At 52.9% G+C, this 57671-nt stretch carries 47 protein-coding genes, 3 tRNA genes and 1 pseudogene (2 of these 51 running past the window's edge); 15 read left to right on the top strand and 36 right to left on the bottom strand.

The window, feature by feature from the left end:
* Positions 1-417: the 5' end (the start) of a murein transglycosylase A gene (mltA, locus tag QEN32_RS04395; RefSeq protein ID WP_265321964.1), read on the bottom strand. The gene continues 681 nt to the left of window position 1, outside the view; only the first 417 of its 1098 coding nucleotides appear in the window; the start codon lies at positions 415-417; the stop codon falls past the left edge of the window.
* 207 nt (positions 418-624) lie between these two features.
* Here mltA and QEN32_RS04390 point away from each other — a divergent pair.
* Together QEN32_RS04390 and QEN32_RS04385 are read left to right on the top strand one after the other, a co-directional pair.
* Positions 625-701, top strand: a tRNA-Met gene (locus QEN32_RS04390).
* A gap of 29 nt (positions 702-730) precedes the next feature.
* A tRNA-Met gene (locus tag QEN32_RS04385) sits at positions 731-807 on the top strand.
* Positions 808-916: 109 nt separating this feature from the next.
* On the opposite strand, the gene amiC is transcribed toward QEN32_RS04385, so the two are convergent.
* On the bottom strand, positions 917-2170 hold the full coding sequence (gene amiC / locus QEN32_RS04380) for an N-acetylmuramoyl-L-alanine amidase AmiC (protein ID WP_000011919.1): 1254 nt from the start codon (positions 2168-2170) through the stop codon (positions 917-919).
* A gap of 232 nt (positions 2171-2402) precedes the next feature.
* On the opposite strand from amiC, the gene argA reads away from it, so the two are divergent.
* Complete coding sequence (gene argA, locus QEN32_RS04375) at positions 2403-3734, top strand: amino-acid N-acetyltransferase (protein WP_000588964.1); 1332 nt, start codon at positions 2403-2405, stop codon at positions 3732-3734.
* Between the two features lie 102 nt (positions 3735-3836).
* Here argA and recD read toward each other — a convergent pair whose 3' ends face one another.
* The 12 genes from recD to rppH form a co-directional block, all read right to left on the bottom strand.
* Complete coding sequence (recD, locus tag QEN32_RS04370; protein WP_265321963.1) at positions 3837-5672, bottom strand: exodeoxyribonuclease V subunit alpha; 1836 nt, start codon at positions 5670-5672, stop codon at positions 3837-3839.
* On the bottom strand, positions 5669-9214 hold the full coding sequence (recB, locus tag QEN32_RS04365) for an exodeoxyribonuclease V subunit beta (protein WP_265321962.1): 3546 nt from the start codon (positions 9212-9214) through the stop codon (positions 5669-5671). Before recB ends, recD begins: the two co-directional genes overlap by 4 nt.
* Positions 9207-12095 (bottom strand): pitrilysin, encoded by a 2889-nt coding sequence (gene ptrA, locus QEN32_RS04360; protein ID WP_265321961.1) that lies wholly within the window; start codon positions 12093-12095, stop codon positions 9207-9209. The genes recB and ptrA overlap by 8 nt, the downstream gene beginning before the upstream one ends.
* Before the next feature lie 177 nt (positions 12096-12272).
* Positions 12273-15644 (bottom strand): exodeoxyribonuclease V subunit gamma, encoded by a 3372-nt coding sequence (gene recC, locus QEN32_RS04355; protein ID WP_265321960.1) that lies wholly within the window; start codon positions 15642-15644, stop codon positions 12273-12275.
* A 15-nt stretch (positions 15645-15659) separates the two neighbouring features.
* The gene (locus QEN32_RS04350) at positions 15660-15980 is read right to left on the bottom strand and encodes a prepilin-type N-terminal cleavage/methylation domain-containing protein (protein WP_000019294.1); all 321 of its coding nucleotides are present in this window, start codon (positions 15978-15980) and stop codon (positions 15660-15662) included.
* Positions 15965-16372 (bottom strand): DUF2509 family protein, encoded by a 408-nt coding sequence (locus QEN32_RS04345; protein ID WP_001078535.1) that lies wholly within the window; start codon positions 16370-16372, stop codon positions 15965-15967. The genes QEN32_RS04350 and QEN32_RS04345 overlap by 16 nt, the downstream gene beginning before the upstream one ends.
* Entirely contained in the window at positions 16369-16932 is a 564-nt protein-coding gene (locus QEN32_RS04340) for a prepilin peptidase-dependent protein (protein ID WP_000029150.1), read from the bottom strand. The genes QEN32_RS04345 and QEN32_RS04340 overlap by 4 nt, the downstream gene beginning before the upstream one ends.
* Positions 16923-17393 (bottom strand): prepilin peptidase-dependent protein, encoded by a 471-nt coding sequence (locus QEN32_RS04335; RefSeq protein ID WP_000744668.1) that lies wholly within the window; start codon positions 17391-17393, stop codon positions 16923-16925. The genes QEN32_RS04340 and QEN32_RS04335 overlap by 10 nt, the downstream gene beginning before the upstream one ends.
* Before the next feature lie 184 nt (positions 17394-17577).
* On the bottom strand, positions 17578-18372 hold the full coding sequence (thyA, locus tag QEN32_RS04330) for a thymidylate synthase (RefSeq protein ID WP_000816247.1): 795 nt from the start codon (positions 18370-18372) through the stop codon (positions 17578-17580).
* Positions 18373-18378: 6 nt separating this feature from the next.
* Positions 18379-19254 (bottom strand): prolipoprotein diacylglyceryl transferase, encoded by an 876-nt coding sequence (gene lgt, locus QEN32_RS04325; RefSeq protein ID WP_000204645.1) that lies wholly within the window; start codon positions 19252-19254, stop codon positions 18379-18381.
* Positions 19255-19469: 215 nt separating this feature from the next.
* Positions 19470-21716, bottom strand: a complete 2247-nt coding sequence (gene ptsP, locus QEN32_RS04320; RefSeq protein ID WP_000957888.1) for a phosphoenolpyruvate--protein phosphotransferase — start codon at positions 21714-21716, stop codon at positions 19470-19472.
* A gap of 12 nt (positions 21717-21728) precedes the next feature.
* On the bottom strand, positions 21729-22259 hold the full coding sequence (gene rppH / locus QEN32_RS04315; RefSeq protein ID WP_000564481.1) for an RNA pyrophosphohydrolase: 531 nt from the start codon (positions 22257-22259) through the stop codon (positions 21729-21731).
* A gap of 682 nt (positions 22260-22941) precedes the next feature.
* Between rppH and mutH the strand changes: the two genes are divergently transcribed.
* The 4 genes from mutH to QEN32_RS04295 all read left to right on the top strand — a co-directional run bounded on the left by mutH (position 22942) and on the right by QEN32_RS04295 (position 26152).
* Entirely contained in the window at positions 22942-23637 is a 696-nt protein-coding gene (mutH, locus tag QEN32_RS04310) for a DNA mismatch repair endonuclease MutH (RefSeq protein ID WP_001274930.1), read from the top strand.
* A 181-nt stretch (positions 23638-23818) separates the two neighbouring features.
* Positions 23819-24532, top strand: a complete 714-nt coding sequence (locus QEN32_RS04305; RefSeq protein WP_000895635.1) for a TerC family protein — start codon at positions 23819-23821, stop codon at positions 24530-24532.
* A 170-nt stretch (positions 24533-24702) separates the two neighbouring features.
* Positions 24703-24921 carry a YgdI/YgdR family lipoprotein gene (locus tag QEN32_RS04300; RefSeq protein WP_000758662.1) on the top strand — a complete coding sequence of 73 codons (219 nt, stop codon included), beginning with the start codon at positions 24703-24705 and terminating at the stop codon, positions 24919-24921.
* 190 nt (positions 24922-25111) lie between these two features.
* Positions 25112-26152: an NADP(H)-dependent aldo-keto reductase gene (locus QEN32_RS04295; protein ID WP_000558960.1), complete on the top strand. Its 1041-nt coding sequence runs from the start codon at positions 25112-25114 to the stop codon at positions 26150-26152.
* An 86-nt stretch (positions 26153-26238) separates the two neighbouring features.
* On the opposite strand, the gene lplT is transcribed toward QEN32_RS04295, so the two are convergent.
* Together lplT and aas are read right to left on the bottom strand one after the other, a co-directional pair.
* Complete coding sequence (lplT, locus tag QEN32_RS04290) at positions 26239-27441, bottom strand: lysophospholipid transporter LplT (RefSeq protein WP_000004686.1); 1203 nt, start codon at positions 27439-27441, stop codon at positions 26239-26241.
* Entirely contained in the window at positions 27434-29593 is a 2160-nt protein-coding gene (aas, locus tag QEN32_RS04285; RefSeq protein ID WP_265321959.1) for a bifunctional acyl-ACP--phospholipid O-acyltransferase/long-chain-fatty-acid--ACP ligase, read from the bottom strand. The genes lplT and aas overlap by 8 nt, the downstream gene beginning before the upstream one ends.
* Positions 29594-30185: 592 nt before the next feature.
* Between aas and galR the strand changes: the two genes are divergently transcribed.
* A complete protein-coding gene (gene galR / locus QEN32_RS04280; protein WP_000201030.1) occupies positions 30186-31214 on the top strand; it encodes an HTH-type transcriptional regulator GalR in 1029 nt (342 codons plus the stop codon).
* Positions 31215-31224: 10 nt separating this feature from the next.
* The gene (locus QEN32_RS04275) at positions 31225-32247 is read left to right on the top strand and encodes a LacI family DNA-binding transcriptional regulator (RefSeq protein ID WP_072161599.1); all 1023 of its coding nucleotides are present in this window, start codon (positions 31225-31227) and stop codon (positions 32245-32247) included.
* Between the two features lie 9 nt (positions 32248-32256).
* Here the strand turns inward: QEN32_RS04275 and lysA are convergent, their stop codons facing one another.
* Complete coding sequence (lysA, locus tag QEN32_RS04270) at positions 32257-33519, bottom strand: diaminopimelate decarboxylase (protein WP_000056580.1); 1263 nt, start codon at positions 33517-33519, stop codon at positions 32257-32259.
* Positions 33520-33636: 117 nt separating this feature from the next.
* On the opposite strand from lysA, the gene QEN32_RS04265 reads away from it, so the two are divergent.
* Positions 33637-34572, top strand: coding sequence for a LysR family transcriptional regulator (locus QEN32_RS04265; RefSeq protein WP_000741798.1), 936 nt, complete (start codon positions 33637-33639; stop codon positions 34570-34572).
* On the opposite strand, the gene QEN32_RS04260 is transcribed toward QEN32_RS04265, so the two are convergent.
* From QEN32_RS04260 to QEN32_RS04235, 6 genes are all read right to left on the bottom strand, one after another.
* On the bottom strand, positions 34544-35251 hold the full coding sequence (locus QEN32_RS04260) for an aspartate/glutamate racemase (protein ID WP_000848629.1): 708 nt from the start codon (positions 35249-35251) through the stop codon (positions 34544-34546). The two genes, QEN32_RS04265 and QEN32_RS04260, sit on opposite strands and share 29 nt — an antisense overlap.
* A gap of 112 nt (positions 35252-35363) precedes the next feature.
* Complete coding sequence (gene araE / locus QEN32_RS04255; RefSeq protein WP_000253650.1) at positions 35364-36782, bottom strand: arabinose-proton symporter AraE; 1419 nt, start codon at positions 36780-36782, stop codon at positions 35364-35366.
* Between the two features lie 353 nt (positions 36783-37135).
* Positions 37136-37897, bottom strand: a complete 762-nt coding sequence (kduD, locus tag QEN32_RS04250) for a 2-dehydro-3-deoxy-D-gluconate 5-dehydrogenase KduD (RefSeq protein ID WP_001650599.1) — start codon at positions 37895-37897, stop codon at positions 37136-37138.
* Positions 37898-37953: 56 nt separating this feature from the next.
* Positions 37954-38790: a 5-dehydro-4-deoxy-D-glucuronate isomerase gene (kduI, locus tag QEN32_RS04245; protein ID WP_000383274.1), complete on the bottom strand. Its 837-nt coding sequence runs from the start codon at positions 38788-38790 to the stop codon at positions 37954-37956.
* Positions 38791-39219: 429 nt separating this feature from the next.
* The gene (locus QEN32_RS04240; RefSeq protein WP_053444909.1) at positions 39220-40398 is read right to left on the bottom strand and encodes an acetyl-CoA C-acetyltransferase; all 1179 of its coding nucleotides are present in this window, start codon (positions 40396-40398) and stop codon (positions 39220-39222) included.
* A gap of 122 nt (positions 40399-40520) precedes the next feature.
* Positions 40521-41384, bottom strand: a complete 864-nt coding sequence (locus QEN32_RS04235; protein ID WP_001270769.1) for a LysR family transcriptional regulator — start codon at positions 41382-41384, stop codon at positions 40521-40523.
* 103 nt (positions 41385-41487) lie between these two features.
* Between QEN32_RS04235 and QEN32_RS04230 the strand changes: the two genes are divergently transcribed.
* Together QEN32_RS04230 and QEN32_RS04225 are read left to right on the top strand one after the other, a co-directional pair.
* The gene (locus tag QEN32_RS04230) at positions 41488-41943 is read left to right on the top strand and encodes a multidrug/biocide efflux PACE transporter (protein WP_001519547.1); all 456 of its coding nucleotides are present in this window, start codon (positions 41488-41490) and stop codon (positions 41941-41943) included.
* A gap of 141 nt (positions 41944-42084) precedes the next feature.
* On the top strand, positions 42085-43314 hold the full coding sequence (locus QEN32_RS04225; protein WP_000036836.1) for an amino acid permease: 1230 nt from the start codon (positions 42085-42087) through the stop codon (positions 43312-43314).
* A gap of 30 nt (positions 43315-43344) precedes the next feature.
* On the opposite strand, the gene rcnR is transcribed toward QEN32_RS04225, so the two are convergent.
* Positions 43345-43617, bottom strand: coding sequence for a Ni(II)/Co(II)-binding transcriptional repressor RcnR (gene rcnR, locus QEN32_RS04220; RefSeq protein WP_000019953.1), 273 nt, complete (start codon positions 43615-43617; stop codon positions 43345-43347).
* A 121-nt stretch (positions 43618-43738) separates the two neighbouring features.
* Here rcnR and QEN32_RS04215 point away from each other — a divergent pair, with 121 nt between their 5' ends.
* The gene (locus tag QEN32_RS04215; protein ID WP_000503687.1) at positions 43739-44587 is read left to right on the top strand and encodes a nickel/cobalt efflux protein RcnA; all 849 of its coding nucleotides are present in this window, start codon (positions 43739-43741) and stop codon (positions 44585-44587) included.
* A gap of 209 nt (positions 44588-44796) precedes the next feature.
* Here the strand turns inward: QEN32_RS04215 and QEN32_RS04210 are convergent, their stop codons facing one another.
* The 9 genes and pseudogenes from QEN32_RS04210 to vapC all read right to left on the bottom strand — a co-directional run.
* A complete protein-coding gene (locus QEN32_RS04210) occupies positions 44797-45555 on the bottom strand; it encodes a transcriptional regulator (RefSeq protein WP_000134789.1) in 759 nt (252 codons plus the stop codon).
* Positions 45542-46054, bottom strand: a complete 513-nt coding sequence (locus QEN32_RS04205; RefSeq protein ID WP_000336255.1) for a CaiF/GrlA family transcriptional regulator — start codon at positions 46052-46054, stop codon at positions 45542-45544. The genes QEN32_RS04210 and QEN32_RS04205 overlap by 14 nt, the downstream gene beginning before the upstream one ends.
* Positions 46055-46198: 144 nt before the next feature.
* Positions 46199-47266, bottom strand: coding sequence for a hypothetical protein (locus QEN32_RS04200; protein ID WP_000141336.1), 1068 nt, complete (start codon positions 47264-47266; stop codon positions 46199-46201).
* Entirely contained in the window at positions 47263-48006 is a 744-nt protein-coding gene (gene stdC, locus QEN32_RS04195) for a fimbrial biogenesis chaperone StdC (RefSeq protein ID WP_000798496.1), read from the bottom strand. The genes QEN32_RS04200 and stdC overlap by 4 nt, the downstream gene beginning before the upstream one ends.
* A gap of 40 nt (positions 48007-48046) precedes the next feature.
* Positions 48047-50536, bottom strand: a complete 2490-nt coding sequence (gene stdB / locus QEN32_RS04190) for a fimbrial outer membrane usher protein StdB (RefSeq protein ID WP_000705496.1) — start codon at positions 50534-50536, stop codon at positions 48047-48049.
* A gap of 119 nt (positions 50537-50655) precedes the next feature.
* Positions 50656-51237 carry a fimbrial protein gene (locus tag QEN32_RS04185; protein ID WP_001244649.1) on the bottom strand — a complete coding sequence of 194 codons (582 nt, stop codon included), beginning with the start codon at positions 51235-51237 and terminating at the stop codon, positions 50656-50658.
* Between the two features lie 718 nt (positions 51238-51955).
* On the bottom strand, positions 51956-52588 hold the full coding sequence (locus QEN32_RS04180) for a YfdX family protein (protein ID WP_000835270.1): 633 nt from the start codon (positions 52586-52588) through the stop codon (positions 51956-51958).
* A gap of 46 nt (positions 52589-52634) precedes the next feature.
* A complete protein-coding gene (locus QEN32_RS04175; RefSeq protein ID WP_001038499.1) occupies positions 52635-53171 on the bottom strand; it encodes an STM3031 family outer membrane protein in 537 nt (178 codons plus the stop codon).
* Positions 53172-53974: 803 nt separating this feature from the next.
* Positions 53975-54145, bottom strand: a pseudogene (gene vapC / locus QEN32_RS04170) (tRNA(fMet)-specific endonuclease VapC); the annotation flags it as partial.
* 190 nt (positions 54146-54335) lie between these two features.
* Between vapC and QEN32_RS04165 the strand changes: the two are divergent.
* Positions 54336-55142, top strand: coding sequence for a DUF1460 domain-containing protein (locus QEN32_RS04165; RefSeq protein WP_001635492.1), 807 nt, complete (start codon positions 54336-54338; stop codon positions 55140-55142).
* 123 nt (positions 55143-55265) lie between these two features.
* Here the strand turns inward: QEN32_RS04165 and QEN32_RS04160 are convergent.
* Together QEN32_RS04160 and actS are read right to left on the bottom strand one after the other, a co-directional pair.
* Positions 55266-55339: transfer RNA gene (locus QEN32_RS04160), tRNA-Gly, on the bottom strand.
* Positions 55340-55418: 79 nt separating this feature from the next.
* On the bottom strand, positions 55419-56177 hold the full coding sequence (actS, locus tag QEN32_RS04155; protein ID WP_000244325.1) for an amidase activator ActS: 759 nt from the start codon (positions 56175-56177) through the stop codon (positions 55419-55421).
* Between the two features lie 264 nt (positions 56178-56441).
* Here actS and idi point away from each other — a divergent pair, with 264 nt between their 5' ends.
* On the top strand, positions 56442-56987 hold the full coding sequence (idi, locus tag QEN32_RS04150; RefSeq protein WP_000133996.1) for an isopentenyl-diphosphate Delta-isomerase: 546 nt from the start codon (positions 56442-56444) through the stop codon (positions 56985-56987).
* A 75-nt stretch (positions 56988-57062) separates the two neighbouring features.
* Here the strand turns inward: idi and lysS are convergent, their stop codons facing one another.
* Positions 57063-57671, bottom strand: the final stretch of a protein-coding gene (gene lysS, locus QEN32_RS04145) for a lysine--tRNA ligase (RefSeq protein ID WP_000003339.1). 909 nt of this gene lie beyond the right edge of the window; the window shows 609 of its 1518 coding nt (coding positions 910-1518); its start codon lies beyond the right edge, outside the window; its stop codon occupies positions 57063-57065.

Raw genomic sequence — 57671 nt, 5'->3', positions numbered from 1 at the left:
AGGGTACTGGAACGCGCCCTGGCGCGTATGGCGAGCCTGAACGACGGGCGTATAGTAGCCCGTGAACTGGACGTTACCGTAGTTGTCGGTGCCTTCCATCTGCCAGGCATCGATACCAAACTGGCGCATAGTGCGCGTATCGCCTCCGGAACGTAACCAGTTCTGGACAGCGTTATAGACGTTGCTTTGATTGGTGTATAAACGCGGCGACGCGGAACGGATCTGGTCGACCTGCTCGGCAAAGTCACCAGCATTAATCGGCGCGCCCACCGCGTCCGGCTGGTTTACCAGGGAGAAGGGCTGGGTAAATTTCCCGTCCTTATATTGCTGACCGCGATCGGTCGGTTTTGATGAACAGGCAGCCAGCATTGCCAGCATTACGCCTGTCGCCACATATTTTGCCCAACGTCCTTTCATGGTGTCTCGTCTTCTGCGTAATCGAAAGTGCCCGGTGAAGATAACAAACCGTCCGGAGTAATGAAATGCGATCGCGATCTCATTATGTAAATTCGTTTAAAAATCGCGCTATCTGCGGTGTATTTGCGCAATTCATGAGAAATTAGCGATTTATATGAAAAAAGGGTTGCAACAAAAGCTCAGCGGAGTATAGTGCGCATCCACGGACGCGGGGTGGAGCAGCCTGGTAGCTCGTCGGGCTCATAACCCGAAGGTCGTCGGTTCAAATCCGGCCCCCGCAACCAATTACAATGAGAATGCAAGTTTAGACGGACGCGGGGTGGAGCAGCTTGGTAGCTCGTCGGGCTCATAACCCGAAGGTCGTCGGTTCAAATCCGGCCCCCGCAACCAACTTAATGAACACCCTTACGGGTGTTTTTTTGTATCTGTCGTCTGGTCCGCAACGACAGTGCGGGCAGCATCCTACTTACCCGCGCAATAAACTCGCCGTCATCTCAGGTTAACTTCTTCTCGCCAGCGTCGCCCCATCGGCAAAATACGCTTTAATGCCCGCCAGAATCGACTCTGCGACCTGTTGCTGGAACGTCGCAGTCTTGAGCTTGCGTTCTTCTTCAATGTTACTGATAAACGCCGTCTCGACCAGAATAGACGGAATATCGGGCGCCTTTAACACCGCAAACCCCGCCTGCTCGACCTTGTTTTTATGCAGGTCATTAATTTTACCAAGCTGCTTCAACACCGCTTTACCGAATTTCAAACTATCGGCAATGGTCAGCGATTGCACCATATCGAACATCGTATGGTCGACATAACGGTCACCGCTTTTGCTCACGCCGCCAATTAAGTCCGAGGCGTTCTGCGTTTGCGCCAGATATTTCGCCGCGGTACTGGTGGCGCCTTTGGTCGATAGTGCGAATACGGATGAACCGCTAGGCTGCCGGCTGGTGAAGGCATCCGCATGAATAGAGACAAACAGGTCGGCGCGCTGTTTCTGCGCTTTCGCCACCCGGACTTTTAACGGAATGAAGATGTCTTCATTGCGCGTCATATAGACCTTCATGTTGCCTTCTTTTTCGATCAACGCGCGCAGGCGGCGGGCTATCTGGAGCACCACGTCTTTTTCACGCGTTTTGTATTTGCCTATCGCGCCGGGGTCTTCGCCGCCGTGTCCCGGATCAAGCATAATAACAATGGGGCGGTCGCGCCCCGCTTTACCGGGCTGCGGCCCGCTTTGCGAAGGCGGCACCTGTTTATCCAAATCGCCTTTATTGTAGTCTTCCAGCAGCGCCAGCAGCGGATCCTGCATATCCTGCGCATTGGCAGGATAAAGATCCATCACCAGACGTTCTTTAAAGCCTGCCACAGGCGCCAGCGCAAATAGCTGCGGCTTCACGTTTTGTTTTAGCTCAAAGACCATACGCACAGTCTTAGGATCAAACTGCCCTACCCTTGCGGATTTGATATACGGATCGTCGCTGCGAATCTGCGCGCCAATGCCTTTAAGCACCGAGTTCAGATTCACATCCTCAATATCTACTACCACGCGGTCCGGGTTACTTAAGGCAAATTGTTTATATTTCAGCAGACGATTCGACTCTACCGTGACGCGGGTATAGCTGGACGCAGGCCAGATACGCACCGCAACGACCTGGCTTACGGCAGCCAGCCCGACCTGGCTCACGCTTAATAGCCACATGGCGCCCGCGCCTTGTAGTAAACGGCGACGGCTGATTGCTGAATTGGCTCCCGACATGCTTCTCCCGAGCAAAAACTAAATAGAGATCATACAAAGTTCATCCAAATTGACCGGAAACTTTAGCGAATGACGCATAATCTGTCATCTATAAAAGGGTAAACATTCTTTTTATATTCACGGCATTACTAAGAAAAGCGATCGGACCGCATAAAATTTACGCTTGCACAGAGGGCAAAAACAGAATAAAAATACACTAATTTCGAATAATAATTCACTAGTGGGGCGCGCAATGATAAAGGAACGTAAAACCGAACTGGTAGAAGGGTTTCGCCATTCAGTTCCCTATATCAACACCCATCGCGGAAAAACCTTTGTCATTATGCTCGGCGGCGAAGCCATTGAGCATGACAATTTTTCCAGCATCGTTAGCGATATCGGGCTACTGCATAGCCTCGGTATTCGCCTTGTCGTGGTGTATGGCGCGCGACCGCAAATCGACGCCAATCTGGCCGCGCATCATCATGAACCGATTTACCACAAAAACACGCGGGTGACGGACGCCAAAGCACTGGAGCTGGTGAAACAGGCCGCCGGTTTACTCCAGCTTGATATTACCGCCCGTCTGTCGATGAGTCTGAACAATACGCCGTTGCAGGGCGCGCACATTAATGTCGTCAGTGGCAATTTCACCATTGCGCAGCCGCTGGGCGTTGATGATGGCGTGGACTACTGTCATAGCGGCCGTATCCGGCGCATTGATGAAGATGCGATCAACCGCCAGTTGGATAACGGCGCGATCGTTCTGATGGGGCCGGTCGCCGTCTCAGTGACCGGCGAAAGTTTTAATCTGACCTCAGAAGAGATTGCCACTCAACTCGCCGTTAAACTGAAAGCGGAAAAAATGATCGGTTTCTGTTCTTCTCAGGGCGTTACCAATAGCGAGGGCGGCATCATTTCTGAACTCTTCCCGAATGAAGCACAGGCGCGGGTGGAAGAGTTGGAAGCGCAGGGCGACTACAACTCCGGAACCGTACGTTTTTTGCGCGGCGCGGTAAAAGCCTGTCGTAGCGGCGTTCGTCGTTGCCATCTGATCAGCTATCAGGAAGATGGCTCGCTATTACAGGAACTGTTCTCGCGTGACGGTATCGGTACGCAGATCGTCATGGAGAGCGCCGAGCAGATCCGCCGCGCCACCATCAACGATATTGGCGGTATTCTGGAGCTTATCCGCCCACTGGAACAGCAGGGCATTCTGGTACGCCGTTCCCGTGAACAACTGGAGATGGAGATCGATAAATTTACCATTATTCAGCGCGATAATATGACTATCGCCTGCGCGGCGCTGTATCCTTTTGTGGAAGAGAAAATAGGCGAAATGGCCTGCGTAGCGGTACATCCGGATTACCGCAGCTCATCGCGTGGAGAAGTGCTTCTGGAGCGGGTTGCCGCCCAGGCGCGGCAAATGGGGCTGCGTAAATTGTTTGTGCTGACGACGCGCAGTATTCACTGGTTCCAGGAGCGCGGTTTCACGCCTGTCGATATTGAGTTACTGCCTGAGAGCAAGAAAAAAATGTATAACTATCAGCGACGTTCAAAGGTGCTGATGGCGGATTTAGGATAACAAGGTGGGCCTGATGGCGCTGCGCTTATCAGGCCTACGCTCGAAAGCATCATTTGGAGGCCGGATAAGACGCTACGCGTCGCCATCCGGCGAGAACTCGTCTTATCCGGTACGACTGACTTCATCAAATAAGGTGGCTAACCCGCTGCGCCGTTCCGTACGCGTCACAATCGCGCCTGCCAGGATCCGTTCATCGGCATACAGCGATAACCGCCGCCGCGCCCGCGTAACAGCGGTATACACCAGCTCCCGCGTCACGACCGGCGAACGCTGGCTGGGTAAAATCAGCGCGGCGTGATCAAATTCAGACCCCTGTGATTTATGTACCGTCATCGCCCAGGTTGTATCATGTTCCGGCAGACGGCTGGGCTGAACGGACTTGATCGTGCCGTCCGGCATCACAAACCAGACGCGTAACCCCTGCCCGCGATCGAGCGCAATACCAATATCGCCGTTAAATAGCCCCAACGCGCTATCGTTGCGCGCAATCATTACCGGACGCCCTTCATACCAGCGAGAGTGCGGGTGCCGCTGAATTTTTCGTTGCTGCACCATCGCCTGCTCAATGCGGTCATTCAGTCCCCTCACGCCAAATGGGCCTTCACGCAGCGCGCAAAGCAGTTGATACTCATTGAAAGCCTGAAGGATTGCCTCCGGCGACGCTTTCTCATGCAGCAACCGCAGGTAGCGCCCATAGCCCGCCAGCGCTTCATCCAGCATCCCGGCATAATCGTCGCTACTTTGCAATGTACGCTTCTCTATATCGCTAAACCCCTGCTGAAAAACAGCCTGGATTGCCGACCTGTCGCCGCAGTTAATCGCCGCCGCCAGCTTGCCGATGCCAGAATCGCTGCCGAAACGGTAGCTCTTTTGCAACAAACAGAGGCTATCGCGTAAAGATGCGGCTTGCGTTCCGGCCCCCGCCGGAATGGCGCTCCCTGTTAGTCGACTTAGCTGTCGGGCGCGTTCCGCCGTAAACCCTGCGTTGACATAGGCGCAAATATCGCCCAACACAGCGCCCGCCTCAACGGATGCCAACTGATCGCGATCGCCAAGAAAAATGACCCGCCCGTGCGGCGGCAGAGCGTCAATCAAACGTGACATCATCGGCAAATCAATCATTGATGCTTCATCGACCACCAGCACGTCCAGATGCAGCGGGTTGCCCGCATGATGGCGTAATCGCTGGCTGCCGGGCTGTGCGCCTAGCAGTCGGTGCAGCGTACTGGCGTCCTCCGGTATACGCTTTTTCTGCGCATCGGTAAGAGGAAGCTGACGCAACGCCGCGCCGAGCGACTCCGTCAGGCGTGCGGCCGCTTTCCCGGTCGGCGCCGCCAGCCGGATACGGCAACGTTCGCCATCCGCCATTTGAATTAATGCCGCCAGCAGCTTCGCGACGGTGGTGGTTTTACCGGTGCCGGGACCGCCTGAAATCACGGAGATACGGCGAGTTAGCGCTACGGCGGCGGCCACCTTTTGCCAGTTCACCTCGTCTGTCGGAGGGAATAGCGCGTCCAGAATACGGGATAACTGATCTTCATCTACGGCGATGGCCTGGTTAACCTCGTTAAAAAAGCGCGCAACCGTACGCTCGTTGCACCACATGCGATTCAGGTAGAGGCGATCGCCGCACAGAATTAACGGCGCGGGGCTATCGCCGCAGCTAACCGCCGCAGACGCCAGTAACCGCTTTTTCCAGTCAATTGGCGTAGCCGTTTCGCTTATCCAGGCGACCAGTAAGGGATGCGCCTCCTCCGTTAACGTTAAACGCGACAACGGCAGACACACGTGACCTTCACCTGCGTCATGACTAAGCAGCGCTGCCGCCAGCGTCACGGCGGGATCGTCGTTACCGGCGACGGTTAAAGCAAACTGGGCATCAATGGGCCGTAAGAGTTTTTGTTCAACGGCCTCCAGCAACCGCTCCTGGATTGTCATTGCGCCTCCTCACTCATTTCACCTGCAAACATATCATCCAGTTGGTTAATTAACGCCGCCGCAGGACGAGTGGTAAAAATACCCTGCTGCGGACGTTCGCTATCCACCCCGCGTAAAAAGAGATAGATGACGCCGCCGAAATGGCGTTCATAGTCGTAATTCGCCATTCGATGACGAAGGTAACGGTGCAATGCCAGCGTATAAAGCTGGTACTGCAAATCATAGCGATGCGCCTGCATCGCCGCAGCCATCGCCGTCTGGGTATAAGCGGCGCTATCCTCGCCCAGCCAGTTAGATTTATAGTCGAGCAAGTAATAGCGCCCCTCATAACGGAACACCAGGTCGATAAAGCCCTTTAACATGCCGCGAACCTGCATGAAATCCAGCGCAGGGCAACCTGCTGAAAGCGGGTCGTATCGACGAATCAACGCATCCAGCTCTCCGGCGGTAAGCGGCTGGGCAATCGGCAGATAAAACTCCATTTCGACCTGTTTTTCACGCCCGGTCAGCACGCTCAGACTAACGCCCGTCTCGTTAAGGGGAACATGCAACACGGTGTCCAGCCAGCGGGTAAGTACGGGCTCCCATCGCGTTTCAAAACCACTCAGCTCCAGTTTTTCCTGTACCCATTGGGGGTTTATCGGTTGAGTAAAATCAAGCTCTTCAAACAGGCTGTGCAAAAATGTTCCCGGCGATGCCCCGCGAGGAAAGTGATGCGGCGTCATTGCCGGCGCTTCCGCCGCTTCGCCAACGCCTGCGGCGTCAATGTCGAGACGAGGAATAAGATCTTGCGCCACGCTATGTCCCCGCTGCTGCAAACCGGAATAACTGGTGACGCGCCAGCTATCATAAAGCAGGCGTTGCAGCGTTCTGGCGCTGAGTTCCGCGTGCGATGCAGCGGCAATTTGCCAGCGGTCGTTATCCGTGTTGCCTGGCGTTCGACACACGATATCCTCGTCGCATAGCGCCTCAATACAGGCGCGAAGACCTGCGGCATCCATCGGTTCGCCTTTTTGCAGGAGTCGCCCAAGCGCGCTTTGGTGCACATCCGTCTCGCCTTTCTTATCACTGCGACGCCGAACCAGCGGCGCGACGCCGAGGCTGCAATGCCACACTGCACGGGTCAGCGCGACATAAAGTAGGCGCAGGTCTTCCGCCAGGCGTTCGGCTTCCGCCAGTGCTATGCTCTCTTCGGCGTGACTAAGGTCCAGCACCGCCTCGTAGGAGTGCCTGTCGTGATAAAAAGCCTGGTCCTGCACGCGGAAATGGGTGATAAAAGGTAACCAGACCAGCGGGTATTCCAGACCTTTCGATTTATGAATGGTGACGATTTGCACCAGATGCTTATCGCTTTCCAGACGTAGTTGCTGGCTGGAAGCATTGCTATCGGGTTCAAGGATATGTTGCGCCAGCCAACGCACCAGCGCATGTTCGCTTTCCAGCTGCGAACCGGCTTCCTGTAACAGTTCGCTAATATGCAGAATATCCGTCAGCCGACGTTCACCTCCCGCCGTCGCCAGCAGGTTTTCAGCAATATTGCGCGCCGACATTAGCGCGCGCAGCATAGGCATCACGCCGCGTTTATGCCAAATCTGTCGGTAGCCATCAAACTCTTCAACAACCGCATCCCACGCATTTTCATCATTGTTAAGCGTTTCGATATCCAGCGCGGTAAGGCCCATCATTGATGTCGCCAGAGCGCTACGCAGCGTATTCTCACGTTCGGGCGCCATCACCGCCTGCAACACCCACAGCATCTCCTGCGCTTCGAGCGTTTCGAATACGCTGTCGCGGTTAGAAAGATAGACGGAGGGGATCGCCAGTAAGGTCAGCGCATCCCGTATCAGCGCGGCTTCCCGCCTGCTGCGCACCAGCACGCTAATATCCGAGGCGCGAACGGGCCGCGACGAATCGCCGTTCGTCAGCAGCGCGTCGCCCGTTTGCCCGGCACGCAGCCAGTCGCGAATTTGCGTGGCGCACACCTGCGCCATATAACTTTGATAATCGCCCGAACCGCAGCTTTCTCCCTCCATTAGCCACAGGGTCATCGCCGGTTGAGGCGCGTCATTCACTTTAAATTGCAGCGACTGGTTTCTGGGCGCAAACTTTACCGGACTGAAGGGAATATCGCGGAACATAAAGGCGTCATTCATCTGACTGAACAGCTTGTTAACGCTATTCACCATCCCCGGCGCGGAGCGCCAGTTAGTGTCAAGCGTATAGTGCGCGCTCACTTCGCTGCGAGCCTTCATGTAGGTAAAGATATCCGCGCCACGAAACGCATAAATCGCCTGTTTAGGATCGCCAATCAGCAATAGCGCCGTATCGGGTTGATGTCGCCAGATACGGCGAAAAATACGGTACTGTTGTGGGTCGGTATCCTGAAATTCATCGATCATCGCCACCGGAAAACGGGTACGAATCGCCGCAGCCAGCGCCTCGCCGCTTTCACTACGCAGCGCGGTATCTAAACGGCTGAGCATATCGTCAAACCCCAGCTCGCCGCGCCGGCGTTTTTCCTGAGCCACCGTTTCACGGATCTCTGAGAGCGCTCGGGTAAGAACCAGATCTTTAATCGATAACGGTTCGCCCAACAGGTTATCAATGGCGACAAACAATGGGTGCTGGGGCGTCACGCCGCCAGCTTTGGTGCGCTCAGCTAAAAAACACTGTGAAAATTTTCCCAACGCCTCGGGTAATTGATAGTTTTTCGTCTCTTCTTGCGCCCACGCGGTGATCTTTTCGATCCATTTCGCCTGATTGCCGCGGTTGAACTTTCTGCGATCGATGCCGGATGATTCGATCAGCGCGTCCAGCTCGCTAACCACCTCACACCACTGCTGCTTCACCTGGTTGATGCGCGCCAGGATCTGTTCATGACGCGATGCCAGCGTCTCCTCCTGCGATGGCGGCGCTTTAATGACCGGCGCTTCGCCCTGCAGATAACGATCGATATCCTTTAAGAGCGCCTTCGGTCCCTTCCACACGTCAAACACCACCTGCGCGATGTCGCGCGGCAGCGGATAGCAATGACGCCGCCAGAAATCGGCGCAGGCCTGATAACGCAACAAAGATTCGTCTTCAATAAGCTGTTGCTCAAACAACATACCGGATTCGAAAGCGTTCAGGCTGAGCATACGCTGGCAAAAACCGTGGATGGTAAAGACCGCGGCCTCGTCCATTTGTCGTTCCGCCAGTAATAACCACTGCGCGGCCTGCTTTTTGTCGCTAATTTCTTCCAGCAAGCGGGCATACAGCGGATTATCCGTGCTTTCCCGCAGACAGGCGATGCGCAACTCATGGATATTACTGCGGATTCGCCCACGCAGCTCTTCAGTGGCGGCCTCCGTAAAGGTTACCACCAGCAGTTCTTCAACGGTCAACGGACGGGGAAATGCGGCACTGCCGCCCAAGCCGAGCAATAACCGCAGATACAGCGCCGCGATAGTAAACGTTTTGCCTGTGCCCGCTGATGCTTCAATCAGACGCTCGCCTGTCAGGGGCAAGCGCAGAGGATCAAGAGTCTCGGCGACATCATTCATTCTTTTCGCTCATTAGAGGTAACGTTTGCTGCAATGCGCTGACGTTATCCCACACTTTCCAGCCTGTCGGATGCACGTATTCTGCTTTTCCATTCTGGCTACCAGCAATCTGTGACAATATTGCCATACCTTGTGGTTCCACCACCGCCTGGTGGAAGAAGTCGGCAAGCTTTTGTGGCGTCAGCAATTTTATCTGAGCGATGATTTTATCACGCGAGTCAAAGCGCATATTACCCCGATCGAAATCCTTGCTTAAACGGGATGCTTCTTCGCCCAACGTTTGCGGCGCCTGGCGCATTTGCGTAATGATCGCCTGCTGAATTTGGGCGAACTCTTCTGGCTTCATCGCCCTCAGCTTCGCCTCGGCGTCAGGGAAAAATGCCTGATAGCGTTGCCACAGGTAAGAGGGCTGTTTATCGTTGCTCTGTAGCAGGAATCCCATTCCCCACTGACGGCCAACGCTCATCGGAAAGGCGAAAACGGCGTATCCCAGTTGCTCTTCGGTTCGTAGCTGATTGTAAAACCACGGTTGAACAATCTGACCTAACATCGCGCTGTAGGCAGCGCTGACGTACTCGTCGTAGCCGACCGGAACAAAGACCGCTGCTAACGCGGAGTCGGTGCTACTGCCCGCTTTTTCAAATATTACGGACTGCTTTTTCTCAACCACCACGTCTTTGTTACGACACCACGCCGATCCGTTCGCCGCGAGCTGTTTTTGAACATCTTGCGCCAGAGAGGTCGCCTGGGCTTCGCTCATATTCCCTATAACCAGAAATTCCGGACGAGCGCCCGTTTTTAACGCATTACGATAGGCCATCACCTCTTTCAACGTAATGGACGGCAGCAAAGCGCGACGTTCATCACGGGAAAAATAAGGCACCTGCGAAATCATCTGCACTGGCATAATCGCCTGTTCGTAGGCTTTTCCCTTCTCCGCAGAATCCATCATCTGCGTATACCAGGATTTCGCCTGCGCCAGCTGTTCCTCCGTGGCGTCGTAGCTAAAATATCCTTCCAGCAACGCCAGGAAAAGCTGCGGCAAACGCTGGGTATAACCGTTCGCAGTGACCATCAGACCATTGTTGGCGTTAGTAGAAAAGCTAATGCCGCCCACTGCCGCCTGGTTGCTGAGCTGATCGAGCGCCATTCCCGCCAGATAATCATTAAGGGCGAACAGTACCTGATTGCGGGCGCTGTCCATCGCCTGCGGGTTACGCAATACCACGCTCACGTCAGCTTTTGGCTCGCTGGCGAAATAACGACTCGGCGCATAAACCACGCGCAAATCCGCTTTATCGACAATCAGTTCTGGCCGCACGTAGTTTTTGTCATTCTTAACAAGCGTGAAATCATCAGGAATATAGGGGTTTAACTCCGGCAGCGACAACCCAATGCCCTGTGCTTTTTGCTGCCAGTTTTTAAACGTCTGTTCGCTAATCTTATCGACCTGATAAGGCGCATCCACAAAATACGCAATCTTATTATGGGGTTCCTGGGGACTGATGTACCAGATGCGCGCATTCTGCGGCGTCATCATCTCCAGGCGATTTTTGATAGCGTCAGGATCGTAACGATCGGCGATATTCGCCGCATCCAGCGTATGCGCTACCGGGACGCGGATCATAGTGTCCGCCAGCCATTCGACATAGTCCATATCGCGGGTAATCGACGGATAGCGGAAGTCGAGATCCAGCACATGCGCCAGCTCGTCAAAGTAACGTTTATCTATCCCTTTTTCACGTAACGTATTGAGATAGCTAAAGATAGCTGCGACGACTTCATCACGATTGGCCAAACCTTTATCAGTCAGCGTTGCCGAAATGGCAAATACGCCGCTGTTACCATTAACAATCGGATCGGAATCCGCGCTAATACCTTCGACCAGTCCTTGTTTTTGCAGCCAGTCAGAGAGCGTCCCCGGGCTACGATTGCCAATCAGATAAGAGACCAGTTCATCGGTCTTGCTACGGAACTGCGCACTATTGTTATCAATACGAAACTCCACGCGCAGCACTTTACGCGGTAGCGCCGGCACGTAATGAATAATGATGCCCTTCTGCGCCTCGGTGATGACAGGTACGGTAATTTCCGGTTTTTTAATCTGTTTATTCGGCACGCGACCATAGGTTGCGGCGGCAATACTCGCCAGTTCCGGCAAGGGTTTATTACTGTAAATCACCGCCTTCATCAGATTAGATGAATAGTATTTTTCATGAAAAGCGATCAACGCCTGTTGCACCGGATTTCCCGGCTTATCGCTTAACGTTTCCAGATTGCCGCCAGAAAAGTGCGAGCCTGGATGCGCCGGGTTAATGGTTTCGGCGCTTACCTGCGCCATACGCATACCGTCGCGGGTGCGCGCCATCGTCAGCTCGGCATTCACCGCGTTTCGTTCGCGTTCGGCATACTTTTTATCGAGCAATGGCGCGGCAATGGCGTCGGCCAGGCGATCTACGGCGCCTGGTAGCGCGTCGTTTTCAACCTCCAGGTAGAAGGCTGTTCGATAAGGCGCGGTGCTGGCGTTGTGGCTACCGCCATGTCTTTTAAGGTATTCGGCAAGGCTATCCGCCTGCGGATATTTTTTTGACCCCATCAGGCACATATGCTCAAGATAATGAGCAAGCCCCTGATGAGCCTCAGGATCTTCAAGCGATCCAACGGGCACCACTAACGCTGAAAGAGACTTTACAGCCTGCGGATCGGATACCAGCAACACCACCATGTCATTATCAAGACGTATCGCCTGATACTGCCGGGTATCTTTATCGCTTTTACGGATAGTTTCTTGCAGCGGTTGCCAACCGATATCCGCCTGAACTGCAGGCCCCCAGAAGGCGACCAATAACAATAACGCTTTGAACCAGGTGCTGCGGGGCATTCACGGACCTCATCATTAACTTTCATTCCCACTCATCTGTATGGTCACATAAACCATCGACCTGAGCAGAACGGGATATTATTGTGCTGAACCAGGCAGCATCTTTTTATCAGTAATCAGTCCGTGACGAAGAGCGCATCATAGTCGAAGCCTTTTAATTGTGCGATTTTCATACAATCAACGAGACTGATTAAAACGAAACAGCGGTAACAGGTAATGCCGGGACTGCGCAATGATAGCCTGCAACGTTTCCGATTCCAGCTGACGCCAAAGACGTTGATACCAGATATCTTCGCCTTCGCCGCTCACCATCATGTTGCCTTCATAAGCCTGTAAAAACTTTGTCCTGGCCTTCTGTAAGGTATCATTGTCGTCTAACATGACATCATTTTCAGCGTCATAACAGGCTTTTATCCATGCGCCGCCGCTTTCCGGCAGTACCAATAGCGGAGAAGACATGCCTTCCCGGTAGCCTTCAATCAGTTGCGCCAGGTAAGCCATTGCCTGCGCTTTATCAAGTGGCGGAAATCGCCACTCTCCCTCTTTGCGCAAAAACAGGCGACTTTCGCCACTCCCGCCGCTGGCACAATAGACAAGGTGTTCCAGCCAAAGTTGCACACCTTGCGCAACGCTGATTAAAGCGGGACGCCAGCGCAATAATCCATCCTCCTGTACCTGCGGTAGCCAGCCGGTTAGCTGAACGCCATTGCAAAGCAGATCCACTTCCAGGCTTTGGCTCGGCTTACGACAGGCGATGACCCGGCTTGCCAGTTGCTGCATCTCCTGACATTGCGCATCCCAGAATATTTCGCCAAACGCGCCGTAAGGCAACTCTCCCGCAGCCCGGAAACGGCGGAACAAGCGTTCGGCGTCGTCCTCTTCAACCAGCGTATTGAGCAACTGTTGGTTAAGTTGATATCGCGTCAATCCCTCTAATTCAAACGGTTCCGCATCAGGAATCTCACTCTCCTCCGAGCGGAAATTAACCTGAAGCCGCATCTGAAAAAATGCGCGTACCGGATGGGCCCAAAAACGCTGCAGACTTTCCAGAGTCAATGTTTCCGGCATCGTAAAAGGAAGCGGCTGCACAAAGTCAGAATGCGCTTTTCCCGACTGACTCGCCGCAGGCAACCACTCTCTGGCATAACTTTGCTGTTCGCCGGGTTGGTAATTTTGCGCATCAAAAGGCATACGGGTATGCAGACGCGTAATATGCGCTTTGACTCGTGCTTCGCTCTCATCACAGGTCAGCGTTTCGTCGCCCGGCAAATAGTGGCTTTGCCCGATGTAATCCACCAATTCTTGCACCAGTACAGAGGGAAAGCGTTCGCTATTATCCTGGATGGAGCGACCGATGTAGCTGATATACAGCGTCTGCTGCGCCGAGATTAACGCTTCCAGAAACAGGTAGCGGTCATCGTCGCGACGGCTACGATCCCCGCGCATGGGTTTTTGGCTCATCAGGTCAAAGCCCAACGGCGCAAGCTGGCGCGGGTATACGCCGTCGTTCATTCCCAGCAGGCAAACGACTCTGAACGGAATGGAACGCATCGGCATCAGCGTACAAATATTGATGGGGCCCGCCAGGAAGCGCTGGCTAATACGTTCCTGATCCAGACGCTGCGCCAGTTCATCCCGCAGTAGCGAAATCGGTACCGCGTCGCCATATTCCGCCGCGACGCCTTCGGCGATAATGGCCTGCCACTGCTGTTCAATCAATGTCATTGCCGCTTCCGTGTCCGCATCGGGCAGGAAGAAATCATTGAGCATATCGCGACAAACGGGCAACCACTCTTCCAGCGGTCGCTCCTGCGCCAGACCGCGCCGCCAGATATTAAGCTGCATCAGCAGCGAAGCCAGATGCCCGACCAGCTCAGCAATCAGACCGCTGGATTCGTCATAAGGCAGAACCGACTGCCACTCGCCCTGGGCGCTTTCCATCGCATACCCCAGCAGCATACGCGTCAGGCCAAATTGCCACGTATGCTGCCCCGTGGCAGGAAGTTCCAGCTCGCGTACGTTGTCATCGTCAATTCCCCAGCGAATGCCTGACTCATTGACCCACAAGCGCAAATAACGCAACCCTTCTTCGTTGATCGTAAAGCGGGCAGCCAATACCGGTACGTCTAACAACGCCAGAACATCCTCGGAGACAAAGCGGCTGTCCGGTAACGAAAGTAGGCTGATAAATGCCTGTAACACCGGATGTGACTGACGCGCCCGCCGATCGGAAATGGCATAAGGCAGATAGCGCTCCGTTGGCGCGCTACCAAATACCGCCTGGATAAACGGGCTATAGCTGTCAATATCAGCCACCATAACGATAATGTCGCGCGGCGTTAGCGTCGGATCGGCTTCCAGCATCGCCAGCAGGCGATCGTGCAGTATTTCCACCTCGCGCTGCGGGCTGTGACAAACGTGAAAAGAGAGGCTGTTATCCTCGGGATCGAGCAGACGCTTATTGTCGCTGCGCGAATACTCCTCAAGATTTACGCCCGCCACCGCATGGCTTTCCAGTTCAAGGATATCCGCCTGAATCCGATGCAAAAGATTATCTGGCGTAATATCAACAAACGCATCCAGCTCCTGGCTGTTTTCCAGTTCAGATAGCAGGTAGATATAATCCCGCCCCAGTTTTCCCCATGAGGCCAGTAGCGGATTACCGATATCCTGTTCACCGTCGCTGTTAAATAAGGCTTCCGGCTTCTGATTTTCACGGAACAGCGGTAAATGACGGTCTTCAAAAGTGTGACGACGCTGGCGAGCCATGAGTTTTGCCAGCCAGGCTGGGTCTTTAATATCCCCCCAGTAATACCGACACGGATTAGTAAAAAGGAGATGGATTTCAATATGTTTACCCAGCGCCTGCAATGCGCTGAGATACACCGGCGGTAACGCGGAAATGCCGCAAATAAAAACGCGGGACGGCAACCCTGGCGGGCAGGCGGTCGCGCTTTCCAGCGTTTGAATAAAGCGTTGGTAGAGATTGGCGCGATGCCAGCGCGGCTGCCCCAGCGCGGCGGTATATTCCACCAATGCTTTCCACAGCGGCGCCTGCCAGTTTTGCGCCTCCCCCAGACCTTCCACGGTTTTTCCCGCTTCCCACTGCGTAAGCCAGTCAGGCCGATAAACCAGATACTGATCGAACAGGTCGGCGGCGCGCGCGGAAAGCTGAAAGAGTTTGCGTTTATCGGTGTCGTCGGTCAGATAATGGCGCAGCAGTACAAACTCATCCTTATCCAGCAACTGCGGCAGCAAGGTCATCAGTTTCCAGCTCATGCTTTGTTTGCTGAAAGCGCTTTCTTTGGGGATATCCGGCAACACGCGGACAAACATCTCCCAGATAAAACTCGCCGGTAACGGAAAAGCGATATTCGCCGCAATACTAAACTTTTGTGAAAGGGTCATCTGCAGCCACTGCGCCATACCCGTGCTTTGTACCAGAATCATTTCTGGTTCAAAGGGATCATCCAGCCGCTCGCGTTCGACGATGAATTCCATCAACGCTTCCAGCACATCCAGACGATTGGAGTGGTAGACCCTTAACATAATTACTCCTGACGATTAACGATTTGGACAATGCAAGCGCGTCATCTGCCCCTGCCTGCCAGAGGGTGAAACCATCGTGACGCTGATGCTGACACATCCCGATTGCGTTGTCTGCATCCGGTTGGCCTTCCAGCCTTCAGCAGGCGAAAATGGATACAGCGCCGTTTGCTGCCACGCCTGCCGCCAGATCTGAAGATACTGGTGTCGTAATGCAAAACTGTGCATTAATACCCGCTGATAGCCTGACAGCGCGGTGACGATCATTACCATTAGAACCATCGCCACTAAAACTTCCGGGAGGCTAAACCCGCGTTGTAAATTCAGGGGATGCGACATAACGCCACCTCTTTTAATGGACAAAAATCGCTCCAGCCGTGGGGAGAAAAGACAATGCTTCCCTGAATGACGTTGCCCAAACGCCATAACGTCATGCCGTCATCTTGCGCCGCCATCACCACCTCATCCCCCGATAATCTCCGCAAACAGACCCTCGCTCCTGAAGGGGAATAGCGCCGACATTCCATTTCGGTTACGCCTGACCATAGCTGCCCCCGCCCCCATTCCAGCGCCGACTGTACGAGCGCCTGGCGTTGTATCGCCATGCTCTGCGTCGTCACGCGGGCGGCATAGCTGGCCTGCTGCTGATTTACGCCTTGCAGTAGCAGACTACCCAGAATCAGTATTAAAAGCGCCAGTATTAGCGAAGAAGCGCCACGTTCCCGATTCACAGATTAAATCCCGTTACGCTGTATTGCGCGTCAATAACCGTCTGAGGCTCGGCTTTGCTGGCGCCACGCAGATGCAGCATGAGCACTGGCGAGAATCCCGTTATATCCCGGCGCTCAACGGTAAACGCCGTGATGAGTACCGTATTGGGATCGGTCATTTTTTCCCATCCCTTACCCTGGCAAGATGTTGCTCCGCGTAATGTCTCCAGAACGTTATCCTTCATACGGAACCCGGTCTGGTCGGCCTCTTTCGCCGGTATGGTATCCCAGACCCCGTTATTATTCCCGTCCCACTGAACGATGACGCATTGCCCCTGTTCGGCAAGATGTAGCCCTTCGCCGATACAGTGGCCATGACAATAACCCGCACGTTGAAGATGCTTCGCTACGGTATAGGTTCGCTGCCAGATTTCATCTTCCAACGATAACTGTCGCGTGTTGTGCCAGATCTCACGCTGTAGCGCCGGTAAAAATCGTGCGGACCCAAGCAGTAAAATGGAACCGATCGCCATCGCCAGCACAACTTCCAGTAGCGAGAACCCCCGCGTGGTTATTGACACGTGGCGGCCTCGTTACGCTCGCATAGCCTGATTCGCCCCCAGGAGGAGACGACCAGACGCCACTCTCCGGCAGCGTTTTTCAGTACGATGTGCCCTGCCCATGCCGTATTGCGCAGGCCAAAGAAGGCTAACGACGGCGTGATATCGGCAAGGACGACATCACGCCAGTCGGGCGTAAACACAAAGGGGGAAGATGGCGTACACGATGTTTGCGTAGCAACAGAGCTGACAAAGCACCATGAACCGCCTTCGCTGACCACGCGAAGAATGTGATCGCGGTTATGCCAGTGAGCATCCTCACGAAGTTGCAGCAGGTAATCCCGCACCTGACATGCGGTTTGCCACAGGCGCTGTTGCTGCTGCCAGCGTTGCCAGCCATAAAGTCCTGTGGCGCTGAGAATGATAATGAGCGACATCGCGACCACCGTTTCAATGAGCGTATAGCCCTGTTGTTTTTTCATGTCGGCAGTATGGCGGGCGGGGAAAAAATAACGAGCGCCAAATACAGATTGTTCGGCGCGTTACGAGAAAAAGTTCATGTCTTGCAGCGCGTTGCAAAATTTCAGGAATCCGCGCCGAAGATTGAGATGAAGGGTAAAAAAAACCGACGCGCGATGACGTCGGTTATGGCAGGATCGTCAGCGCTTAGATAGCGACCGGCGCTTTAATACCGGGGTGCGGATCATAGCCTTCAATTTCGAAATCATCGAACCGGTAGTCAAAAAGCGAATCGGGTTTACGCTTAATGACCAATTTCGGCAGCGCGCGCGGTTCACGGCTTAATTGCAGGTGCGTCTGCTCCATATGGTTGCTGTACAGGTGCGTGTCGCCGCCGGTCCAGACAAAATCGCCGACGTCCAGGTCGCACTGTTGCGCCATCATATGCACCAGTAACGCGTAGCTGGCAATGTTGAACGGCAGACCGAGGAACACATCGCAGGAGCGCTGATAAAGCTGACAGGAGAGTTTTCCATCTGCGACATAAAACTGGAAAAAGGCGTGACACGGCGCCAGCGCCATCTTATCCAGCTCGCCGACGTTCCACGCAGAAACGATAATACGACGAGAGTCCGGGTCGTTTTTAAGCTGGCTTAAGACCGTGGCGATCTGATCGATATGGCGGCCATCCGGTGTTGGCCATGCACGCCACTGCTTACCATAAACCGGGCCTAAATCGCCGTTCTCATCGGCCCATTCGTCCCAGATGGTGACATTATTTTCGTGCAGGTAAGCGATGTTGGTATCGCCCTGCAAAAACCATAGCAGTTCGTGAATAATTGAACGTAAATGGCAGCGTTTCGTCGTCACCAGAGGAAAGCCTTCCTGCAGGTTAAAACGCATCTGATGGCCAAAAATGGAAAGCGTGCCGGTGCCGGTACGGTCGTTTTTCTGTGTGCCTTCATCCAGCACTTTTTGCATCAGTTCTAAATACTGTTTCATGGTTCCTCAGGAAACGTGTTGCTGCGGGCGGCGGCGATATGCCCAAACCATCATGATCGCGCCAGCGATAATCATCGGGATAGAGAGAATCTGCCCCATGCTGATGTACTGTACCCACGCGCCGGTAAATTGCGCGTCCGGCTGGCGGAAGAATTCAACAATGATACGAAACGCGCCATAGCCAATCAGGAATAATCCGGAGACTGCGCCCATCGGACGCGGTTTGCGAATAAAGAGATTAAGGATGATAAACAGCACCACGCCTTCTAATGCCAGTTCATACAACTGGGAAGGGTGGCGCGGCAATACGCCGTAGGTATCAAAAATAGGCTGCCATTGCGGATGTGACGGCAGCAGCGCAATATCTTCCGCGCGTGAGCCAGGAAAGAGCATGGCAAACCGGAAGTCAGGATCGACGCGCCCCCACAATTCACCGTTGATAAAGTTGCCCAGACGCCCGGCGCCCAGGCCGAACGGAATTAACGGCGCAATAAAATCAGACACCTGAAAGAACGAGCGCTTCGTGCGCCTGGCGAAGATAATCATCACCAGTATCACACCGATAAGCCCGCCGTGGAAGGACATGCCGCCGTCCCAGACGCGGAATAAATAGAGCGGGTTATCCAGAAACAGAGGGAAGTTATAAAACAGGACATAGCCAATACGCCCCCCCAGGAAGACCCCCAGGAAACCTGCATAGAGTAAATTTTCAACTTCGTTTTTGGTCCAACCGCTTCCCGGACGGTTAGCACGACGCACCGCCAACCACATCGCGAAAACGAACCCCACCAGATACATCAAGCCATACCAGTGAAGCGCGACGGGCCCAATTGAGAAAATGACCGGATCAAAGTCCGGAAAATGCAGATAGCTACTGGTCATCTGTCACCACAATTTCTTGTTATTTCGCTGAAGAGATAGCGATTGATAAGCGCGCCTGCGCGTTGCAGACGCTCCAAAGGTGCGAATAATAGCACAAGGGTTAAAAGCGAGATGCCGATTACCGTTAAAAGATATGTATACGCATTGTCTTTCATCTTGCAGGCGTGTTGTCTGCGCCGTGAATCCACAGTCACTCTCTTTTCCCGCTCCAGTCGTTACAACCCTCCGCGAATCAATCCCCCCATCCCGCGGCGCTCCATAAACGCCGCAACCTGATGACGCACTTCGGTCGCCATCTGCGCCTCAAGGCTGCGTCTGGCAAGGGTTTGCGCGTCTTCAAAATCGATATGCCGCAGCAGATATTTCACACGCGCTACCGAACGGCCATTCATCGAAAGATGGCGATATCCCAGACCGATAAGAATCGCCACGCACATCGGATCGCCCGCCATCTCGCCGCACAAGCGAAGATCGAGGCCATTTTTTTCGGCTTCCTGCGCAATCATGGACAGTGCGCGCAGCATAGCCGGATGCAGACTGTCGTAAATACTGGCCACGCGGGTATTGTTGCGATCTACCGCCAGGATATATTGCGTTAAATCGTTGGTGCCGACCGAGATAAAGTCGATCCGGTTCGCCAGATGCGGCAGCATAAATACCATTGACGGCACTTCCAGCATAATGCCGATACGCGGTTTCGGGATCGCATAGCCGATCATCTCCTCGACCTCGCGCCCGGCGCGTTCGATCAGACGCCGCGCTTCATCGACTTCATCAATACTGGTGACCATCGGCAGCAAAATGCTGAGGTTGCCAGTCGCCGCATTGGCGCGCAGCATCGCGCGGACCTGGATCAAAAAGATCTCCGGCTGATCCAGCGTAATGCGGATCCCGCGCCAGCCCAGACACGGGTTCTCCTCGCTGATCGGCATATAGGGCAGTTGCTTATCCGCTCCCACATCCAGGGTCCGCAGCGTCACCGGTTTATCGTTAAACATTTGCAGCATCCCTTGATACTGCGCCACCTGCTCTTCTTCCGAGGGAAACCCGCTTTGCAGCATAAAGGGAATTTCAGTACGGTACAGGCCGATACCGTCGATCCGACTGCCTAACTTTTCCTCATGCTCGGGGCTGAGCCCGGCATTCAGCATCACTTTGACTCGCTCGCCGCTTTTCAGTTGGGCGGGAAGATTGACGTCGTCCTCCGCCAGACGACTGAGTTCTATCTCTTCACTAATGAGCCGCTGATATTCCTGAATAAGCACGGGTTCAGGATCGACCAGTAATTCACCGCGATAGCCATCCACCACCAACGTACGGCGATGTAGCACCGAAGGTTGGATATCAGCGCCCATGACGGTCGGGATACCGAGCGCGCGCACCATAATCGCCGCATGCGAGTTTGCCGCGCCGTCGCGCACCACAACGCCCGCCAGCCTGTCCTGCGGCAGCTCCGCCAGGGTGGTCGCCGACAGCTCATCCGCGACCAGAATAAAACGTTCCGGCCAGGCGTTTGGCCCCTGAACTGAATCATCAAGGTGGAATAACAGCCGCTGCCCCAGCGTGCGTAAGTCTCCCGCACGTTCTTTGAGGTAGTTATCGGTTAGCGCCGCAAATTGCTCGGCAAATTTTTCGATGATTTTTTTAACGGCCCACTCCGCAACAGCGCCTTTGTCGACCTCGGCGAAGAGTTCGCGACGCAGTCTGGCGTCTGAAAGCAGGTGTGAGTACAGATCAAAAATGGCCGCCGTCTCTTTTTGCGCGCCGGCGGCAAAGCGTTTGCTGTATCGTCGGAATTCGTTCGCCGCCTCTTCCAGCGCGCCGGTCAGTCGTTCGCGTTCAAGAGAGGTATCCAGCGTAGACGCTTCGTAAACCTGTTCCATCAGCGGCATGGTCGCGTCTTGCCAGCCCGTTGCGATAGCCACGCCCGGCGCCGCAGGAAGCGCGCGGATTCGCGTCTGCCGGTATTGCCCGAACAGCGCTGTGACCTGCGACTGTGACAGGATAGCCGCCATCTGCGTAGCGAGCGTGACGAGGAAAGACTCTTCGCTTTCATCGTACTGGCGCAATTCGCGCTGCTGTACGACCAGCACGCCGAGAAGTTGGCGACGCTGAATGATCGGCACGCCGAGAAACGCGCGAAAACGCTCCTCTTTTACCGAAGGAATGTATTTAAAGCTGGGATGTTTTTGCGCATCGGCAAGGTTAATGGGTTCCGCCAGTCTGCCCACCAGACCGACGATCCCCTCATCAAACGCAAGCGCAACGGTTCGACCACGCGGTTTTTTCAACCCCCGCGTCGCCATCAGGTAATAACAGCGTCGGTCATGATCGGCCAGGTAAACCGAGCAAACCTCTGTATCCATCGCAAGACAGATATCCGTGACCAGAATATTCAGCGCCTCGTTCAGACGCGGCGCACTGGCCACTTTTTCGACTATTTCGCGCAGGCGAGTGAGCATAATTTGCGTGGCTTAACCTCTTTTACGTCGATAAGCAGGCGCGCTTTGTAGCTTAGGGGGATTATCCTGAAGCGCCATGACAACACTTGCAAACTCTTTCATTACCCTGCGGTAGACATCGCGTTTAAATGACACCACTTGTCGAACCGGATACCAGTAACTTACCCAGCGCCAGCCGTCAAACTCCGGCGTACTGCTGGTTTGCATATTGATTTCGGCGTCGGCGCTCATTAACTGCAAAAGAAACCACTTTTGTTTCTGGCCGATACATACCGGCTTTGTGTCCCAACGCACCAAACGTTTTGGTAACTTGTAACGCAACCAGTTGCGAGTAGAAGCAAGGATCCGTACATCTTTACGGCTTAACCCAACTTCTTCAAACAGTTCCCGGTACATCGCCTGTTCTGCCGACTCCCCTGGATTTATCCCGCCCTGCGGGAACTGCCAGGAGTGCTGACCAAATCGCCGGGCCCACATCACCTGCCCCTGACGATTACAAATTACGATACCTACATTTGGGCGGTAGCCATCGTCATCAATCACCGGACTACCTCAACATAAACCTTATATATGAACGATTGTTTCATACTCCAGTGAGGCGGTAAACCACTCTGTAATAGTGACACAGCCTAATAACAATTGAATAACTCACAGTAAATAGCCGAGTTATAAACAGATGATGACGCCCTTGCGCCATTTTATTCACCTTTTCTGTGGATATAGTTGTGAAGAAGTATGGAATTACCACGGGAAAACCCAGAACAGTCTGAATTCCTCATGCGGAAAACAGTAAAAATAGTGCCTTATATTCATTGTGTTATAGACAAATCTTACATGCCACCTTCATAAAGCGTGACCAGTATCACATCTAAGATCCTTATGCTGATGAAAGATCAACCAGCGTCGGTTTTATCCACAGATTGTGCCAATAACTTACGCACTATTTGTCTGAATTTTCGATTTTCGTCGCACGTCAAGGCTGTAAATGGAAACAGTAGTGGTGGTTTTACACAGTTATCCCAACTTTCTGTGGATAACATAGTGTAAGATCCTGTTTATTGTCAGTGACCAGAATTGGAAAACCCGCTTCAGCGTTGCGCAACACGAAGAAACAACACAAAAAAGGCAATAAAAATCAGTCTATTGAATATAAGACACAGAAAAAGATAAACTCTGCCCATACGGTATAAAATCACTGCTCACTTTTTGACCTAAGGTAATTGTCATGTCCGCTCTTTGTCCGCTACTGACTCCGCCTGCTTCGGAAGCATTGCTGTTAGCCCAGGCGCGGCAGCTTTCCGGCTATACGTTAGGCGAGCTGGCGGCGATGGCCGGCATTACCACGCCTAAAGATTTGAAGCGAGACAAAGGCTGGATCGGCGTCTTGCTGGAGATCTGGCTCGGCGCCAGCGCCGGGAGCAAGCCGGAGCAGGATTTCGCCGCGTTAGGCGTAGAACTGAAAACCATCCCGGTGGATAGTCTGGGTCGCCCTCTGGAAACAACCTTTGTTTGCGTGGCGCCGTTAACCGGTAACAGCGGCGTGACCTGGGAGACAAGTCACGTACGGCATAAATTGAAGCGCGTGCTATGGGTGCCGGTCGAAGGCGATCGCAGCATACCGTTAGCCGAACGCCGCGTAGGTTCGCCGCTACTCTGGAGTCCGAGTGAAGAAGAGGACAGGCAGCTACGCCTCGACTGGGAAGAGCTGATGGACATGATAGTGCTGGGCCAGGTGGAACGCATTACCGCCCGTCATGGCGAAGTCTTACAACTGCGGCCCAAAGCCGCCAATGCCAGGGCGCTCACCGAGGCTATCGGTGCGCGCGGGGAACCTATTTTGACGCTACCGCGTGGATTTTATCTGAAAAAAAATTTTACGCAGGCGCTGCTGGCTCGCCATTTTTTATTGCAGAATCCGTAACGTCCATTACACGCAAATGCGCCTCCGCTATGGCTACGCGTCGGACCGACGCTCGATAAACGTAAGCGTATTGTCGCCGCTATTTTACACCGTTCCTGGTTGCGCAAATTCAGCCTGGGCTTTCGCCCGTCACTCGACGGGCCTATAATTACCGCTTCTTTTTTTGGCAGGACTTTGTTCGATGTTATTTGCATGGATAACCGATCCTAATGCCTGGCTGGCGCTCGGTACGCTGACGCTGCTGGAGATTGTACTTGGGATCGACAACATTATTTTTCTTTCTCTGGTGGTAGCAAAACTTCCTACGGCGCAACGGAACCACGCACGGCGGCTTGGGTTGGCGGCGGCGATGGTCATGCGCCTGGCGCTGCTGGCGTCAATCGCCTGGGTCACTCGTCTGACTAATCCGCTGTTTGAGCTTTTCGGCGAAGCGATTTCCGCCCGCGATCTCATTCTGTTACTGGGCGGGTTATTTTTAATCTGGAAAGCCAGCAAGGAGATCCATGAGTCCATCGAAGGCGAAGAAGAAGGGTTAAAAACCCGGGTTTCTTCTTTCCTGGGCGCAATAGTACAGATTATGCTGCTGGATATTATTTTCAGCCTTGATTCAGTTATCACAGCGGTTGGCCTCTCCGATCATCTGTTTATTATGATGGCGGCAGTCGTTATTGCCGTGGGTGTCATGATGTTTGCGGCACGGCCCATCGGCGAGTTTGTCGATCGTCATCCGTCGGTAAAAATGCTGGCGCTCTCCTTTCTGATCCTGGTTGGCTTTACCCTGATTCTGGAAAGTTTCGACGTTCACGTTCCGAAAGGGTATATCTATTTCGCCATGTTCTTCTCTATCGCAGTAGAGAGCCTGAACCTGTTGCGTAATAAAAAGAATCCGCTGTAATCCTGTCTCGCTCCCCCGCCGGGGGAGCGAATACTCACTTTATTTCCTTTCTTCTCACAGATTAAGATTTTGCTGCTTCCGACATGCAGAGCTGCGCGTTATTACTAGACTATTATCAGACATATGATTAACAGACTATTATCAGATGCAGGCTACGTGAGGACAAACGGATGAAAAAGTGGGCAGTTGTAATTTCCGCAGTAGGGTTGGCTTTTGCGGTATCCGGATGCAGCAGCGATTATGTAATGGCGACGAAAGATGGTCGTATGATCCTGACCGATGGAAAACCGCAAGTTGACGATGATACCGGTCTGGTCAGCTATACCGATGCACAGGGAAACGAGATGCAAATCAACCGTGACGAAGTGTCTCAAATCATCGAACGTTAAGCGGTGGCCTGTGATCGAGGTCAGCGTTCTGCAAGCCTTCAGGCTGCGTCCCGTAACGGTGCGTGGCGACCACGCCCGGTAACAATTACGCCGCGCAGCCTGCAATTTTACTTTCCCTTTTGCCTTCCCTCTGCCATTTTTATTGTCCTTTGTCGGGAATTTCTGACTTCATAATAAAAAGGAAACGGCTATGCACTATCACCGTATACCCCACAGCTCGCTCGAAGTAAGTACGCTAGGGCTGGGCACAATGACATTTGGTGAACAAAACAGCGAAGCCGACGCTCACGCACAGCTCGACTATGCCATCGCAAATGGCATTAACCTTATCGACGCCGCCGAGATGTATCCGGTACCGCCGCGCCCGGAAACACAAGGGCTGACGGAGTCCTATATCGGTAACTGGCTCGCCAAACGCGGCAACCGTGAAAAACTGATCATCGCCAGCAAAGTTAGCGGACCGGCACGTAATAATGATCAAGGCATCCGGCCTCATCAGGCGCTGGATCGTAAAAATATTCGCGAAGCGCTACACGACAGTTTGACCCGATTGCAGACCGACTATCTGGATTTGTATCAGGTGCACTGGCCGCAGCGCCCCACTAACTGCTTCGGTAAACTCGGCTATAACTGGACGGACTCCACGCCAGTAGTAAGTCTGCTGGAGACGTTAGACGCGCTAAGTGAGTTTCAGCGAGCGGGTAAGATTCGTTATATTGGCGTTTCAAATGAGACAGCGTTTGGCGTTATGCGCTATCTGCATCTGGCGGAAAAACATGACCTGCCGCGTATTGTCACGATCCAGAACCCCTATAGCCTGTTAAACCGCAGCTACGAGGTCGGACTGGCGGAAGTCAGCCAGTATGAAGGTGTTGAATTGCTCGCCTATTCCTGTCTGGCGTTTGGCACATTAACCGGTAAATACCTGAACGGGGCCAAACCCGCAGGCGCGCGAAATACCTTGTTCAGCCGCTTCACACGTTACAGCGGCGAACAGGCGCAAAAAGCCGTTGCCGCCTACGTCGATATCGCGAAGCGTCACAATCTTGATCCGGCGCAGATGGCGCTGGCCTTTGTTCGCCGCCAGCCGTTTGTCGCCAGTACGTTACTGGGCGCAACCACGATGGCTCAGCTCAAGACGAATGTAGAAAGTCTGCATCTGACGTTAAGCGAAGAGGTTCTGGCGGAGATTGAGGCGGCGCATCAGGTTTATACTTATCCGGCGCCGTGATGGTCAGTGCCCGGTGGCGCTACGCTTCCGGGCTTACAGAGACAATGTAAGCCGGATAACGCGCACTCGCCGCCCGGCATATTCACTCAGTATGATGCCTGCCGGCGCTGCCAGATCCACAGCGCCGCGATCGCCAGCGCGAACAGCACGCCAAAGCCGATACCTATCGCCACTGCCGGAACGCCAACCAGCACTGCCAGCGAGTACAGTCCCAGCATTAATAGCATGGCGCTATTCTCGCCCAGATTTTGTACGGCAATGGCATTCCCGGCGCCAACGCTCTTCTTACCGCGCTCCTGGAGCAAGGCGTTGAGCGGCACCACAAAAAAGCCGCCCAGCATACCTATCAACAGCAACAAGGCATAAGCAGGCAGCAATGCGTGCTGTAATGAGAAGATCGCAACCACAACGCCAATCAAAATCCCGGCGGGCATACAGCGCGATACGGTCTCCAGCGTCACCAGTTTTGCCGCCGCGCCCGCGCCGACCACAATGCCTACCGCCACCATGGCGTTCAGGTAAGTCGGCGTGGCGTTATCCGTAATACCCAGCGCCACCGGCACCCACAGCACCAGCAGAAAACGCAGCGTCACGCCTGCGCCCCAGAATAGCCCGGTCCCCACCAGCGAAAACCGCGTTTCACCGTTACGCCAAAGGACAACGCAAGCGCTGAAGAAGCTACGCGTCATCGCCGACAACCGCCAGGATTGTCCTGGACGCGCCGCCACAAGCTTCGGGATAAACAGGTTCGCCGCCACTGCGCCAGCGTAGGCCAACGCGCAGGCAACCAGCGCAGCGATGACATGCCAGTCGGCCAATACGCCGCCCGCAACGGAACCGAGCAAAATCGCCGCGATCGTAGAGGCTTCCATCAGACCATTGGCTTTCACCAACTTATCGCCCGTCGTCAGTTCGCCCAGAATACCGTATTTCGCCGGAGAATAAGCCGCCGCGCCAATCCCGACCAACGTATAACCGACAAAAGGATTCACGCCGAGGCAGATACCTGCCGCTCCCGCCAGTTTAAGACCATTGGCGACCATCATCACCCGGCCTTTGGCAAAGCTGTCCGCTATCTGGCCGACAAACGGCGCAAAAAGAATGTAAGCGCCCACAAACACCATTTGCAAAACAGGTTGGCTCCAGTCCGGATAAAACTGAGCTTTCAGCAGTGCCAGCGTCGCAAACAGCAGCGCATTATCGCCAAAAGCCGAGAGAAACTGCGCGACAATCACCGACAGCATCCCTTTCGACCAGATGGAGGTGTTAGTACGTACTGACTCACTCATGATGTTGTTCCGGCGCATCCACCCAACTTTTCAGCGTCACAAAATCGGGTTTCCCGCTGCCAAGCAAGGGAAGCTGTTTCAGATAACGGATATCACGCGGGACGGCAAGTTCCGGAATACCGTGTTCACGGGCATAGTGCTGTAACTTTTCTCGGGTGAGTTCGCTGTCAGTCGTAAACAGTACCAGCGCTTCACCTTTGCTGGCATCGCTTTTAATGGCGGTAGCGTGCATTTTGTCCGCCGAAACGCCAAGCGCCAGTTGTTCGACCATCTCCAGCGAGACCATTTCGCCAGCAATTTTCGCAAAGCGTTTCGCGCGCCCCTGAATCTGCACAAAACCATTTTCATCGAAGCGTACAATATCGCCCGTGTCGTACCACCCGCGCTCGGTTTCGCCTCTGGCGTTTTCCGCCGACGGCACCTCCAGCACGCCCGGTTTTTCCACGCGCAGATAGCCATTCATGATATTCGGCCCTTTCAGCTGTAGCCGACCGCCGTTTTCAATACCGGGCACCGCCAGCAGACGAGCGTCCATGCCAGGCAGAATGCGGCCAACAGTGCCAGGCTTAGCCGCCATCGGCACGTTAATCGAGACTACTGGCGCGCATTCCGTTACCCCGTAGCCCTCAAGAATGCGCAGACCGAATTTATCCTGCCACAGTTGTTTGGTGCTCTCCTGAAGTTTTTCCGCACCGGCCACCACATAGCGCAGGCGATAAAAATCATACGGATTGGCAAAGCGCGCATAGTTGCCGAGGAAGGTTGACGTACCAAACAGCACGGTACAGTTACGGTCATAGACCAGTTCCGGCACAATGCGGTAGTGCAGCGGACTTGGATAAAGAAACACTTCCGCGCCGGTCAACAACGGCGTAAACAGGCCCACCGTCAAACCGAACGAGTGAAAGAGCGGCAGCGCCGACATAAAACGGTCATTGGCGGTGAAATCCGCAATCGTTTTTATCTGCTCGACGTTCGCCAGAATGCTTTTATGGCTGTGCACCACCCCTTTCGGGTGCCCTTCCGAGCCGGAGGTAAAAAGAATAATCGCCTCGTCTTCCGGCTGCTGTTTTACCTGCGCCAGTCGCGGCGCCAGGAGGTGGGCAAAAATCCACAGCTTGTCGGCGAGTGTGACGTCCGCTTTTAAATCTTCCAGGTAAACCCAGCGAACCTGCGTTAGCTGCTCCGGCAGGTGCCACAATTTACCTTTATCGAGGAACTGGCGGGAGGTAAAAATCGTTTTAATTTCCGCCGCGGTAATCGCGCTGGTCAGCCCTTTTACCCCCGCCGTGTAGTTCATCATGGCCGGAATGCGGCGACGAGAAACCGCGCCGAAAATCACCGCCGCGCTGATGGCGGCATTCGGCAGCATTAAACCGATTTTCTCGCCCTCAACGCTGTACTTTTCCAGAATCCGGCCAACAAAGAGCGTCTTGGTCAGTAACTTACGATACGTATCCGGCGTAAAGTTAATGTCCTCAATACAGTTTTTACCCGCGCCGTAACGATATTGCGCCGCCAGCAACGATTCGTATAACGTCTCGCGCGGGCGCACCGCCATACGCGCTTCCATCATGATCTGGTGCAGCATCTCACCCGCTATTTTACGCCTGTCGCGCGCGCGCGGCGCTTCCGGCATCGGTATTTGCGTCGGCGGTAAAATATGAAGCTGAATACGGGGGAACAAACGCCGTTTAACCAGACCTTTCAGGCGACTGAAAGGGGTAAGCTCCGCGCCGTCAATGCGGAGCGGAATGACGGTTGCGCCCGATTTTGCCGCCACAAAACCTGCTCCGTCATAAATTTTCATCAGCGAGCCGGTCACGGAAATCCGCCCTTCCGGGAAAATCACCACTGGACGCCCCTGTTCCACCAGACGCACCAGGTGTTTAATGGACATGGGTTTAGTGGGATCGAGCGGCACAAAATCGATCAGCGGCGTTAACCAGCGCATATACCATTGCTGGCTGATGGAGGTATATACCGCAAAGACAGGCCGTACCGGCAAAAACAGCGCCAGTAGCATACCATCGATAAATGAAACGTGATTGGGGGTAATTAAGACCCGGTTCCCCTGTAGCACCCGGACATCGCCAGTGACGCGCACACGATAAAGCACGCGAAACAGGTTACGGAAAAATCCAAACAGCATTTCAACTCCCTTTGGCCGACAATTCGCTAAAACATGAATTGTGGCAGATTACACGAGTTGCGTAACAGGAGCGATAGCAAAATAGGTTCGAAAAAAAACCTGCGCATCCGCGCAGGTTGGTGCAAGAGACAGGTACGAAGAGCGTACCGAATAATCTCACCAATCAATACCTCTGGGATCTTGATTGTGGGCTTCGCGCGTCTGCATCGCCAGTCCGAAAACGCAAAGGAATAAACGGAAATGCAACGAGTTGTGTAAATTATCCGTTACTGTTACAGGTTCAGGCGAAACAAAAAAAAACCTGCGCATCTCTACGCAGGTTGGTGTAATTCGTGTGATCAACAATGACGTTGATTCCACCTATCAATACCTCTGGGATCACCACTCTATCAACCTGACTCGCTGGCCTGCCAGCAGACAATCGCAACAGCGCTTCGCAAACTGTAACGAAAGATTTGTATTGTCACTTTACAGACGCATTTCTCCCGTGCAGGTCACATTTGCCCGACACGGCGGGGCAAGAGGCTTGAACAGAGGTTCATTTTCCGTAAAACTGGCGTAATGTAAGCGTTTACCCACTATAGGTATTATCATGGCGACCATAAAAGATGTAGCCCGACTGGCCGGTGTTTCAGTCGCCACCGTTTCTCGCGTTATTAACGATTCGCCAAAAGCCAGCGAAGCGTCCCGGCTGGCGGTGACCAGCGCAATGGAGTCCCTGAGCTATCACCCTAACGCCAACGCGCGCGCGCTGGCACAGCAGGCAACGGAAACCCTCGGTCTGGTGGTCGGCGACGTTTCCGATCCTTTTTTCGGCGCGATGGTGAAAGCCGTTGAACAGGTGGCGTATCACACCGGCAATTTTTTACTGATTGGCAACGGGTATCATAACGAACAAAAAGAGCGTCAGGCTATTGAACAGTTGATTCGTCATCGTTGCGCAGCGTTAGTGGTACACGCCAAAATGATTCCGGATGCGGACCTGGCCTCATTAATGAAGCAAATCCCCGGCATGGTGCTGATTAACCGCATTTTACCGGGGTTAGAACACCGCTGTGTCGCGCTGGATGACCGTTACGGGGCATGGCTGGCGACCCGACATCTGATCCAGCAAGGTCATACGCGTATTGGGTATATCTGTTCCAACCACACCATCTCTGATGCCGAAGATCGCCTGAGGGGCTATTACGATGCGCTGGCGGAAAGCCATATTCCGGCTAACGATCGGCTGGTGACGTTCGGCGAACCGGATGAAAGCGGCGGCGAGCAGGCGATGACTGAGTTATTAGGTCGCGGCAGAAATTTTACCGCGGTGGCCTGCTATAACGACTCGATGGCGGCCGGCGCGATGGGAGTATTAAATGATAATGGCGTGGGGGTGCCGGGCGAAGTATCGCTCATCGGTTTTGATGATGTACTGGTCTCACGCTATGTGCGTCCCCGACTGACCACCATTCGGTATCCGATCGTCACCATGGCGACACAGGCGGCGGAGCTGGCCTTAGCGCTGGCAGGGAAATGCCCTACGCCAGAAGTAACTCATGTATTTAGTCCGACACTGGTACGCCGACATTCGGTGTCCACGCCGACGGATACCGGGCACCTGTCGACAACCGATTAATCAGGGTAGCATGATGGCGACAATGCTGGATGTTTCCCGCCATGCGGGCGTATCAAAGGCCACCGTCTCACGAGTGCTGAATGGGACGGGGCAGGTAAAAGAAAGCACGCGCCAGAAAGTGTTTACGGCGATGCAGGCTCTGGGCTATCGCCCCAACCTGCTGGCACGCTCGCTGGCAAATCGCACCAGCAACAGCATCGGTCTGGTCGTCTCTACGTTTGACGGCTTCTATTTCGGCAGTTTGTTGCGCCGGGCGTCGCGCCAGGCGGAGTTGCATAACAAGCAGTTGATCGTCACCGATGGTCACGATACGCCGGAACGAGAGCAGAAAGCCGTACAAATGTTGGCCGACAGACAGTGCGACGCTATTATTCTTTACACTCGCTATATGGATGAGCCGGCGATTTTGTCGTTGATTGACGCCACGGAAATGCCGCTGGTGATTATTAATCGCAACGTCACTCAGGCCCGCGATCGCGCTATTTTCTTCGAGCAGGAGACGGCGGCATTCCAGGCGGTGGAATATCTGATTACGCAGGGCCATCGCGATATCGCCTGTATTACGCTGCCTGTTCATACTCCCACCGGCACATCACGCGTAGCGGGTTATCGCAAGGCGCTGGAAAAATATGGCATCCCCTGGCAACCGGCAAAAGTGAAATACGGCGATTACACGCTGACGCGCGGCTATGACGCCTGCCGGGAATTACTGGAGGAAGGCGTCACGTTTAGCGCGCTATTCGCCTGTAATGATGACACGGCGCTGGGCGCGGCAAAAGCGCTGCGCCAGGCCGGATTACGCATCCCGCAGGATGTGTCGCTGTTTGGTTTTGACGATGCGCCGGGCGCAACCTGGCTTGAACCGGGGCTTTCAACAGTCTATTTACCCATCGAGGATATGATAGCCACCGCGATCGATCAGGCCGTTCGTCTGGCGAACAGCGAGCCGGTCGCCCCGATCCCGCCCTTTACCGGCACGCTGATTCTGCGCGAGTCCGTCGCCGCGGGCCCGTTTTTTCAACGTCCGGCCTAATGATGCGCTTCAGAGCATCTCCAGCGCTAACAGCTCTTCAATGGTCTGACGACGGCGGATCAGCCGCGCCTGTCCATTGTCAAACAGTACTTCCGGCAGGAGCGGGCGGCTGTTGTAATTCGATGACATAGACGCGCCGTACGCGCCGGTATCGTGCAATACGAGGTAATCGCCGGGGATGACCGCAGGTAAGGCGCGTGTTTCAACCATTCCCCCTTCCTGCTGCGTAAAAACATCGCCTGATTCGCATAGCGGCCCGGCGACCACCGTCTCGACCCACGGGCCATTTTCAAGCGCGCGACCATCCGCCGCCAGCGCCGAAATACGGTGATAGCTACCGTACATCGCCGGGCGCATCAGATCGTTAAAACCCGCATCTACCAGCACGAAATGGCGGCTTCCCATCTGTTTTACGCTACGCACCTGCGTTACCAGCACGCCCGATTGCGCCACCAGAAAACGTCCGGGTTCGATCTCAAGTTTGACCGCATGTCCCAGATGGCGGGCGATTTGCTCGCGCGCTGCGTTCCACAGGCCATAGTAATGGCGCGTATCAACGGGCTCTTCTCCCTCACGATAAGGTATCGAGAGTCCGCCGCCTGCCGAAATCGCCTCCACATCCTGACCACATTCCAGCACCTGGCGTACCATCGCGCCGCAAACCTGCTCCAGATGGCCATAATCGACGCCGGAACCAATGTGCATATGGATACCGACAAGTTTCAGTCGGTATTTCTGCATTATCGCCAGCGCCGCCGGAAGATCGCTATGCCAGATGCCGTGTTTGCTGTTTTCGCCCCCGGTGTTGGTTTTCTGGCTGTGGCCGTGACCAAAGCCAGGATTCACGCGCAACCAGACGCGATGCCCAGGCGAAACCTGACCAAGCTGCGTCAGCATATCTACCGAGCCGGCATTGACCGGAATATGCAGTTCACTGACGCGCGCCAGCGTGGCGGCGTCAATCACATCGGCGGTAAAAACGATATCATCAGGGCACGTTTGCGGATCGTAGCCCGCCGCCAGCGCACGTTCGATCTCCCCCAATGAAACAGAATCCACCTTGACACCCTGCGCGCGCATTAAGCGCAGGATATGAATGTTCGAACAGGCTTTTTGCGCAAAACGCACGACGTCAAACTGCTGCAGGGCGGCTATCTGACGGCGAATAATGTGCGCGTCATAGACCCAGACCGGACAGCCGAATTCAGCAGGCAATCTGAGCAAATTTTCAGCGTTAAGGTCAGTTTCAGCGTGATAATGCGGCAATGACATAACAAACTCCGGAACAGGCTTTTTAACGATTACGCCATACCTTAGAAAGAATAAAAAATATCGTTTTATTGTCAGTCTATGCAAAAATGATATGGGATAAATGATTCAGGGAAACGTATGGCTGCCGTTAATTTACGTCACATTGAAATTTTTCATGCCGTAATGACCGCCGGAAATCTCACCGAAGCGGCGCGGCTGCTGCATACCTCGCAGCCTACCGTCAGTCGCGAGCTGGCGCGTTTTGAGAAAGTGCTGGGATTAACGCTGTTTGAGCGCACACGCGGGCGCTTACATCCGACAGTGCAAGGGCTACGCCTGTTCGAAGAGGTACAACGCTCCTGGTATGGGTTGGATCGCATCGTCAGCGCGGCGGAAAGTCTGCGCGAGTTCCGTCAGGGTGAACTCTCTATCGCCTGCCTGCCGGTCTTTTCACAATCCTTTTTGCCGCCGCTACTACCGCCTTTTCTGGCGCGTTATCCGGATGTCAGCCTGAATATTGTGCCGCAGGAGTCGCCGTTGCTGGAAGAGTGGCTCTCCGCTCAGCGCCACGATTTAGGACTGACGGAGACGCTTCATGCCCCGGCAGGAACAACCCGTACCGAGTTACTAACGCTAAATGAAGTGTGCGTACTGCCCTGCGACCATCCGCTTGCCGCCAAAACGGTACTGACGCCAGACGATTTTCAGGGGGAAAACTTTATCAGCCTCTCCCGCCTGGACAGCTATCGACAGTTGTTGGATACGTTATTTGCCGAACATCAGGTGAAGCGCAGAATGGTGGTGGAAACGCATAGCGCGGCCTCCGTCTGCGCGATGGTGCGCGCCGGGGCGGGCGTTTCGATCGTTAACCCGCTGACCGCGCTGGACTATGCCGCCAGCGGCGTCACCGTTCGCCGCTTCAGCATTGACGTGCCCTTTACCGTCAGCCTGATTCGCCCGCTACACCGCCCCGCCTCCGCGCTGGTTGACGCCTTCAGTAAGCATTTACAAACGCATCTTTCGCGCCTGGTCGAACCGCTGGAGGTTATTCTGGGGCCGATGACGAAAGCATAAAGCTCACGGCATCTGCGGCATGAATTGCCGTGGTATCAAAAACCGGTAGCGCGCTTTGCGTCTGGGGAACAAGCAAACCTATTTCAGTGCAGCCAAAAATAACGCCCTGCGCGCCTTGCGCAGCCAGTTGCTCGATAACCTGTAAATAATAGTGGCGCGACGCGTCAGTGAATGTCCCCTGGCAGAGCTCGTCAAAAATGACCTGATTGATACGCGCCCGATCGTCCGCCTCCGGCACGATGGTCTCAATCGCAAATTGCTGTTCCAGCCGCCCGCGATAAAAATCCTGCTCCATCGTATAGCGGGTCCCTAATAGCGCCACGCGATGCAACCCCTGACGGGCGATGGCTCGCCCGGTAGCATCCGCGATGTGTAGGAAAGGCAGAGAACAACGAGATTCAATAATGTGCGCGATTTTATGCATAGTGTTGGTACACAGCACAATGCCTTCTGCGCCCGCCTGCTGTAACCCCTGCGCGGCCTGCGCCAGGATATCGCCCGCTTTATCCCACTCGCCGCGGCGTTGACATACTTCAATATCGTGGAAATCTACGCTATGCAGCAATAAGCTCGCCGAGTGCAGGCCTCCCAGCTGCTGTTTAATGCCTTCATTGATTAAACGGTAATAAGGGATAGTCGATTCCCAGCTCATACCACCCAACAGTCCGATCGTTTTCACTGCGCTCTCCTTTTTGTAAAGCATTATGGCAGTGAAGCAAACTTACACATCCGTTTCCAGTCTATTTTTCATCATGCCGGATAACAGGCGTCATCCGGCATGGGAGGGGGGATTACACGCCAATATTTCTTAGCTTCTCGCCCGCCATTAGCTTGCGTTCGATATGCTCCAGGGTGACATTTTTGGTTTCCGGAATCAGCCAGAAAGTGATACCGATAAAAGCGATATTCAGCGCGGTGTAGAGCCAGAATGTACCTGCCGCGCCAATGCTGTCCAACAGTGTCAGGAATGTCGCGCCGATGATCATGTTCGATACCCAGTTTGTCGTGGTTGAACAGGTAATGCCAAAATCACGGCATTTCAGCGGCTGGATTTCCGAACACAGTATCCACACCACCGGAGCGGCGCTCATCGCGTAACCGGCGATACACATCATCGTCATCCCAACGGAAAGCCAGGAGAGGCCGCTTGATGCCGTACCGTTATCAAACTGCATCAGGCAGTAGCCCAACACCAATGTCCCTAACGCCATTACGCTGAAACCGATTTTTAACGCCGGTTTACGCCCGGCCTTATCGACCGTAAAGACGGCGATAAACGTCGCGAACATAAAGGTCAGCCCGACCACCAGCGTGGCGATCATTTGCTGTTCCGTGGTGGTAAAGCCGGCCATTTTAAAAATGCGCGGCGCATAGTACATAATGATGTTCATGCCGGTGAACTGCTGCATTGCCTGTAGCAACATACCGAGGAACACGGCGCGGCGAACATTGCGGTTAGCTTTAAATAATGCCCACCCGCCCTGCTTGAGTTTGAGGCTTTCCCGAATTTCATTCAGTTCATCACGGGCTTTTTCCGAGGTATCGCGCAGCATACGCAGCACCTCTTCCGCTTCAATATGGCGACCTTTTTGCGCCAGCCAACGCGGACTATTCGGCAGGAATACCACGAGAATAATGAGCAACACCGCAGGCAGCGCCAGCACGCCCAACATCGCGCGCCAGTTGCCGCTGTAGCTGAATGCCGTATCGGATAAAAAAGCCAGCACAATGCCTAACGTCACCATCAGTTGATACATACTGATCATTTTGCCGCGAACATTTTCACTTGCCATTTCAGAGAGATAAAGCGGCGCGGTATAGGAGGCAATCCCTACTGCTACGCCCAGTATCACGCGGGCGCCAATCAATACTTCCACGCTGGAAGCAAACGCCGACCCCAGCGAGCCGAGCACGAACAAAATCGCGCCAGCCATCAGGCTATACTTACGCCCCAGCCGGAATGAAAGCCAGCCGTTAAATAATGCGCCAATTGCCGCGCCAAGCATCATGCTGCTGACGACCCATTCCTGCAGCCGGCTGGTCAGTACGAAATGGTCGGTAATAAAAGGCAGCGCCCCGGCGATAACGCCGATATCCAGACCAAATAACAGTCCCGCTACCGCTGCAGAAACCGAAACAAACATATTCATACGTCGTGTGTCGCGAAGCGAACGCGGCGTTAAAGCAGAGTCATGATTAATAGAGACCATATTTTCCTGCCACAACAGAGTAAGACATAGCCTGAAAGTACGGGATACTCTTCCTCAAGTGTCAGGCTGGAAACGGCATAAATATGGATTAAATGGCTACGCTATAGCGATATGTGATGGATATTACACTTTTTAAATTTAACGCCGTTGCCGGGTATTTTTTCAAACCACCAATATTTCAATAAGTTAAAGCATTGATCATAGCTATTATTTAACAATATATGGATTAAGTTAAACCCACAATATGGACTATGCTAATGAGATCATAAAAAAACCCTGTACGAGGACAGGGCTTTATCAGTTTTTTCGGCCAAAGCGTCGATTTTCCCAGAAACGCATTTGTCAGTAGCGGATTAACGCGCCAGCCAACCGCCATCTACCGCTATGGTATAGCCGTTAACATAATCAGCGGCGCTGGATGCCAGGAAGACTACCGGCCCCATTAAATCGCCCGGTAGCCCCCAACGTCCAGCCGGAATACGGTCGAGAATTTCGGCGCTACGTTGTGCATCAGCGCGCAATTGCTGGGTATTATTCGTGGACATATAGCCCGGCGCGATGGCGTTTACATTGATATTGTGTTTCGCCCACTCGTTCGCCATCAGACGCGTTATTCCCATTACGCCGCTTTTCGACGCGGTATAAGACGGAACGCGAATGCCGCCCTGGAAGGAAAGCATAGACGCGATATTAATAATTTTGCCGCCGTTGCCCTGGGCAATAAAATGTTTTGCCGCCGCCTGAGACATAAAGAACACGCTCTTGATGTTCAGGTTCATGACGTCATCCCAGTCTTTTTCCGTGAAATCAATCGCATCTTCACGACGGATCAAACCCGCGTTATTCACCAGAATATCAATATGACCGTATTCCGCCACCGCCCGTTCCAGTAATGCCGGAATACCATCGATTTGGCGCAGATCGGCTGTCAGGCTTAAAAAACGACGTCCCAGAGCGGTGACGCGCGCAATAGTGTCCGTCGGTTCAACAATGTTAATACCGACAATGTCACAGCCCGCTTCCGCCAGCCCTAACGCCATCCCCTGCCCCAATCCGGTATCGCACCCCGTCACAACCGCGACTTTACCTTCAAGAGAAAATGCATTCAAAATCATTGTTAATCCTTATTTTTGTCATGCCTGTCACGCACAGGCGTTATCACCAGTCGCGACTAGCGCAGATCTTGTACCGCAACGTGATCCATGTCATCGAAGACCTGATTTTCTCCCACCATGCCCCAAATAAACGTATAGGCTTTGGTGCCAACGCCAGAATGTATTGACCAGCTTGGGGAAATAACCGCCTGTTCATTACGCATCACAATATGACGGGTTTCCTGAGGCTGCCCCATCATATGGAAAACGCAACTGTCCTCTTCCATATTGAAATAGAGGTACACTTCCATACGGCGCTCATGGGTATGGCATGGCATGGTGTTCCATAGATTGCCGGGCGCCAGTTCGGTGAGTCCCATACTGAGCTGACAGGTTTCCAGTACATCCGGTACGAAGTATTTATTGATGGTGCGACGGTTACTGGTGAGGTTATCGCCTAAGGTGACGGGCGCAACGTCGGCAGGCGACACTTTTTTCGTCGGATAAGCGGTATGCGCTGGCGCGCAGTTGTAATAAAACTTCGCCGGTCTGCTCGCCTCATTGCTGACGAAGACCAGCTCTTTCGCCCCTTTACCAATATACAGAGCATCACGATGACCAATATCATGGCGCTGCCCGTCAACGATAATGGCGCCCGCGCCGCCAATATTAATGACGCCCAGCTCGCGGCGGTCCAGTAACCGGGAAACGCCAAGCTGTTTACCCACCTCTCCGCCGATTTCAACAGAATGGCTGACGGGCATAATGCCGCCGACAATAATACGGTCGATATGGCTGTAGACCATCGTATATTCATCAGCGACAAAAATATTTTCTATTAAAAACTCGCGTCGCAGCGCCTGGGTGTCCAGCGTTTTAGCGTGCTCGCTATGGATGCTTTGCCTTACGTCCACTTTTCCCTCCAATGATAAATCGATCGCAATGGCATAAAATCAAAACACTGTTTTGATTTATTTAACGGCATCATAGTCGCCTGGATGAAGGTTTTCAATAATAAATAAAACAACGTTTCATTTATATGGTTGGTTATTTTTAAAACTGCTGTAGCGATCACGAACGGCGCTAAAACTTACGCACTTGTCTGATTTTCAGACATGTGCGCCAGATGCTGTATGCGGTTACTCAGATAAAAATTGGGGCTTGTTTTGGAACGGGGTCTGATGTGCGAATTGAATTAAAAGCGGTATGCGTCTGCAATGCCCGACGCGGCAAGACGTTCTGCGCTATAACGAAAAAGGGGGTTCTGTCACTGGCTTTGCCCTCGTGATAGAGGGCTTTTTATAACGGAATACTGAAGCAGGAAAAGGATGGCTGGCGCAGGATCAGTCGCGTTCAATGGTTAAAGCAACGCCCTGGCCGCCACCGATACACAGCGTCGCCAGGCCTTTTCGCGCGTCGCGTTTAACCATTTCGTGCACCAGTGAAACCAGAATTCGACAGCCGGAAGCGCCAATAGGATGCCCCAGCGCAATCGCGCCGCCATTAACGTTTACCCGTCGCTCATCCCATTCCAGCATTTTTCCTACCGACAACGCCTGGGCGGCAAACGCTTCGTTGGCTTCGATAAGGTCGACCTCCGTCAGTTGCCAGCCGGCACGCTCCAGACAGCGCCGGGTAGCATATACCGGCGCAATCCCCATTAGCGCAGGATCGACGCCGACGCTGGCAAACGCGCGGATGCGCGCCAGCACCGGCAGCCCCAGCGCCCGGGCTTTCGTCTCGCTCATCATCATCACCGCGGCGGCGCCATCGTTGATTGAGGAGGCATTACCCGCCGTCACCGAACCTAAACTATCAAACGCCGGATGCAGCAGGGCTAACCCCTCCGCACTGGCGTCGGCCCGCGGTTGTTCATCCGTATCGACAATTGCGGTCTGCCCATTACGTTGCGTGACGATGGGGACAATCTCATCTTTAAAACGCCCGGTATCAATCGCGGCCCTGGCTTTTTGCTGCGAACTGAGCGCATAAGCATCCTGTAACTCGCGGCTGATGCCATATTCCCGCGCCAGGTTTTCTGCCGTCACGCCAATGTGATAATCGTTGAAGGCATCCCATAAGCCATCATGTACCAGACTATCCACCAGATTGTCGGCATCAGGCAACGCGCCGCTACGGCTGTCATTGAGGACATGCGGCGCACGGCTCATATTCTCCTGCCCGCCCGCAATAACAATGTCCGCTTCGCCGCACTGAATAGCCTGCGTCGCCAGGTGCAACGCTTTTAAACCGGAACCACAAACGTCATTAATGGTAATGGCGGAAACGGTAGTCGGCAGCCCTCCTTTGATGGCTGACTGACGCGCCGGATTCTGCCCGGCGCCAGCCGTCAGCACCTGACCGAGGATGACCTCATCGATAGCATTAGCGTCCACGCCGGTGCGCTCAATTAACGCTTTTACGACCATGCTCCCCAGCTCGACGGCGGAATGACGGGCCAGCGTTCCCTGAAAACAGCCGATGGGTGTCCGTAAAGCCCCCACTATCACAACCTCTTTCATTACCACCTCAGCGCAAAATGACACCGCCATAGTAGAGCATTGTTAAAATTAGTTATCTTGATTGTTTAAAAAAAGTGAGTTTTATCACAAAGGAAATGACGCTGATTTGACGGTGACGCAGCTTATTTCTGCTGCAAATGGTAGCGAAGCCAGTTCCCCGCCGTTCCGGGCGGCGTTTTCTTGTTCCACAGCAAATCAATAGCAATCGCCCTCGGCCAGCCAGGAACATCCAGCTGCGCCAGCGGTTTTTCCGCCGCAAACTCTTCCACCAGCGCGCAGGGCAATACGCACCAGCCAAATCCCTGAACCGCCATGCTCAACAGCAATAAATAGTTTGGCGCTGACCAGGCCGGGCCGCGCGTAATGTTGGCGTTAGAGTCAAGGTAGGTATTCAGACGCAGCTCGCGCCAGGTATGCAGTTGCTCCCATTGCAGGTTCGTCTGCGACGCCAACGGATGCGTGGTCGCCACATAAACCCCCATCCAGCTTTGAACAGGCAGACGCGTCGCGCCAATGTCTGTGGGATAGTCATCACGCGCTTCAATCAGGCCTATCTGGGCGCGCCCTTTTTGCAGCAGGTCGATGACATCATCATTTTCTCCGATCAAGCATTCAAACTCGGTATGCGGGAATTGACGATCAAACTGCGCCATTAACTCTTCCAGACTGTCAGGGTGCAGGGTATCAGAGAGGACGAACGTGAGTCTTGCCTCCGTCTCGCCGGATAACGTCAGCGCCACCTCATCCAGACGGTCGCTCGCCGATAAAATAGCCTGAACGTAGCTAAGCACCCGTTTTCCTTCTTCGGTCAGAACGGGCTGGCGCGAAGATCGATCAAATAATGAAAATCCCAGATCCGCCTCCAGATGCGCAATGGCGGTACTAATGGTGGACTGGCTTTTACGCAGGCGGCGCGCCGCCGCAGAAAACGAGCCGCAAGAGACGGTCTCAACAAATGCCATTAACGCTTCAGGTGAGTAACGCATAACCTATCTGCTTTATCGATGGATGTTATCTTTTAGGTATCACATTAAACGATAAAATAGCGGAAATTTCTTTAGCTTGATTAAGAGTAAGGTTTTTTCGTTTATGCAACATGACGCCATACAACGTCGCTCGCTGCCGGAGCGTATTTTCCATGCTGTCTGTTTTGAAGGTATTGCGACTGCGATACTGGCGCCAACGACCGCCTGGCTAATGCAGCGCTCGGTGCTGGAGATGGGCGGCCTGACGATATTGCTGGCAACGACGGCCATGATCTGGAATATCATTTATAACGCTCTGTTTGATCGACTGTGGCCTGCGCATCAGGTGAGACGAACCGCCAAAGTGCGCGCACTCCATGCGTTAGGATTTGAAAGTGGGTTTATTGTCATTGGCGTGAGTATTGTCGCCTGGGTACTGAATGTCAGCCTGCTACAAGCATTCACCCTGGAAATTGGTTTCTTCCTGTTCTTTTTGCCGTACACGATGCTGTACAACTGGGCATACGATGTTTTACGCCAGCGAATAGTGACCCGCCGCCAACAGCGCGTTAGTGCATGATATTGCTCTTTTTTGCCGGGATCGCAACGCTCCCGGCCCCCCTCCTCCACGACATCCATCTGCTTAAAACGCCCCCAACTGACGCTATTTATGGTAAATTGCGCTTCTTTTTGTGTGTTTTATAGTTGATAAATTCAAATAATGTCTAAAATTTGGTCAAAAGATGAGACTCTCTGGAGTTTTGCATTATACGGAACGGCTGTAGGCGCAGGCACTCTTTTCCTTCCCATCCAGTTGGGATCGGCAGGCGCAATCGTGCTATTTATTACCGCGCTGGTCGCCTGGCCTCTGACATACTGGCCGCATAAGGCGCTGTGTCAGTTTATTCTTTCCTCAAAGACTTCTGCCGGTGAGGGAATTACTGGCGCCGTTACTCATTATTACGGCAAGAAAATCGGCAGTATTATTACCACGCTTTATTTCATTGCGTTTTTTGTCGTGGTATTAATTTATGCTGTGGCGATTACCAATTCCCTGACAGAGCAATTAGCGAAGCATATTCAGATAGATATTCGCATCCGGATGGCAGTTAGCTTCGGCGTAGTACTTATCCTGAATATGATTTTCTTAATGGGAAGACATGCCACTCTTCGCGTAATGGGCTTTTTAGTCTTTCCACTTATCGCTTACTTCTTGTTCCTTTCGCTCTACTTAACCGGAAGCTGGCAACCTTCGTTACTGACCGGGCAGATGTCTTTGGATAGTCACACGTTGCACCAGGTATGGATTTCTATTCCGGTGATGGTTTTTGCTTTTAGCCATACGCCCATTATTTCGACGTTTGCCATCGACAGACGGGAAAATTTTGGCGATCAGGCCATGGATAAATGCAAAAAGATCATGAAGGTCGCCTACCTGATTATCTGCCTGAGCGTGCTGTTCTTTGTCTTTAGCTGCCTGCTCTCCATTCCGCCGTCATACATTGAAGACGCGCGCAACGAAGGCGTTACCATCCTTTCCGCGCTCTCGATGATGCCCAATGCGCCGGCCTGGCTCTCTATTTCCGGTATTATCGTTGCCGTCGTGGCCATGTCGAAATCTTTCCTCGGCACCTATTTCGGCGTCATTGAGGGCGCAACCGAAATGGTAAGAACCACCCTACAGCAGGTTGGCGTGAAAAAAAGCCGGGCGTTCAATCGCGCGCTGTCTATCATGCTGGTCTCCGGGATTACGTTTATTATTTGCTGTATTAACCCGAATGCCATCTCTATGATTTATGCTATTAGCGGCCCGCTCATTGCGATGATTCTGTTTATTATGCCCACGTTGTCAACGTACCTGATACCGGCATTGAAACCCTACCGTTCAATAGGTAATTTCATTACGTTGGTCGTCGGTTTACTTTGCGTATCGGTGATGTTTTTCGGCTAAAGTAAAAGATAGCCGGGATATAACTCCCGGCTATTTTATATAAGAATCCAGCACCTTTAATATTACGTCCAGATCTTCTTCACGTCTGGCTTCATCACTCTGATGAACGATATGCTCGGTCAAATGCCCTTTAATCACCTCGCGCATTAAGCCATTTACCGCGCCGCGAATCGCCGCGATCTGTTGTAACACGGCCGCGCATTCATGCGGTTCATCCAGCATTTTTTTTAGCGCTATCACCTGTCCCTGAATCTTGCTGGTTCTGGCTTTAAGCTTTTGTTTGTCCCGGATGGTATGTGACATTGCAACACCTCACTAACATTAACGAATACAAATTATAGCATTACGATGCTACTGGGGGGTAGTATTCCATACTGGGGGGGAGTAGAATAACGCCCACATAAAACAACTAAGAATCATTCTCATGGGTGAATTTTCGACACTTCTTCAGCAAGGAAACGGCTGGTTCTTCATTCCCAGCGCCATTTTATTAGGTATTTTGCACGGGCTTGAACCAGGGCACTCCAAAACCATGATGGCGGCTTTTATCATTGCCATTAAAGGTACGGTTAAACAGGCTGTCATGCTCGGTCTGGCAGCAACGCTTTCTCATACCGCGATCGTCTGGTTAATCGCGCTGGGTGGGATGTATCTTAGCCGGGCATTCACCGCACAATCAGTGGAACCATGGCTGCAGTTAATTTCTGCGATCATTATTCTGAGCACCGCGTGCTGGATGTTCTGGCGGACATGGCGAGGCGAGCAGCAGTGGCTAGCGGGAAACCATCATCACGACCACGACCACGACCACGACCACGACCACGACCACGACCACGACCACGACCACGACCATCATGGTCACATACATCCGGAAGGCGCAACGTCAAAAGCGTATCAGGATGCCCATGAACGCGCCCATGCTGCCGATATTCAACGCCGTTTTGATGGTCAAACAGTGACTAATGGACAGATCCTGCTGTTCGGCCTGACCGGAGGGCTTATCCCCTGTCCGGCTGCGATCACCGTTTTACTGATTTGTATCCAGCTTAAAGCGTTTACGCTGGGCGCCACGATGGTGCTGAGCTTTAGTCTTGGCCTGGCATTAACGCTGGTGACGGTAGGCGTGGGCGCGGCGATAAGCGTTCAACAGGCAGCAAAGCGCTGGAGTGGTTTTTCGACGCTTGCCCGGCGGGCACCCTATTTTTCGAGCATTCTGATTGGTCTGGTCGGCGTGTATATGGGAATTCATGGCTATACCGGGATCATGCAGTAAATATGTAACGCTTCTGCTCAGGCCGTATCATTCACTTCGGGTTTCATTCCAGAAGCGTTTTTACTTATCAAACGGTATGAAAGGCCATACATTCAGCATCCCGCCTGAATTCTGTATTTTACTCCACTACACCACAGGCAAAAAATACCCCACCGCCACCGGGTTTAGCCGGCGTGTCAGTGTTTCTGGATAGGGTCGCCGGAGGCGGGTTATTGCGGCGCGATAAACGGAGTTCGCTGCAGTGATTTACAAAACCGGGTACCAAACAGCAGTTCCCGTAATCGGTTCCGCATTCCCAACTTCACCAGTAACCGGTATTTGTCCTGCCAGATTTGCTTCTCCTGCGTATTCAGCCTTCCACACAACGCTGACAACCTTCCCCGTCCACGGTAAACTTCCTGAAGCAAGCGTAACTGGGCCAGGCTCACTCCGCATGCCAGTATCTCCCGGTGCATCAACTGGTCCATATAGTTCATCAACCGCTTCGGATTGTTAAATATCGGTGGCACTTCCAGAAAGCCCGTCACCGGAGCCGGAGATAACAAAAAGGCGTCCAGCTCTCCTGTCCTGCGCAGGCGTGCGCCCCCGGCCCACTGTTCACCCCGCCGCCCCCGGATAAGTATCTCCGCCAGTTCCTGCTCCAGCAGCGCCGGGATGCCGCCGTATACCTTCAGTACCACCCGGTCGCTGAAAAACAGCTCATCGCTGATAATCATAACCGGGTAGTCCGGCAGTATCTGTCTCAGGGAATAGAACAAAAAGAGATGTTCACGGGGACGCAGACATAGTATCAGTATGGCCTCCGGTTTCCGACGTAATTGCTGCAACAGAACAGGCAGCCTGTATGCGGTTTCACAGTTGCAGCTCGGCAGAAATCTCCGGACCAGGTGTGCCACGGCGATCGTCACCGGCCAGCAGTCACCGTAAACGATAATCTGCCGGGCCGGTATCCGGTTATGTTCCGTCATCCTCATTCTCCTTCTTTTTCAGGATCTTTCCCGCATTTCTGTTACTGCACAGCCGGTTCCACAGTTCATTTGCCATCGACCTGTCACCATTACCGACCCGGCGTTTTGATACCGGTGGCGGTCCGGCCTTTTCACGGCGCGTGGACGGGGTGGGACTGTCAAGAACCCGGATAACATAAATCTCATAGCGTCGTGCTTTATTGGGCAGGGTCTGGTGACGGCAGATGCTGACCACCCGTGATGTTTTGCTTCGCAGATAGGCAATCAGGTAGCTGGCCCGTCTGGCCGTGATGTGAAACGCCTCTGCTATCTGGTTACGCTGAACCCAGTTCTGCTGCAACAGGCACCAGTGTGCCACGATGATATACAGGGGCTCGCCGGCATACTGGCGGACACTTACCGGAATAAAACAGGCATCATGGTTGGTCTGTCCGGGATAATGAATATCGTTACCTGGGATAAGGTACTGCTTTTTTGCGTGTGTATTATCAGGGCACATAAAACCTCTCCATAACTGGGTAAATAATTTTCCGGAGGTGAAGAACAGCTCTTAAATAGTATTTATTATTAATGTGGGTTTATTCGGGATTAGTTCCCCGATAACTCAGTCAGCTCTTTTATTTTTATTATCTGTCACCCCCGATTAGTTATAGGTAACAGTAACGGGTATTGCAGCAGAAAACTTTCCTGTCTTTACACTTCCCCCCGGGGTCGGGGTTATTACTGCAGTATATACCTTCGACACATTACCGGTGACAGTTCCTGTAATAGTAATATCCCCCAGTACTTCTTGTTTATCAAAAGTAATCTCTTTTCCTTTATCATCTTTTATTGAAAGCCGGAGTCCATTAGGCTGACCTTTGTTGGGGCCATCCAGACTGACAAGATTCAGAGTTTGCCCGGTATCCTGTGTCAGCGCACCTTTCCCGAAGGTGATGGCCAGAGGGATCGTGAATTCCTGTCCCATAGCCGGTCGTAAAACCTGCCTGGCGATCACTGTAAAATTTGCCTGTCTGGTCTGTGAAGGTTCATAAGTCGTATAAATATGCCCAAAGTTGACCTGTAATGGAACAATGTCAACTTTACCCAATCCGTTTCTGAGAATTCTCACATTAAAACCAGATAAAACAAATCCGTTGTTTCTTTGAGCATAATTTACCGGAACAACATTCATCACATTATTTATACCGGAAAAAGTGTACACAGCACTGCTCTCTTTGTAGGCTGTCAGATATAAGAAGTCCATTTTTACAGTTGCGGTTCGTGTCGTGAGCCCTGGAGGTAAAGGCTGTCCAAATTCCACTTTAGGCTCATTTCCTCCCTGCGATATCCCTTTAATATCGTCCCAGGTTAAGACAGGAGCGTCGGTAACGGACACCTGAAAACCCAGGCCCATACTGTCTAACTTTTTGGTAAAATCTCTGAAATAAGGCTGATTTAATAACAGTAAAGGTGGTTTACCTGAAATCAAAGATGATATATTACACGAATAAGTGAACTTCTGAGTTATTGTGCTGACAACTGTCCCCGGACCCGGGGTGTAATTATCGTTTGTTATATTTATGTTTTTAAAATTAATATTCTGACCAGAGGTAATGATACATTCATTCAGGCTTGGCTCAACCGCATACACTTTAGTCACACATAAAGAGCACAACATCATCACCAGCACGGTCAGTTTTGTTTTCAGATTAAAAATCCATTCTGTCATGATGTCGCCCCTGCGTCCTTAAACGCGCAGTTCAGGGCATCGCAGGCGTAGCGGTTCATCTGCAGTCCACCGTAATCATCAATATACCCCACCCACAGCGTCCGGGTTTCTGCCGGCAGAACAGCCTTTAAAGGCAGGCTCCCCAGGGGCGGCACCATCACGCCCTCGCGGAAACCGCTGAGCCTGTGGCTGCGGTCTGCTCCCAGCCACGCCACAGTGATGTAGTACGGCGTCGGGTTTCTGAGGGTCAGGTGTCCCGCATTCCGCTCAGCAGTCAGCTTTCTTTCCGGCTGGTCACTGCTGCTTCTGATAATGGCTTTCGGACGGTAAAACAGTTTCAGCTGGCTCTGCATGGCCAGCTGCAGGACGTTGTCGTCTTCCGGCTTCGGGGGAACTCCCCGCACGTTAAACCAGAACAGTGTTTCCCTGTCCTGGGGGAGCTTATCTGTCAGCCCACGAACCTGGGTGATACGGACCTGGGATTTCTGTCCGGCATCAATACGCTGCAGCGGCGGCAGCGCCATCAGCGCATCGGTTCTCACCCCGTCAGCGTCCGTCACCCAGGACTGCGCCAGAAACGGCGTGGTTTTGTCATCGTTATTCAGCGTGATGGCCACCGTTTTCTGCGATGCATCCATGATAATACGGGTCCGGTCGACATTGACGGCCGCCGGGCTGCACTGGCTCCATGCTGCCGCCAGTGCGAGTAAAATCACACGGCTTCTTCTGCTGTTTTTCACCTGTTTTCTCCTTTAGTCCTGCTCTGTGACAGGGATATTTTTATCTGCAGGGCAGTAACAGCGGCCCCCGGCTGAGTGTCACCGTTTCCGGCAGGGTGAGTCTGCACTGCACCCGGCCATCCCAGGACACGTTCAGGGTCCGGCGGTCTTCCCCGCTGAGTCCGGTCAGGTAAGCCAGACCGTCATCTCCGACCATCCCCGCGGTTCTGCCGGTTTTCCCGGACACCACCAGGGCGCCAAACGGCGGACTTGCGCCATCAGCCAGCCGGATATGACCGAGCACCTGCTCCCCTTGGCTGGCGTCAATCTTCCGGTAACCCACCGCGCCCTCCGTCAGCACCTGGCTGATGACGGAGCTGCTGACATCCACGTCCTCCGGCAGGGCGGCCACATCAACCGAAATATCGCTGCGGCGATAGCTGCTGCCGGCGCTCACCACGCCCACCCCGAAGCGGTTGGTCACCCCGCTGTTGCCGTTCACCGGCACACCGGCCACGTCTCCGGTATCTATCATCATGCGGGGCTCATTCCCGGCCATCGACTGGCTGAAAGCGGCACCGTGGGCGGTGGCAGTCACCGAGCCGTACCAGCTCAGGCCCAGGCTGCGGTACTGTCCGGGCTGCAGGGTGGCGTCCGCTGCCGCCTGGCCCCACGGTAGACGACTCTGCACGCTGCCGCTAAAGCTGCTGTTACTGCCGGTGTCATAGCGGTTATGACCGGCGCTGATGTTCCATGTGGTGTCCGGGTTATGGAAATCGCTGTAATTCACGGTCTGCTGCAGGCCACCCCGGTTATCCTTCTGCACGCTGTAGCTCACCTGGCGACTGTCGCCCCACGGGATACTGATGGTGGCGTAGACCTGGTTCTGGCTACCCCCGCCGGTGTACTGGTTACGGGCAAACGACACCGAGGCCGAGAGCCCCTGAAGCTCGCCGAGACTGAACACTTTGTTGAAGCTGAGCATGTAGTTATTGTTGGACTGCGCATTCCAGTAATTGAGCCGGCTTACCGAGAGGGCCGCGCTCATGTTGAGTACCGGAACGGACTGGCTGTAAGTCACGGTGTAGCTTTGTTTTTCATGCCATGCATCGCCGCCGTCAGTGGCCCGACGCTGCAGGTACTCCGGCATGGACAGAAAATGGCGGTCCGAGAAGCGGTATCCGACGAACGCCAGGGTACTGCCGGTTTTATCAAACGTTTTGGCATAGTTGATACGGTAGCTGTAACCGGACTGCTTCTGCCCATGTGGCAACCGCGCATCTGAGCGGGTGACGTCCGCAGACAGAGCGCCCAGCAGCCCCATATTCTGGCCGATCCCGAGTGCCGCGGACTGGTAGTCGCCGGTGGAGGCAATGAGGCCGCCATACAGCGACGTGTTGTTAAATGCTCCCCAGGTGGCCTCCCCGAGCAGAAAGTCAGGGCTGACCGTGCTGTTGTTATGCGTCCCGCCGTACAGCGGACGTCCGGCGGCCACCTTATAGCGAACCTGTCCCTGGCGTGCCATAAAGGGGACGCTGGCCGTGTTGACCTGCCATGTCCGGACGCTACCGTCGCTTTCCCGGACGCTGACATCCAGGTTGCCGCTGATATTCTGGCTCAGGTCGGGAAGCTCAAAAGGCCCCGGCGACACCCGGGTCTGGTACAGAATGCGACCATTCTGGCTGACGGTAACCTGTGCATTACTGTTCGCAATGCCGCTGATTTTCGGGGCATACCCCTGAAGAGAGGGCGGCAGCATGCGCTCATCGCTGGCCAAAGTGAGCCCGGCAAAGCGGAAGGAGTCAAAAATAGCGGAGCTGAGGTACGTCTGTCCGAGCGTCAGTTTTGAACGCAGTGCTGGCAGGGCACGGAACAGATACGTCTGCGGCAGATAAAAATCAGACTGTGATGCGCCCTGCCCACTGTCAAAACGGCTGTACTGGTAATCGCTCCGCAACCGCCAGGCGCCGAGATTAAACCCGGCGGTGCCGTAGAGGCTGTAGCTGGTAGAGGTCTCCCCCTGCTGCGGCATATAGCGGTTGACCATCAGGCTGTAATCGAGCAGGCCGGCGGTGACGCCGTCGCTCCAGCGTGAAGGGGGGATCCAGTCCGGGTCCTGATATCGCATCCAGGCCTGGGGGATAATGAAGGTCAGACGCTGATTTTCAGCGCTGTACCGTACCTGACTGTCAGCGGAGCGCAGCTCAAGGCATTGCCCGTCCGGGATACCGGTAACGGGTTTCAGGCCATGAATAATCTTATCCTTAAGACCCAGCATGGCCACCATGTCTGTTGTCACACAGATGACGGCCGCGTCGCGTCCGGCAACCGGTACAACTCTGACCGGATACTGTTCCCGTACCGGCTGGTCATTGAGCCAGATATCGAGAATATAGTTACCGGGCGCCACATACCCCTCGCGGCTGAAGGCCGTGAGGTCCACGTTAGACAGGTTCCCGCTGTCCAGCAGGCTGGCATTGAACTCCGTGGCCTGCGACTTCAGGACGGAAAATGTCAGGGTAATCAGAATGGCAAGCCGGGTAATTTTCATGGCATGGCGCTTTCGTGTTGTCGTCCGTGTAACAGACAGCCCGCAGGCATGGTCAGATATAAAAGCCGTCCGAACCCCTCCGTGGACGGCTTCTCCCTGTCGTTATTTACCGCGTAAAATCACAGGTATCTCAGGGTGTAGGTGACAGATGCGGTGAAGTCACCGGGCGTGACGCCATTATCCAGTGCTATTAGCCGGGCATAGAAGTTGAGTTCGTTGTTTCCGGCCTGCAGTTGCTGAGCGTCGCCATCCGGCATCTGGGTGTTGGGCTCGATAATTGCGGTGTTGTCACTCTTCAGTAGCTGGACACCAACATGCTGTGCGCTGCCGCTGGTGGTGTAAGCCTTTTTCGCGACATTGGCTCCGCCAGAGAAAGAGACAGTCACTTTGGACATTTTCCCTGCGGAGCCAGCTGTGTCCGGGACATTCGGATCGAAAGCACAGTTCTGCAGATGAATGGTGAACGGTTTTGAGTCCGTGGTTGCGTCGGCGGTATTCAGTTTACGGTAAGAAATCTGTCCAAACGGAACGGTGATCGCATCGTCGCCCGGTGCGATATCACAGGGGGAGTTGGTGATGGTGCCAGTAAAGGTAATTTTACCTGAGCCGAACGGGCCTGCTGTTGGTGGATCGACTGCATATACAGAAGCGCCATACATCATACCGGCAGCCGCCATGGCAAGTATTATTTTATTACGCATAGATAATATGTCCTTTGGGTGAATGAGAATTATTTTGCAAAGGCTGAAAACAAATCTGAGGGTATTAATGAAAGCGTTCAGAAAAGATTCGTATGAATAATAAACGCCTGGTGTTAAACGAAGCACCTGAACTTTCCATCGAAAAATATTGATTTCAGCTAATGCCTAATCAGTTGTAAGAAAATTCTTATTCAAATTAAAACAATAAAAATAGATCGATACGATCGATGATTATGATCGTGATTTAAGAATAATCATCAAAGAAATACTTTTTAATGTAATTATAAGCGGATGAATACCTAACAGACAGATATTCGCAGTGGACATGAAATACTTTGTAATATGTTATCGGGAATGTATGTTTTGCTTTTCCATCACACTGGATATTTACAAAACATAATACTAACCATATATAACAATGAAACTACTGGTAGCATAAAAAACCAGATATAACACAAGTAAAAGGCATTTAATTCCAAAACATTAACTTAATAAATCATTATGAACCATCATAAGCGGAAGGGATAAAAAATAATAAATGAAATGATATTCTTCTGTATTTGTGATGAGCATCACAATAGATATGAATGCAGGTACCCTGACATTACTGAACTTCACGGATGAAATTTAAAAACAATGCCGACAGCAAAGAACAAACTGGTAATAGCTGTCAGACATAATGCTGCCTGCTGTAATATATACAGCAGGCTGGGGGATATTAATGCGCGGAATCGTGCTGCACGGGGGCCGTGGGTAATTCCTGAACTGACTGAGAATCCACAATTATGCCATCCTGAGCTGATTTCAGTATCAGACCTGCCTGATAGTATTTTCCTTCGTTCATCAAGGAAAGCGCTGTGGTCACATCCTTACGGGTTTGCTGAAGAGGAATGAGTTCCTGATTTTCAATCATACTGACGCCTGCTAGTTTCAGGGCCTCTATAGTCCCTTTTTTATCTCCTTCTTTCATTTTCTGGTTTGCTTTATTAATAGCATCATTTTTCTGGCCCGCAGGGAGATAATCTTCGGCTACCGTAATCGATGAATTTATCCGAATATAGCGGTCTCCTTCAACTGGGGCTTTTTTATCTGATTTGACATACAGATTCCAGTCAGTGCTGTCATCGTTCAGGAGTTTTTCTGCTTGCGCAGCCAGTTGTTCCGCCTTTTGGGTTCGACCATTAAACAACTCGAATCGCGACATTCCGATATCACGCATGGCCTGCCAGGCCTGTCCGGATATCTTGTCATTATTCAGAGTAACATTATCAGTCATGTTTGTTGCGGCCATAACATTTCCTGAAAACAGGAGAACCATCAGCGCAACGCCTGGCATAATATGGCTTTTCATAATCCATCATCTCCACAAAGTAACATTTTTTATCGGGTTATCCTATTCAGAACCGGTAACCCACGCCAAGATTAAAGCCGTTGCTATTAAGGCTTCCGCTGTTATGGGTAGCATCAAAATCCGCACCCTCATAACCCAGATTTATAGCGACATTACTGACCGGGGTATAAGCCACGCCTGCAGAATAACCATATCCGACCTTACTGTCAGACTCATTTATTCCGTGATCACGCTGATGCAATAATACGGGGCCCACTTGACTATACAGGCTTAACTGGTTATTTATTTTCCATGAAGGGCCTGCAAGCAGGGAGTAATAACGGGTTGTTACACGACCATTACTGCTTTCATCGGAATAGCGCTGGCTTCCATTTAGCCAGGCAAATGAGGTTGTCAGCCCCCAGTCCGGTGACATTTCATAGTTGTTTGCCAGCCGAACCCCACGCAACGTCCCGGCGTGATTAGTATGGGACTGGGCGTATCCAAGTGAAAATGTACTGGCATTATCGTCTGCCCATACCGGACTGGCTGCAGCAGACAGCAGAACAATACCGGCACTTCCGGCTAATAGCATTTTGTTCATCTTCTTCTCTCCGGTTATTTTTACCTGATGCCTTACTGGCATGTATTAAGTTAAAATCTTTCCGTGATAACAAACTATAAATAAATCTTTTAAATTATGAGCGCTGTTACGCCAGCAAATATCTTTGTCTGCGGCTGTCGGGAGGCTATTCACGAAAATATATACAGGCCAGAAACAGTATTTAATAATAAATAAACTGAAAAATAAAAACTGACAAAAATAGAAGTTCACTGATATATACCCAAAATAATTTGAGTTGCTTAAAGGCGGCAAGGGAGTGAGTCCCCAGGAGCATAGATAACTCTGTGACTGGGGTGAGCGACAAATCTGCCGGGAGCAGATTTGAACGTCGCGTGCGACGGCCCGTCAGGGCGAGGCCCATGATGGGCCGAGTAATCCGTAGTCAACACATAAGCCACTTGAAGTATGAAGGGTATATAACGGGAAAGAAGTCATATCGGCCTGGTAAACCAACGTCTGTGACTTAGTTGCAGGAAACGGCTATGGAGAGGGGATGCGGCAGTTATCGGGCAGTAACGGCATTGTTCAGTGAGTATCCAGGAAACAAAAAAAGAAGGGAGCGGTACTCCCTTCGTAAACATGTCAGGATACGACATTTTGGTACTCTTTTATTTATTATCTGGCCGTAAAAGTTATGCTGTTGGCAGGTATCTCCAGTCAACATAAAAAAATACCACCAGCTAAAAATGTGATGCAAACCACCATTAAGCAGGTAACCAAACTGACTGTGCCACTAAATCCGGAAAAGAGTTTGAATCCGGGGATAACATCTGATGCAGAAATTAGCACCAGTCTTCGATTCGGATACCCGGAATGCGTTCAAACTCGCGGAGATTGTTTGTGACGACGACCAGTCCGCGGCTACGGGCATGGCCAGCAATCATCTGGTCATAAGGCCCGACAGGTGTTCCCTTGCGGGCCAGTTCGGCACGGATTTGACCGGTATGTATCGCCAGCCTGAAGGGGCATGTTGGCTTTGACGATCAGGCAAAAAACAACTGCGAATAAAGTCGTATGATGATCTTCACATTTATCATCATCAGCGTTCATATTACTCAACCTGTAATCAACCTCTGGCGTTTTTCTGTATCCATCACAACCATTTCCGGTAAAGGTAAAAAAGGGATTTGAACCTTTCCGGAGATGATAATGAAGGTAAATACATGGACAATTTTGCTTATGTCGGCGCATCTGACGGCCTGTACCGTCCCTGGCACAGAAAAATATCAGACCAGCATGGACAGCGTTACGGCAGAAAAAGTAAGCCGGATTATCCAGTCGGATGTCATTCCTTATAAAGGCGAAAACCATGGAGAAGTTATCAGCCGCGTATCGTCTGCTTTTCTCGGAACACCTTATCAGGCAAATACGCTCATCGGTGGGCCCGGCACACCCGAAGTCCTTGTAGCGAATTTCAACGGCGTGGACTGCTTTACCCTGGCTGATTACGTTGAGGCCCTGGCCCGCAGCGATAATCAGAAATCGTTTCTGCATAATCTTGCCAGGACTCGCTACGCCGCAGGCAAAGTTGCTTATCTCAGCCGCCGGCACTTCTTCTCTGACTGGTTCGCCGCAGTACCGCGTAATGCACGGGATGTAACGCCGTATATCAGCCCTGATTATATCGTTGTTGACAAGCAGCTTAACCATAAACCTGATGGCGGCGAGTACATTCCTGGTCTGGGCATCCATCCTCGTAAAATAAATTATATTCCCGGAAGAGCCATCAACCAGCAGGTCATGAACCACCTAAAAAATGGGGACTATATCGGTGTCTACTCCCCGCTTGACGGGCTGGACGTTTCACATGTGGGTATCGTAGTTCGCCATGATGAACAGGTGTGGTTTCGGAACGCCTCCTCATTGGCCGCAAACAGAAAAGTGGTGGACACACCGTTTATGGAATACATGCATTCCAGACCAGGCATCGTTGTGCTGCGGGCTGAATGATAAAGTCATTACCAGAGTCGCCAGAGCCGTCCGACATAGGCATTGAAACCCTGTTCACTGTGGGGCCGACAGGAAAAATTGCTGTAAATTCGTGGGGTTAGTAAATATTAGAAGATATTTGTCTGGAGCGGGCGAAGGGAATCGAACCCTCGTATAGAGCTTGGGAAGCTCTCGTTCTACCATTGAACTACGCCCGCTTTGAGATGCGTAAGGCATTATAAACCTTACGTTCTGGTTGGCAAGAGACTTACTGGCTGACTGGCGATTAATTCACCGTCAGCACTTCGGTTTACTCCCCTGCGGCGGCAGATAACGCAGCGGATCGATGGCCGTCGCCCGGTAGCGAATCTGGAAGTGTAGCCTTACGGATGCGGCATCCGTGCTGCCCATCGTAGCGATTTTTTGCCCCGCTTTAACGCTTTGCCCATTATTAACCAGCATGGTGTCATTATGAGCGTAAGCCGTAATGTAATCTTCATTGTGCTTAATCATGATGAGATTGCCGTAACCGCGCAGCTGGTTCCCGACATAGACAACTTTACCCGCTCCCGCCGCATAAACAGGCGTTCCGCGCGCGCCCGCAATATCGATGCCCTTATTTCCGCCCTCCGCGGTGGAATAAGGTAAAATCACTTTACCGTTGGCGGGCCATACCCAACAGCGCTGCCCCACCGGCGGCCAGGAGGATTTTGGCACCGAAGATGACGGTCTGACCGCGGCAGTTTTTGTTGCTGTTTTATTGCTGGTTTTGCGTGCTGAACTGCTACTCTTTGCGCTGCCGCGCACTTTAATTCGCTGCCCCACCTCAATAGTATAAGGCGGAGAAATGCCATTCAGCCGGGCCAGTTCTTTCACGCTGGTTCCCGTGGCGCGCGATATACGATACAACGTATCGCCGCGCTTAACGGTATAGACGGAGCCGGAATACGTTCCTGAGCCGGAATTACTGGAACACCCCGCCAGCAGCAGCCCTGTGCATAACAGCACCGCAATACCCAGGCTATTTTTGTTCAGGCGTCCTGCGCTCAAAACCATTCCTCACTCTATTGACAGACGCCTTATGATAGCAGCCAAATGCCGTATGCCCAATCCATTGACGCCGGAAAGGGTCCGCGCGGATGATGATGCCGCGAATATCCGATATGCCAGCATAATATCGACTCACGGCGCAATGGCGCTCGTCTGCGTTCTGTCAGGGCCTGTTTTGGTAATGCCTTTCTTTCTGTTATGCGCTACGCTGATCGTCTGAGTATATGGCCTGGCCATGCTGCCGGGTCATTTTAATTTTCAGGAGCTTTCATGACTGAGGAACATGTCGTTTTATTGGATGAGCAGGATAAGCCTTCCGGCACACTGGAAAAGTATGCGGCTCATACGCTTAATACGCCTTTGCATCTGGCTTTCTCCTGCTGGCTATTTAACGAAGATGGTCAGTTGCTGGTAACACGACGGTCGCTGAGCAAAAAAGCCTGGCCAGGCGTGTGGACGAATTCAGTTTGCGGTCATCCGCAACAAGGCGAAACCACCGAAGAGGCGATCATCCGCCGTTGTCGGTTCGAACTCGGCGTGGAAATTACCGATCTCACCCCCGTCTATCCGCACTTCAGCTATCGGGCGACAGATCCAAACGGTATTGTGGAAAATGAAGTCTGTCCGGTATTTGCCGCGCGGGCAACCAGTGTGTTGCAGGTTAACAGCGAAGAGGTGATGGACTATCAGTGGAGCGAATTTAAAAGCGTATGGAAAAGCCTTCTCACTACGCCGTGGGCATTTAGCCCGTGGATGGTCATGCAAGCGTCAGACGAACAAGCGCGTGAACGACTGCTCAATTACTGCCAGCGTTAAAGATTGCCTGATGGCGCTACGTCTGAACGAAGAGATGCCGGATGGCGGCTAATGCCCCATCCGGCAATTTACATCTTATTTCACCGGACGCATCGCCGGGAACAGAATAACGTCGCGAATTGTGTGGCTGTTAGTAAACAGCATCACCATACGGTCGATACCAATTCCCAGACCCGCTGTCGGCGGTAAACCGTGTTCCAGCGCCGTCACGTAGTCTTCGTCGTAGAACATGGCTTCGTCGTCGCCCGCCGCTTTTGCATTAACCTGATCCAGGAAACGCTGCGCCTGGTCTTCCGCATCGTTCAACTCGCTAAAGCCATTACCGATTTCACGACCGCCGATAAAGAACTCGAAGCGGTCAGTGATTTCCGGGTTCACATCATTACGACGCGCCAGCGGAGACACTTCAGCCGGATATTCGGTGATGAAGGTCGGCTGAATCAGATGCGCTTCAGCGACTTCGTCAAAGATCTCAGTGACGATACGGCCCAGACCCCAGCTCTTCTCGACGTGAATGCCGATGCTTTCAGCAATCGCCTTCGCGGAGTCGAAGTTGTCCAGATCAGCCATATCCGTTTCCGGACGATATTTCTTGATCGCTTCACGCATGGTCAGTTTTTCGAACGGCTTACCGAAGTCAAACACTTCATCACCGTACGGAACCTGGGTGGTGCCCAGAACATC

It is taken from the genome of Salmonella sp. SA14318 (assembly GCF_029866905.1).
GTDB classification, from domain to species: domain Bacteria; phylum Pseudomonadota; class Gammaproteobacteria; order Enterobacterales; family Enterobacteriaceae; genus Salmonella; species Salmonella enterica.
Note: the sequence above shows the minus strand (reverse complement) of the source record. Positions and strands in the feature narration are given on the sequence as shown.

Coding starts and splice junctions, on each gene's coding strand:
- QEN32_RS04335 (WP_000744668.1), bottom strand. CDS start 17,393: ATGAAAAAACAACAGGGCTATACGCTCATTGAAACGGTGGTCGCGATG.
- QEN32_RS04180 (WP_000835270.1), bottom strand. CDS start 52,588: ATGAAAAGCCATATTATGCCAGGCGTTGCGCTGATGGTTCTCCTGTTT.
- recD (WP_265321963.1), bottom strand. CDS start 5,672: ATGACAATCCAGGAGCGGTTGCTGGAGGCCGTTGAACAAAAACTCTTA.
- QEN32_RS04350 (WP_000019294.1), bottom strand. CDS start 15,980: ATGTCGCATCCCCTGAATTTACAACGCGGGTTTAGCCTCCCGGAAGTT.
- argA (WP_000588964.1), top strand. CDS start 2,403: ATGATAAAGGAACGTAAAACCGAACTGGTAGAAGGGTTTCGCCATTCA.
- QEN32_RS04200 (WP_000141336.1), bottom strand. CDS start 47,266: ATGACAGAATGGATTTTTAATCTGAAAACAAAACTGACCGTGCTGGTG.
- stdB (WP_000705496.1), bottom strand. CDS start 50,536: ATGAAAATTACCCGGCTTGCCATTCTGATTACCCTGACATTTTCCGTC.
- QEN32_RS04300 (WP_000758662.1), top strand. CDS start 24,703: ATGAAAAAGTGGGCAGTTGTAATTTCCGCAGTAGGGTTGGCTTTTGCG.
- recC (WP_265321960.1), bottom strand. CDS start 15,644: ATGTTAAGGGTCTACCACTCCAATCGTCTGGATGTGCTGGAAGCGTTG.
- kduD (WP_001650599.1), bottom strand. CDS start 37,897: ATGATTTTGAATGCATTTTCTCTTGAAGGTAAAGTCGCGGTTGTGACG.
- QEN32_RS04215 (WP_000503687.1), top strand. CDS start 43,739: ATGGGTGAATTTTCGACACTTCTTCAGCAAGGAAACGGCTGGTTCTTC.
- ptrA (WP_265321961.1), bottom strand. CDS start 12,095: ATGCCCCGCAGCACCTGGTTCAAAGCGTTATTGTTATTGGTCGCCTTC.
- actS (WP_000244325.1), bottom strand. CDS start 56,177: ATGGTTTTGAGCGCAGGACGCCTGAACAAAAATAGCCTGGGTATTGCG.
- QEN32_RS04185 (WP_001244649.1), bottom strand. CDS start 51,237: ATGCGTAATAAAATAATACTTGCCATGGCGGCTGCCGGTATGATGTAT.
- QEN32_RS04210 (WP_000134789.1), bottom strand. CDS start 45,555: ATGACGGAACATAACCGGATACCGGCCCGGCAGATTATCGTTTACGGT.
- QEN32_RS04225 (WP_000036836.1), top strand. CDS start 42,085: ATGTCTAAAATTTGGTCAAAAGATGAGACTCTCTGGAGTTTTGCATTA.
- idi (WP_000133996.1), top strand. CDS start 56,442: ATGACTGAGGAACATGTCGTTTTATTGGATGAGCAGGATAAGCCTTCC.
- lplT (WP_000004686.1), bottom strand. CDS start 27,441: ATGAGTGAGTCAGTACGTACTAACACCTCCATCTGGTCGAAAGGGATG.
- QEN32_RS04165 (WP_001635492.1), top strand. CDS start 54,336: ATGATAATGAAGGTAAATACATGGACAATTTTGCTTATGTCGGCGCAT.
- amiC (WP_000011919.1), bottom strand. CDS start 2,170: ATGTCGGGAGCCAATTCAGCAATCAGCCGTCGCCGTTTACTACAAGGC.
- QEN32_RS04175 (WP_001038499.1), bottom strand. CDS start 53,171: ATGAACAAAATGCTATTAGCCGGAAGTGCCGGTATTGTTCTGCTGTCT.
- QEN32_RS04230 (WP_001519547.1), top strand. CDS start 41,488: ATGCAACATGACGCCATACAACGTCGCTCGCTGCCGGAGCGTATTTTC.
- lysA (WP_000056580.1), bottom strand. CDS start 33,519: ATGTCATTGCCGCATTATCACGCTGAAACTGACCTTAACGCTGAAAAT.
- QEN32_RS04305 (WP_000895635.1), top strand. CDS start 23,819: ATGTTATTTGCATGGATAACCGATCCTAATGCCTGGCTGGCGCTCGGT.
- QEN32_RS04265 (WP_000741798.1), top strand. CDS start 33,637: ATGGCTGCCGTTAATTTACGTCACATTGAAATTTTTCATGCCGTAATG.
- rcnR (WP_000019953.1), bottom strand. CDS start 43,617: ATGTCACATACCATCCGGGACAAACAAAAGCTTAAAGCCAGAACCAGC.
- thyA (WP_000816247.1), bottom strand. CDS start 18,372: ATGAAACAGTATTTAGAACTGATGCAAAAAGTGCTGGATGAAGGCACA.
- QEN32_RS04240 (WP_053444909.1), bottom strand. CDS start 40,398: ATGAAAGAGGTTGTGATAGTGGGGGCTTTACGGACACCCATCGGCTGT.
- QEN32_RS04205 (WP_000336255.1), bottom strand. CDS start 46,054: ATGTGCCCTGATAATACACACGCAAAAAAGCAGTACCTTATCCCAGGT.
- QEN32_RS04235 (WP_001270769.1), bottom strand. CDS start 41,384: ATGCGTTACTCACCTGAAGCGTTAATGGCATTTGTTGAGACCGTCTCT.
- QEN32_RS04275 (WP_072161599.1), top strand. CDS start 31,225: ATGATGGCGACAATGCTGGATGTTTCCCGCCATGCGGGCGTATCAAAG.
- lgt (WP_000204645.1), bottom strand. CDS start 19,254: ATGACCAGTAGCTATCTGCATTTTCCGGACTTTGATCCGGTCATTTTC.
- galR (WP_000201030.1), top strand. CDS start 30,186: ATGGCGACCATAAAAGATGTAGCCCGACTGGCCGGTGTTTCAGTCGCC.
- recB (WP_265321962.1), bottom strand. CDS start 9,214: ATGAATGATGTCGCCGAGACTCTTGATCCTCTGCGCTTGCCCCTGACA.
- araE (WP_000253650.1), bottom strand. CDS start 36,782: ATGGTCTCTATTAATCATGACTCTGCTTTAACGCCGCGTTCGCTTCGC.
- mutH (WP_001274930.1), top strand. CDS start 22,942: ATGTCCGCTCTTTGTCCGCTACTGACTCCGCCTGCTTCGGAAGCATTG.
- QEN32_RS04295 (WP_000558960.1), top strand. CDS start 25,112: ATGCACTATCACCGTATACCCCACAGCTCGCTCGAAGTAAGTACGCTA.
- ptsP (WP_000957888.1), bottom strand. CDS start 21,716: ATGCTCACTCGCCTGCGCGAAATAGTCGAAAAAGTGGCCAGTGCGCCG.
- aas (WP_265321959.1), bottom strand. CDS start 29,593: ATGCTGTTTGGATTTTTCCGTAACCTGTTTCGCGTGCTTTATCGTGTG.